Origin of the sequence: Komagataeibacter saccharivorans (assembly GCF_003207825.1) — a bacterium.
Classification (GTDB): Bacteria; Pseudomonadota; Alphaproteobacteria; order Acetobacterales; family Acetobacteraceae; genus Komagataeibacter; species Komagataeibacter saccharivorans.
In genome coordinates this window covers 1-57,671 of record NZ_NKTY01000017.1, presented here as the reverse complement: position 1 = coordinate 57,671, position 57,671 = coordinate 1, and the positions used below count along the sequence as shown (strand labels likewise).

Here is a 57,671-nt window from a genome sequence, read left to right as displayed (position 1 = left end):
CGGGGCGTGACGCCATAGCCGATCTGCAGGCGGGGCGCTGCATGGCCGCCGTCGCCCCGGTGCTGACATGGCTGCAGGCCTATCAGGCCAATGCGGACCTGCCGGCCCGGCTGGTCATGGGATTGCAGGCAGGCACGTTCCGCCTGCTGACACGGCGGCGGCTCAGGCTCGCCAAGATCGAGGATCTTGCCGGGCGCAGGATTGCAGTCCTGAACGCCGACATGGCGGACCGGCTGTTCTTTTCCGTCATCCTGCGGCGCAAGGGGCTTAATCCCGATACCGCGCCGAACTGGATCATCATGCCGCCCGACCAGATTGATGATGCATTGATGGCGGGCAGTGTTGATGCCGTGGCGGTGCATGATCCGCTGGCATGGCAGTTGCTGGGCAATCGGGCGCTGGATCTGGTCGAACTGGTCAATAGCGTCAGCGGCCTGTATGCGCGGCGCACCAATCTTGCGCTGGGTGTCGCGACGGATCGGCTGCAACAGACCCCATCTGCTGCCGTAGCCCTCGTGCTGGCGCTGTATAATGCCGCGCACTGGCTGCCCACCCATATGGCCGAGGCCGCGACCCTGCTGGATGGCAGGGTGGAAGGCATGCGCCAGGACGAAATCTTGCAGATGATGCGTCACGAAGTGCTGGGGATCAGCCCTGTCGGCAACGACCTTAAAACCCAGCTTGCGCGTTACATAGATGAACTCAAGCTACTGGCCATTTTTCCCGACAGCCTTGATTCGGCAGGTTACGCACGCCGGATTTCTGCCGATGTCCTGCACCACGGTCAGGGTACTGGCCCGTGATGCAGGCTTTATAACCGATCATGCTGTCTCCATGTGCGACCAGTGGGGTCTGACGGGGCTTTTCGCCCCGCCATGCCCTGTCGCGGATCAGGAAATCCTTCTCCGCGTGTGCTGCATGGGAACTGAAACAGCCCCTCAGCGCACGTCGCGGTAATAGGGCTGGGCCAGCGCGGCCGGGGCCGCCATGACCCGGCGCATGCGGTGCCACACCACGACAGGCACGATGATGAACGCCATCGTCCCCAGATAGGGCAGCATGTTCAGGAAGGCCGGATCAATGGGCCAGTTATGGGCCTGCCCGACAAAGGACAGGGCCGTGACCAGCCCGAACAGAAGGGCCGACAGCGTAACAATGATCGGGCGGTACCCCGCAAAGATCACCAGCGCCAGCGCGATCCATCCCCGTCCCGCCACCATGCCTTCCGACCAGACCGGCACATAGGTCAGGGTCAGGTAACCGCCTGCCATGCCTGCCATCGCACCACCCAGTGTTACGTACCAGAACCGCATGGCCATGACCGGTATGCCCGCCGCATCCGCCGCAGCCGGGTTTTCACCCACCGCGCGCATGTTCAGGCCGTGGCGCGTGCGGAACATCACAAAATGCACAAGGGCAGGCAGCAGCACATAGATGGGTACGATCAGGATATTCTGCGCAAAAAACGCGGGCCCGATCACCGGTATGGCGGACAGCAGCGGAATGGTCACATGGCCGAATGTCGCATCAACCGGCTGCCCGGCATAATTGTGCCCCAGCGCGGTGGACAGACCCAGCCCCATGAAGGTCGTGGCCAGACCACACAGTACCTGATTGGCCCGCATGACCACGGCGCCAAAGGCAAAAACCATGCCCCCCACAGCCCCCACCATTATGGCGACCAGCAGGCCCACCCACGGGGAGTGGAAGGAAAACACGGTAATGACCGCGCTGACGGCGCCAAGGGCCATCAGCCCTTCCACACCAAGGTTGGTCACGCCCACCCGTTCGGCCAGCACTTCGCCAAGGGCGGCCAGCGCCAGAACGCCACCGGCCAGAACGGCGGTGGCCAGCATCCCTGTCAGCAGCGTGATCATGATACTTTACTCCCTGCCGCAGTACCCTGTGGTGTTGTCCGGGCCAGCGGCCGGTAATGGGCCAGTTCGTCGCCAATGGCGATCATGAACAGGATCAGCCCGGTAATGGCCAGAATGACCGAAGCCGAAAGCTGCTGGGTCTGCATGACAATGCCCGAATCAAGGATAAGGGCCATGAGCAGCGCGGCAGGGATCACGTTCAGGCACGACCCGCGCGCCAGCACCGCCACGACAATGCCCAGATAACCGAAATTATTGGCCATCCCGCCCTGCAGCCGATGCACGGTGCCCGCAACTTCAAACATGCCAGCCAGCCCCGCCAGACCGCCGGAAAGCAGCATGACCGAAATGATGCGCAGCCTGACCGGAATCCCGGCATAGCGCGCAGCTTCCGGGTTCGCGCCGCCAATACGGATTTCATACCCCCACCGCGTGCGCGACAGCACCAGCGCCAGTCCGATCACGATCACGATCGCCACCGGAAAGCCCCAGTGCACGATTCCCCACATTTCGGGGATGGAGACCGAAATCCGCTGTGTCGAAACCTGCGCCCCGCTGATCCGGTCCCGCCATGGCCCCGTCGTAAGATAATAGGTCAGGAGGGAGGCGATAAAATTGAGCAGAAGGGTGGTGATGATTTCATTCACCCCCGCATAGGCCCGCGCCAGCGTGGGTACCGTAATCCACGCCATGCCCCCCACGATACCGGCAATGGTCATGAGTGGCAGAACCGTAAGGGCGGAGCCATGCACGCCAAGGGCTACCCCCGTCGCGGCAATGGCGCCGGCGTAGAACTGTCCTTCCGCGCCGATATTCCACAACCCGATCGTGCCGCACACGGTAACAGCCGCGCCGGTCAGCAGCAGCGGACACATGAACAGGGCCAGATCCTCCAGCCCGAAGCGCGACCCGAGGGTGGAGTGTATGATCAGTTCCGCTAGCATCAGCGGGCTATGCCCCGATAGCGCCAGCACGCAGGCGATGATGAACAGCGACAGGATAATGGCCACCAGCCGCAGCATAAGGATGCGCCCGGCCGGGGCGGTGGGCAGGCGCTGGAATGCACGTGTTGCCATTACTGTGCTGCTCCCGCCTGTATGTCAGCCGGTTCGCGGCCACCCATCAGCATTCCTATTGTAGCGATATCCGCGCCCGCGGCAGGGATCACCGACATGAGACGACCATGAAACATGACCCCGATCCGGTCCGATACATTCAGCAGGTCTTCCAGATCTTCCGATATGAAAACGACCGCCACCCCCTGATCGCGCAGGTCCGTAAGATAACCCAGCATGGTGGCGATGGCCCCGATATCCAGCCCGCGCGCGGGATAGGCCGCGACCAGAACCCGGCTGGCGATACGGATTTCGCGCCGCGCGACCAGACGCTGCTGGTTACCACCCGACAGATTGCGGATCGGCATGGCGAAGTCAGGAATGTTCACCTGCGCCAGTCCGGCGATATCGTGCGCCAGCGCACCCGCCGCCGTGGCGTCATACAGCCCGTGCCGGCCAATCGGTGGCTGGGCATATTCACGCAGCGCCATGTTGGCCGTAATCGACAGCGATGGGGCCAGCGCGCTGCGCAGCCGGTCTTCGGGTATGTGGCCCACGCCTGCCGCGGCAAACAGGGCGGGGTCCGCCCGGTCCACCAGCGCGCCATCAAGCAGGATCTCGCCCGAGGTGCGGGCCATGAGACCGGTCAGCACATGGGTCAGTTCGCGCTGCCCATTACCCGCTACCCCCGCGATACCAAGGATCTCACCGCCATGCAGGTCAAGGCTGACATCGCGCAGGGTTTCCACCCCGCGGTCGTCGCGCACGCTCACATGGCGTAGCTGCATGATCGGTTCCGGTGCGATGGGGGCCGCCCCTTCGGGTCGGGTCCGCATGTCGCGGCGCACGATGTCGCGCCCCACCATGGTCGCTGCCAGCATGGACGGGTTGCAGTCCGCCGTGTTGAACGTGCCGATCTTGCGGCCACCGCGCAGTATGCTCACGCGGTCCGAAATCTCCATCACCTCGTCCAGTTTGTGACTGATGATGATGACGGCATTGCCCTGCGCCCGGAACGCGCGCAGCGCGCGGAACAGTTCGCGCGTTTCCTCCGGTGTCAGGACGGCTGTGGGTTCATCCATGATCAGCAGCCGGGCCTTGCGTGCCAGCACGCGCAGGATTTCAACGCGCTGCTGTTCCCCCGCCGACAGGTCGCAGACGCGGGCATCGGGGCGGACGGGAAAGCCGAAACGCTCCGAAATTTCCTGCGTGCGCGCTTCCATCACGGCGGGGGAGGCGATACGCGGGGCCTCGTCCCAGCCAAGATGGATGTTTTCCGCAACGGTGAAGGCTTCCACCAGCTTGAAGTGCTGGTGGACCATGCCGATCCCGGCCCTGATCGCTTCCTGTGGGGAGGTAAAGGTCTGGCCATACCCGTCAAGGATGATTTCACCTTCCTCGGGCTGGTAGATGCCGGTCACGACGTTCATCAGCGTCGATTTGCCAGCTCCGTTCTCACCCAGCAGGGCATGGATTTCACCCGGCCAGACATCAAGGTCCACGTCCTTGTTGGCGATCACGCCGGGAAAGAATTTTCCGATGCCACGCAGTTGCAGGACAGGCGGTGTGCCCGGCGCCCTGCCGTTCGGGTTGGACGGTTTATTCAAGACCGGATACTCCCGCCACAGCCCAATCGCTGTGATAGATGTCAAGATCGCTTGGCGTGACGCCAGCAGGCACGCGCAGCTGCCCGTGATTGTCATGTATCGGGCCGGTGAAGGGGACATACCCCGCCAGGATGCGCGTACGCATGTCATCGGCCTGGCGCGCTACGGATTCGGGCACGCTTGGCCCCCAGGCATCGCGGTCCACGCCGTGGCCCAGTGTCAGGAACCGCCCCTGCGGCTGCCATGTGCCCGCCAGAAGGTCGCGCACCTGCGATACATAGAAATCGTTGAAATCCAGCGATACGGAACTGACATAGGCTTCCGGCCCGTAGTTCAGCATGCCGGTATTCCACATCGCGGCCTTCAGGCCGCGTTGCACGGCCACACGCAGATAGGCGGGTTCATCCATGATCCCGCACAGGAAGTCGCATCCGTTATCGGCCAGCGCCGTCGCCGCCTGCGTCGCCGCCTGCGGGTCGAACCATGCGTTGATGGTGATGGCCTGCATCGTGATGGATGGATTGACCGACTGCGCGCCCAGCAGCGTCGCATTGGCGCTGGCATAGACGGAAGGAATGGGAAACGACCCCAGAAAGCCCAGCTTGCCGGTTCGCGTCATAAGCCCCGCCGCAATGCCGATGATGTAGCTGGCATACCAGTGCGCCACGTAATACCAGCCCAGATTGCCGGTTACGTTGTTGCCGTCACATTCCATGAAGGCGACATCGGGCGCGCGGTCGGACACGTCCTTGATGAAATCGCCATATTCCGAAGTGGCGAACACCATCTGCGCGCCTTCGGCCACGAACTGGCGGAAAATGCGCGTGGCGTCGGCGGAATAGGGCACGCTTTCGACATAGATCGTACGCAGTCGCGGGAAGGCCCTGCGCACCGCCTGCACACCCCGGTCATGCACCATGGACCAGCCGCCATCGGTAATCGGCCCCGTATGGCCAAAGGCAATGACCGCATCCGATTCCGCCAGCGGCCTGCGCCACGCGGGCTGGTCCGCCGCCGTGGCGTGACGTGGCAGCAGCAGGCCGGACCCGGCTGCCCCGGCCATGCCCAGCAGGCCCCGGCGCGTTGTCAGTAACCGCCCCCGCGGTCCTGAAACTGTCATAAAATATTATCCCCCTGATAATCCATGCCGCATCCCATCGCGGCATCATGACGTGTCGGTCCCGTGCGGCTGCTCCTGCTACTTCATGACTGGTTCGATATGACAGTAAACGTTACGCGACACAGACATGCAAGGCCGCATCCACAGCCATGCGGCCCCGACCCGCGTGCGTCATTCCTGCGCCGTCACGGGCGGCATGCCAGCCAGTGTGCGCCAGTCGGCTTCATCCATGGTGGCGACGCCCAGTTCGGCGGCCTTGCGGGCCTTGGAGCCCGCTTTTTCACCCAGCACCACAAGATCCGTCTTTTTCGATACGCTGTCCGAGACCCTGGCGCCCAGACGCTCGGCCACGGCGCGGGCTTCGGGGCGGGTCATGGTCGTCAGCGTGCCGGTAAAGACGATGGTCTTGCCCGACAGTGTACCTTCGGCCACCATTTCCTCGTCCACAACCTGCGCAAGCTGTGCGGTCAGGTCATCCAGCGTAGTACGGTTGTGTTCCTCGGCAAAGAAGGCGACCAGTTCATCGGCGATGGCCGTGCCGATTCCGGTGATGGAACCCAATTCCAGCCGTTCATCCGATCCGATTATGGCTGCCTTTTCCATCTGCTCGCGCCAGTTCGCCAGCGAATGGTAATGCCGCGCCAGCAGCCGGGCATTGTTGATGCCGATGCGCCGGATACCCAGCGCATAGATCAGTCGTGACAGTTCAATGGTGCGCCTTGCCGCGATGGCGGTGACAAGGTTGCGGGCCGAAACCTTGCCCCAGCCGTCACGACTGGCGATTTCGGTTTCATGGGCTTCAAGGCGGAAAATATCGGCCGGGGTGCGCAGCCAGCCGAGTTCATGGAATTCCGTAATCGTACGGTCGCCAAGGCCATCGATATCGAACGCATCGCGCGATACGAAATGGCTCAGACGTTCCACCACCTGCGCCGGACAGGTCAGCCCGCCGGAACAGCGCCATACGACCTCGCCTTCGGGGCGTTCGGCATGGGCGCCGCAGACGGGACAGATATGGGGAAAAGCGTAGGGCTCCCGCTCGCCATCGCGCGGCAGGACAACACCCGTCACCTGCGGGATCACGTCGCCTGCGCGCTGGATATGCACCAGATCGCCGATACGGATGTCCTTGCGCGTGATTTCATCTTCATTATGCAGGCTGGCGCGGGTCACGATCACGCCGCCCACATTGACGGGTTGCAGGAATGCCACCGGTGTCAGCGCGCCGGTGCGTCCGACCTGTATGTCGATGGCTTCCAGCCGTGTTATCGCCTGTTCAGCGGGGAATTTCCACGCTACCGCCCAGCGCGGCGCACGTCCCGCGAAGCCGAGGCGGTCCTGTAGCGCCCGGTCGTCGATCTTGTAGACAATGCCGTCAATGTCATAGTCCAGCGCCGAACGTTCGCGTGTCAGCCGTTCCATGAAGGATTCGGCATCCGCCGCATTGCGGACCTGCGTGTTGAGCAGATTGATCCGGAACCCCCAGTCCTCAAGCTGCCGGAGGTAGGCATGATGGGTCGCGGGTAGCGGCGCGCTGCAAAAACCGGCGGCATAGGCAAACAGGGATAGCGGGCGTCTGGCCGTAATATTGGGATCAAGCTGGCGTAACGACCCTGCGGCGGCATTGCGCGGGTTGGCGAAGGGTTTGTCGCCCGCGCGTTCCTGTGCCGCGTTCAGGTCCAGAAATGCCTGTTTGGACAGGAAAACCTCGCCCCGGATTTCGATGATATCGGGGAAAGGGGCAGGTAGCTGTTCAGGCACATCGCCCATCGTGCGCAGGTTGGCCGTTACGTCCTCGCCTTCCGTCCCGTCACCCCGTGTGGTCCCGCGCACGAAGCGCCCGTGTTCGTAGGTCAGGCTGATGGACAGGCCGTCAATCTTGGGCTCCGCCACAAAGGCAAGCTGGTGGGCATGTTCATCCGTCAGGCCAAGGAAGCGGGCGATACGGCTGACGAAGCTGTCAAATTCCTCGCGTGAGAAAACGTTATCGAGCGAGAGCATCGGCACCATGTGCCGGTGGCGGTGGAAGGGGCCGCTAGCAGGTGCGCCGACCCGTGCGGTCGGGCTGTCGGCGCGGTGCAGGCCGGGGAAGCGGGATTCCAGTTCGGTATTCAGCCTGCGCAGCGCATCGTAGGTGGCGTCATCGACAGCGGGCGCATCATGCTGGTGATAAGCGGCGTCCAATGCAGGCAGCACCTGTGCCAGACGTTCCAGCAGGCGTGCTGCATGGTGTGCGTCCTGTTCGGTGGCGGCGGCATCAGCCAGCAGGCTTCTGGCCTGTTCCGTAAGCGATTGCAGGGGGGCGAGGGGGGGCATGTCAGTCCCCTTTCAGCAGGCTGTCCGCCGCGGCCCGCGCGGCGGGGGTAATGGTGTCGCCGGACAGCATGCGGGCGATTTCCTCGCGCCGGGCCTGCGCGTCCAGCGGGGCGGCGTGGGTTTCCGTCCGGCCTTTGCTCACACTCTTGCTTATGCGCAGATGGGCGTCACCGCGCGCGGCAACCTGCGGACTGTGCGTCACCACCAGCACCTGCACGCTGCGGCCCACGGTATAAAGCCGTTCCCCGATGGCGGAGGCCGTGGCCCCGCCCACACCGGAATCCACTTCGTCAAATACCAGCGTGGGAATGGCCGACCGACCGGCCAGTACCACCTTGAGCGCCAGCATGAGGCGCGAGAGTTCACCACCGGACGCCACCTTGGCCAATGGTCCCGGCGGCTGGCCCGGATTGGCCGCGATCAGGAAAGACGCCTGTTCCTTGCCCCGTGCATTCCATGCCTCAGCTTCCAGCGGCACAAGGGAGACGATAAAGCGGGCGCGTTCCAGCTTGAGCGGCTTCAGTTCGGCCATGACGGCCTGTTCCAGCCTGCGGGCTGCCTTTTCACGGGCACCCGTCAGTTCAAGGGCGACGGCTTCGAACGCGGCGCGGGTTTCGGCCACGGTTTTTTCCAGAGTCTCGATCCGGACATTGCCCGAATCCAGCGCGGCCAGCCGATCGGTAAAGGCGGCGAGCAGACCCGGCAGTTCCGGCACCGATACGCCATGCTTGCGGGCTTCGGCGCGCAGGGCGAAAAGGCGTTCTTCCGTCTGTTCCAGCAGGCGTGGTTCGGCCTGTGCATCGGATGCAAGGCGGGACAGCAGGCTTTCGGCTTCGGCCAGCGCTTCTTCCGCCCGTTCCAGCGCGTTCAGGGCTTCCTGTGCGGCTGCCTGTTCATCCGCCCCTATGGCGTCCGGGTTCAGGTCGGTAGGTGCCGGCAGCAGGCGTTGCAGCGCACGGCTGGCGTTACGCAGCGCCGATGCGGGGCCGGGGGCGCGGCGGTCACGCGGCGAGAGGTCGGCAAGGGCTGCGGATATGGCTTCCGCCCGGCGTTCCCCCTGTTGCAGCGCCTGACGCAGGCCAGCCAGATGGGCTTCCTCGTCTTCCTGCGGGGCGAGTGTGCCCAGATCCTCCACCGCCTGACGCAGCCAGTCTTCCTCCCGCGCGGCATTTTCCATTTCGGCTCGGGCCGCAGCCAGTTCCGCCGTGGCTTCGATCCATTTGCGATATGCTCCACCCGTCTGGCCGCGCAGGGCGGGGGCCACGCCAAAGGCATCCAGCAGGTCCAGATGCGTGGCCTGATCGGCCAGCCCCATCTGTTCATGCTGTCCCTGTATTTCGACCAGCAGGGTCGCGGCGCGACGCAGCAGGCTTACGGCGACAGGCTGGTCGTTGATATAGGCGCGCGAACGTCCGTCGGTCGTAACGACACGGCGTAGCAGGACAGGCTCGCGCACGTCATCCAGCACGATGCCCTGTTCATTCAGCAGGGTATGCAGCGGGTGGGTGGGGGTAATTTCAAAACAGGCGCTGACACTGGCCTGTTCGCAACCCGCGCGCACCAGCGATGCGCTGGCGCGTTCCCCCAGTGCAAGGCCGAGACTGTCCAGCAGGATGGATTTTCCGGCCCCGGTTTCCCCCGTCAGCACGGTCAGTCCGGGCGGGAACGCCAGATCCAGTTTTTCGATCAGGACCACATCCCGTATCGAGAGCTGTGTCAGCATGCAGGATTCCTGTTCAGCAAACGTCGTTGGCGGAAATCAGAAAACCGAATGCCATGCCCGCGAGATTACGTTGCGCCCCTGCTTGTGGTCCTTGCCATCCACGCCCTTGATCAGGTTATGCGCGCGCAGGTGGTCATACGCATCATGATACCATTTGCTGCTGGGATAGTTATAGGCCAGCACCGATCCGGTCTTGCGCGCCTGTTCCAGCAGTCCCATGTCCAGATAGACTTCAACCAGCCGTTCCAGTGCCTCGGGCACGTGGTTTGTGGTCTGGAAATCCTGCACCACGCGCTGATAGCGTCCTGCGGCGGCGAGATAGTCATTCTGCTGCTGGTAATAGCGGCCCACCAGCATTTCCTTGCCCGCCAGATGATCACGGCACAGGTCGATTTTCAACTGCGCATCACGCGCGTACGGACTTTGCGGGAAGCGGGTGATGACTTCCTCCAGCGCGTCCATGGCTTCGACCGTGCCCTGCTGGTCACGCTGCACATCGGCGACCTGTTCATAATAGCATAACGCACGCAGGTAGAAGGCGTAGGCAGCATCCGCGCTGGTGGGGTGGAGTTCCAGAAAGCGGTCAAGCTGCTGCACGGCCTCGGGATATTTGTTCAGCAGATAGTTGGCGTAGCCTTCCATAAGCTGCGCATTGGCCGTGTAGGGCGAGTAAGGATAGTTGCGCTGCAACGTATCGAACTGATTGACCGACAGCAGGAAACGGTCCGAACGCAGGGCATCCACGCCGTTATTATACAGCGTTTCGGCCGAACCGACGCGGGGCGCACGTTCGTTGATGCTGCTGGCGTTGTTGCCGCACGCCGCCAGCATGCACGCTGCGGGCAGGAACGCCATCCAGCGCGCCATGTGGCGGGTACTACGCGATAGCTGTGGGGTATATCGTGATCTGCGTACGAACATGCCGGCTCTTCCAGTTACGGAAGCTTTATATCATGCGCCGGGTGCGGGTGAAGTCTCCGCGTGCGGATTTCGCCCCTTCCCATCATGCGGCCTTGATCTGGGGCAGACGCGTGCGGGTGCCCGGTCGTGTCGTGCGCCAGTTTTCCTGATTTGCAAACAGTTTGCGCAGCAGGCGGTTATTGAGGGTATGCCCCGATTTATGACCCCGGAAATGGCCATGGATCATCCCACCGGCCAGATACAGGTCACCGATCGCATCCAGAACCTTGTGCCGGACAAATTCATCCGCATGGCGCAGTCCAGCCGGATTCAGCACATTATCCCCGTTGACGACAATGGCGTTGTCAAGCGAGCCACCCCGGGCCAGTCCCACGGAATGCAGGTGGTCGATTTCGGATTGCAGAACGAAGGTGCGCGCCGTGCACAGATGCCTGCGGAACAGGGCGGCGTCCACCTGCGCCCCATAACGCTGCTGGCCGATGGCCGCGGCGGGAAAATCTATCGATATGTCGATCGACAGGCCAGGCTGGGTGGTGGGTGAAAGTTCAGCAAAGGCGTCGCCGTCTTCCACGCGCACGGTCTGGCGGATGTAGATGTTCCGGCGCGCGGCGGCCTGCTGCGTGATGCCCGCGCATTCCAGCAGGAAGACGAATTCGGCGGCAGAACCGTCAAAAACCGGGATTTCCGGGCCGTTTACATCAATGAACACGTTATCGATGCCGCAGCCGGACAGGGCGGCCATCAGATGTTCTACCGTGGCGATGCGTTCAGCCTGCGGCGGGTTCGTGCCGTGCCCGAGCACCGTGCTGAGCCGCGTATCAACCACCGCGTCATAGCGTGCCGTAATGGGCGGCAGGACCATATCCGTGCGTCGGAATACGATGCCGGTATTTTCCGGTGCAGGGGAAAGGCGCAGTTCAATACATGCGCCGGTATGAAGGCCCGTGCCAACACTACGGATCGGCTGGCGGAGGGTATGCTGCATCTGCCCGTCATGTTGGGGGGAAGGCATGAGGGTAGCGCCTGTCTGCGGCAATGCGGCGTTCATCGCCTGTATCCTTGAGGGCAGGGTGGGAAAACTCGCAGTAGATGGCATGACGTAATGCTACTGCCTTGTCGCCCGTTCTGACAGTCAAGGATTATTGCCTATTGTTACCTATCGGCAAGGAGACGCGGCCTGTCATGAAACAGACCGCGTGGAACAGGAATTATGAAGAACGGCGGCGCAGGAAGGCGGGAATGTCCAGCCCCCCGTCATCCGGCGTCGGGTTGCCGCTGGCGGCCTGTTCGGGCTGCTGTGGCTGCGGCTGTACCTGCTGTGGCGCGGCCTGCTGCGGGGCTGCGGTGGGTTCGTTCCGCACGGGCGCTTCGTGTTGCGGCGGCGGGGAGGAATGGCGGCGGAGCGCGCCGGTCACGATTCCAAACAGGCTGCGCGGTGCGGGCTGCGGTTCGGCAGCGGGGGCCTTCGCACTTTCCGTAAACAGGGGCGAGCGCGGGGAGGCGCTACGCTGTGCCTGTGCAACCTGCGGCGGGACCGCGTTGGGGGAAGGGGCCTGCGGGGCCGCAGGCTGCTGCGTGGTGGCGGCGGCTGGCTGGGCGGCAGCGGGTGCCGCCGGTGCGGGTGTGGCCGGCTGGGCCGGTGCTGCGGCAGTCGGTGCGCCTGCCTGCTGCTGCCCGGCAGCGGGGGCCGCCTGCGGGGCCGCTGCGGCTTCAGGCTGCTGCGGCGGCTGGGTCGTGGCGCGGGAAGGCGGGTTGTCGATACCGGTCGCCACCACGGACACGCGGATGCGCCCGTTCAGCGATGTATCAATGGCGGAACCGAAGATGATGTTGGCGTCCTCGGCCACTTCCTCACGGATGCGGTTGGCGGCCTGATCCACTTCAAACAGGGTCAGGTCCTCGCCACCGGTGATGTTGATGAGAAGGCCCTGCGCGCCCGCCATGGATGTATCTTCCAGCAGCGGGTTGGAAATGGCGTCCTCGGCGGCGGCGATGGCGCGGTTTTCCCCTTCGGCTTCGCCGGTGCCCATCATCGCCTTGCCCATTTCGGCCATGATGGTGCGGATGTCGGCAAAGTCGAGATTGACCAGACCCGGCGCCATCATGAGGTCGGTCACGCCGCGTACGCCCATGTACAGCACGTTATCCGCCATCTTGAAGGCGTCTTTCCAGCTTGTGCGCTCATTGGCCAGCCGGAACAGGTTCTGGTTCGGGATGACGATCAGCGTATCGACAAACTGCTGCAGTTCGGCAATGCCCGCATCCGCCGATTTCGCGCGGCGTCCGCCTTCGAACGTGAAGGGCTTGGTCACCACGCCCACGGTCAGGATGCCACGCTCGCGCGCCATGCGGGCGATGACGGGAGCCGCGCCCGTGCCGGTGCCGCCACCCATGCCTGCGGTGATGAACACCATATGCGCGCCATCAAGGTGGCGGGAAAGTTCATCGCATGCCTCTTCCGCCGCCGCACGACCGATCTCGGGCTTCGCGCCCGCGCCGAGGCCCTGCGTCAGATGCGGGCCAAGCTGGATGCGGCGGTCGGCGCTGCTGTGCGAAAGTTGCTGGGCATCGGTGTTGGCGACAACGAATTCCACCCCCTGCAACTGCGAATGGATCATGTTGTCCACCGCATTGGTACCACCGCCGCCAACCCCGATCACCGTGATGCGTGGGGTAAAATCGGAATGATTCTGCTGCGGGATGGTCAGGTTGAGGGTCATGCTTGGCTCCCGATGGCTTGGGGTATGCGGGCTGGCATATTAACGGCTAAAGTACAATAAAGGGTTTTGACACAATGTCATACCCTTTCGCGTATGAAATCCATAAAACGTCGCACAAGCCCGGCGGGGCGTACGTCGCGTATGTCGGGTTCACCCATCTCATCAGCGGCACCCGCTGCCCATGCCAGCAACCCCGCCGAGGTGGAGAACATGGGCCAGGTCGCCGCGTTTTCCGGCAGCCCCACGATCCGGCGCGGACGGCCCAGGCGGACCTGACGGTTCAGGATGCGCGCGGCCATCGGCCCGATCCCTTCCAGCAGCGATCCGCCCCCCGTCAGGATGACGCGCCCGTCCGATGCGGGGCCGACGCCCGCCATTTCCAGCCTGTCCCGAACCATTTCCAGTGTTTCCTCCACACGCGGATGGATGATCGAGACAATTCTTGCACGTGGAATTCTGACGTAATGATGGTCGTTGTCACCAATAAGCTGCACAAGGATCGGATCGTGATCGTCGCCTGCCAGCAGTTCGGCTGACCCGTGCATGGTTTTCAGCCGCTCGGCATTGTCGATGGATGTGGACAGTCCATGGGCGATATCGCGGGTGATGTGCAGCCCGCCCACGGGAATCGTGGAGGTATGCAGCAGCCGCCCTTCGCCAAACACGCCGATGGAGGTGGTGCCCCCACCCATATCCACAACCGTCGCGCCAAGGTTGCGCTCATCCTCGTTCATGACCGCAAGGCCGGAGGCGAGGGGGGATGAGACCATGCCCTCGATATTCAGTTCCACGCGCGACAGTACGGCTTCAAGATTGCGCAGGGCGGTCGTGTTGGCATCAATGACATGCAGGCGTGCGGAAAGCAGGTCGCACAGGTGCCCGCGCGGGTCGAGCACTTCCTGCGTGTCATCAACCGCGTAATCCAGCGGCAGGGTATGGATGGCGGACCGCCCTTCCGACACTGCCCGCAGCCGGCCTTCGGCGATGATGCGGCTGACATCGGCCTTGGTGATCTCGCGCCCGCCGATGGGCCAGCGCGCATTGATATGCCGGCTTTCGGGATGGCCACAGGACAGGTTGACGAAAATCGAGTCGCGGCGTTCCGTCGCCATGTCCTCCGCCTGGGCCACGGCGGCGCGGATGGCGCTTTCCGCTTCGCGCAGGTCCACGATCCCGCCCGACCGCACGCCATGCGACCGGCGCCAGCCATGGCCCAGAATCCGGATGGTGTTGTCAGGCTCGCCGCGTCCGATCAGGCACACGATCTTGGTGGAACCGATATCCAGCACGCTGAACGGTCCCGTACGCAGCCTGCGCGCGGGGGCGCGTTCTTCCGCCGGCACCAGTGCGGTGGCCTGACGGGAACGTGATGTCCGCGCGGGCCTGCCCTCCGCGCGAAGGGCCGGAACCGGCGCGCCCGGTGTGGATGTGCGTGGGGTGGGAAGAACCGTCTTCACCGGCCCCGGCACTGGATATGTCATGCCCGCCTCCGTCTTGAACCGGCATCAGGTAAAAGCCATGGCGCGGAAGGTGCCTGATCCCCCGTAGGGGCCGCCTGCGGTTGCGTGTCGCCTTTGTCCCGGTCCGTGTCGCCGGATGGGGCAGCGGGGTTTTCACGTATGATCAGGCGGTCAGGCAGGCGCATGTCTATGGCGATGACCGGCCGGTCCAGTATTTTTATGTTTTCCTGCATTTGTGCAAGTCGCTTCAGCGCCGCGACCTCCTGTCCTTCGGGCAGGAGGATGGTCGTGCCGTTGCGCAGGGTCAGGTTCCACCGGCGCTGGCCCACGCGGGCGGCGGCCACCACATGGCTGCGTACTTCGGGCTGGGCGGACAGTTCATCGATCAGCGCCGCGGCGGCTGTGTTCGCGTCCGGCCCCACGACCAGCGGCAGTTGCATGAAGGCTTCAGCATCCTTGCCGGTCATGCCCTGGTCACGCACCGGATTGCCCTCGCGGTCGATCAGGGAGAAATGGCCGTGATTTTGCCACACGGCGAACGGACGGCGTTCAAACAGATGGATGATGATGGTGTGGGGCAGATGCCGTTCCACCACGGAATGATCGACAAACGGCAGGTCGTCGATCCGCTTGCGCGCGGCGGTGACGGAAAATCCAAGGATGAAATCACCCGTCCGCACGCCCAGCGCTTCCTGCAGGGCGGTTTCACTGGTCAGCACGCAGCCCGTCACGTCGATTTCGGTAATACGCAGCGGCAGCATGTTGATGACGCGCGCGCGCAGGGGCGCGAAACGGGTGTCCGACCCGAAATGCCGGAATGCCGTGACGCAGCCTGCCACGATCCCGGCCAGCACGAGCAGGACCAGCAACGGACGCAGCAGCCGTTTCTGCTTGCGCAGGAAAAGCGAAAGCCGGGAAGGGCGATGGCTGCTGTCAGTCGGTCGTTTCATGTACGACAGGTCGCGTGGTCGATCATCCACTGGCACAGTGCGGCATAATCTGTGCCACATGCCGCCGCCTGTTCAGGCAGGAGCGAGGTCGGCGTCATGCCCGGCTGGGTATTGGTTTCCAGAATCACGAGACGACCGGGCCCGGTCGGGTCCGTCGTGTCGTCATAGCGGAAATCCGTGCGGCTCGCCCCCCGGCAGCCCAGTGCGCGGTGCGCGGCCAGCGCGAGTTCACGCGCCTGCGCGAAGGCCGTGGGATGAATGCGCGCCGGAAGTTCATGGCATGATCCGCCTGCGGCGTATTTGGCCTGATAATCGTAAAAACCGGTTCCATTGCCCGCTGGTGTTATGTCCGTAACCGTCAGCGCGCGGTCTTCCAGCACGCCTACGGTCAGTTCCCGACCCGGCACGAATTCTTCTACAAGGATATGCGTGCCAAATGACCATGACTGCGCGACCATGGCGCGACGGTTGCTGCCGGGATGGATGATCTCGACCCCGACGGACGAGCCCTCATTCAACGGCTTGATCACATACGGGACGGGCAGCGGGTCCGCCGGTTCCAGTTCGGCGGGCGTCATGACCCGACCCGTCGCCACCGGCAGGCCGGCGGCGGCGAAAACCGTCCGCGCGGCGTCCTTGTCCATGGCCGTGGCGGATGCCCGTACGCCGGAATGGGTATAGGGAATGCCGATCCAGTCCAGCACGCCCTGAATGGAGCCGTCCTCGCCAAAGCGGCCATGCAGGGCGTTGAAGACAACATCGGGCCTGTGGTCGTGCAGGTCGCGCACGATTGTCAGCAGGTCTGTGCCGGTATCGATGCAGCGCACCGTATGGCCAAGACCCCGCAGGGCGTCTGCCACGTTGCGACCGCTGTTCAGGCTGACTTCGCGCTCGGCGGACAGGCCGCCCATCAGGACGGAAATCTTCCGACGGGTCATGCGCATTCTCCATTGGTGACAGGGCGACCGATTCGTTTGATTTCCCAGCGCAGGGTAACGCCCGTATGGTCATGCACGCGCCTGCGTACGGTTTCGCCCAGCCGTTCCAGATCGCCTGCGCAGGCATCCCCCGTATTGAGCATGAAGTTGCAGTGTTTCTCGCTGATCTGCGCGCCGCCTTCACGCAGGCCCCGACAGCCCGCCGCATCGATCAGTTCCCATGCCTTGCGGTCGGATTCGTCCGGGGCGGGGTTGCGGAAGGTGGACCCGCCGGTGCGGGCGCGTACGGGCTGGGCCGCTTCACGCGCCGCGCGGATTTCCTCAATACGTTGGCGGATGACGGCAGGCGGAGCTTCAATCCCGTTCAGCCGCGCGCGCACGACAACCGCATGTGCGGGCAGGGTGGCATGGCGGTACCCGAAATCCAGCGATACGGCAGGCAGGCGCAGAAGCCTTCCGTCGCGGGTGACAACCTCCACCCAGTCCAAGACGGTTGCCATGTCCGAACCATAGGCCCCCGCGTTCATCGCCACCGCACCGCCGATGGAACCGGGAATGCCCGCAAGGAATTCCAGCCCGGCCAGTCCCGCTTCCGCCGCATGTTCGGCAACGGTCATGTCGAGGCAGGCGGCCCCCGCGATCAGGCCATCCCCATCGCGCGTGATGGTGGAAAAACCGCGAGCGAGACGGATCACCAGCCCGTCCACACCGCCGTCGCGCACGATCACGTTGGAACACGCGCCCAGCGCCAGCACCGGCACCTCCAGCGGCAGGCGACGCAGGACCTGCGCCAGATCCTCCGCACTTGCGGGCTGGAACAGCAGCTCCGCCGGCCCCCCCACGCGGAACCATGTGCGCGGGCCAAGGGCTGCCTGCGCGGTCAGGCGGCCACGGGGATGGAATTCATCCGTATCCAGAACCCGCGCCCACGGGGGCAGGGCGGACATCGCGGGGGACGTATCGCTCATTGATGGGCTTCCGCCTTCTGGGCGGGGGCTGCATGCGTGCCGGACTGGAGTTCCGCCAGTTGACCCGGCAGCGCCTGTGCCCAGTTGGTGATGCTGCCTGCGCCAAGGCAGACCACGAAATCACCGGGGCGGGCGATGGCGTTGATCATTTCCGCCAGATGTTCCGGGCCGGGCAGGGGCACGACCGAACGGTGCCCGCGTTCACGCAGTCCTTCCACCAGCGCGTCACGGTCAATGCCATCAATCGGCTGTTCGCCCGCCGCATAGACATCGGCGATGATGACGGTGCCCGCATCGTTCATGCAGGTGCAGAATTCGTTGAACAGGGTCTGCAGCCGGGAATAACGGTGCGGCTGCACCACCGCGATCACGTTGCCCGCGCCCGCCTGCCGGGCCGCCTTCAGCACGGCGGCGATTTCCACGGGGTGATGGCCGTAATCGTCGATCACGGTAATGCCGCCGGTTTCCCCCGTGCGGGTGAAGCGGCGCTTGACGCCACGGAACGCGGCGAAGGCGGAGCGGATGGTCGCGTCGTCGATTTCCATCTCCGTGCCGACAGCAATCGCCGCCAGCGCGTTCTGCACATTATGGTGGCCAAGCATGGGCAGGCGGAACGGCCCCGCCCGGCGGGAACGGTTGCGGTTGCGGTTGGTGATCACGACCTCGAACGTCGCGCCCAGCTTGTCGGTAATGACCTTTTCCGCGCGCACGTCCGCCTGCGGGGAAAAACCATAGGTGATGATCCGGTGGTCCGACAGGCGCGGGATCATCTGCTGAACGGCGGGATGGTCGATGCACAGGACCGCAAAGCCGTAGAAGGGGATGTTGGACACGAACTGGTCATAGGCCGCCTGCATGGCCTCTTCCGTGCCCCAGTGGTCCAGATGCTCGGGGTCCATGTTGGTCACGACCGTAATGACGGAGGGCAGGCGCAGGAAGGAGCCATCGCTCTCATCCGCCTCCACCACCATCCAGTCACCCGAGCCCATGCGGGTATTGGTGCCGTAGGCTTCGATGATGCCGCCATTGATGACGGTGGGATCAAGTTTCGCCGCTTCCAGTACTGCGGCGACGAGGCTGGTTGTCGTGGTCTTGCCATGCGTGCCGCCAACCGCGACCGACCAGCGCAGACGCATGAGTTCCGCCAGCATTTCCGCCCGGCGCACTACCGGGATCAGCCGTGCGCGCGCGGCCACGACTTCGGGGTTGTCGCGCTGTACGGCGGTGGATGTGACCACCACCTGCGCATTGCCAAGATTGGCCGCGTCATGGCCGATGGTCACGGGAATGCCCGCGGCCCGCAGCCGCTGGACATTGGCGTTTTCCGCAATGTCGGAACCCTGCACCACGTAGCCGAGCATGTGCAGCACTTCGGCAATGCCGGACATGCCGATCCCGCCAATGCCGACGAAATGAATGGTGCCAATGGAAAGGGGCAGGGCTCTCATGTAACCGGGTCTCCGTAATCGCGCAGCGGGAATTAAGCGGTGCGGGGCTGCTCAGGCAAGCGTGCTTCTATCATGTCCGCCAGACGGGTGGCGGCATCGGGACGGCCAAGGCTGGCCGCGGCCTGTGCCGTGCGGGCCAGCAGGTCACGGTCGCCCAGCAGGGCGGTAAGGCGGTCGGTCAGGGCGGGGGCGGTAAAATCAGGCTGGCGGATCATCCATGCAGCCCCCGCGTCGCTCAGCGCCTGCGCGTTGGCGCCCTGTTCATCACGGGCCGCGATGGGCAGCGGCACCAGCAGGGACGGACGCCCCGCCACGGTCAGTTCCGCAACCGACGACCCGCCCGCACGGCCAATGACCAGATGGGCGGTGCGCAGGCGATCGGGCACATCATCAAGGAATGGCGCGACGTGGGCGGGAATTCCCGCCGTGGCGTATGCCGCGCTGACACGCGCCACATCTTCCGCACGTGCCTGCTGTGTCACCTGAATCCGCGCGCGCAGGGCAGGGGGCAGGGCGGCAAGGGCCGTGGGCACGACATCACTGAACACCCGCGCGCCAAGCGATCCGCCCCAGACCAGCAGGTTTATGACCCCATTGGACGGACTGTACCCTTCTGCCGCCAGTGCCGCGATGTCAGGCCGTACCGGCATGCCCGTAAGGGTGGTGGGAATGGCGGCGGGCACCCCCGCGACAAGGCTGAAGGAGGTCGCGATCGCATCCATGCGCGACGCCAGGAAGCCATTGGCCTTGCCCAGAACGGCGTTGCCTTCATGCACGAACAGCATCGGCCGTATGGCCCGTGGCAGCAGGCTGCCCCCCAGCAGTGGCGGAACGGAAGGATACCCGCCAAAGCCAATGACGGCGGATGGCCGCAGCCGCGCCAGTATGCGCCGCGCCTGCATCGTGCCCCGTGCCAGCGCGAATGCCGCGCGTGCGGCCCGGACTGCACCGCGTCCCGCAATGCCGCCGCCGGGCAGGACAAACTGCTGGCGGCTTGCGAATATGCCGCTTTCGCGCACGCCCGCGCGGCGGTCGGTCATGAGGATGATGTCATGTCCCCGTCGCACCAGTTCGCAGGACAGGGCTTCGGCAGGGAAGAAATGGCCACCGGTCCCTCCGGCCGCGACAGCAATGCAGTGACGGGTCATGACGGTACTTTCCGGTTTGAAGAGGGGGCCTGCCCGAACTGTCCGAACCGGCCTTCGCCCAGCCGGCTGCGGGTCAGGGCCAGAACCATGCCGATGGTCAGGGCGACCGACATGGCGGACGATCCGCCATAGGAAATGAACGGCAGGGTCATACCCTTGGTCGGGATCAGGTGCAGGGTCGAACCCATGTTTACGAAAGCCTGCAACCCGAACCCCGTCATCAGTCCCGCCGTGGCCACCGCGATGAACGGATCGTTCTCGCGCAGCAGCTTGAGCAGCGTGCGGATGACCATTACGGCAAACACCCCGATGATGAACAGACATATCAGCATGCCGAATTCCTCACCCGCCACGGCGAATACGAAGTCGGCATGCGCATCGGGCAGCAGGTCCTTCACCCGGCCTTCACCCGGCCCGCGCCCCAGCAGCCCGCCATTGCCAAAGGCGCGCAGGGCGGTATCGATCTGGTAATGGTCGCCCACGGCGGGATGCAGGAAACGTTCCACGCGCGAACGCACATGCGGGAACACCATATAGGCCCCGATGAACGCCGCGACCATGCTGGCGGCCCCTGCACCGACCAGAAACAGGCTGAGCCCGTCGATGAAAAGCTGGGTCAGGAAAACGGTGGTGATGACGCTGAGCATCCCGATATCAGGCTGCGACTTGAGCAGCAGCAGCACGACCCCGAACAGCCCGAACGCCACCAGCAGGCCGGGGAAATACCGCCGCTCCTTACGCACCGTCAGCAGCCAGGCCGTGACAACGGCAAAACAGGGCTTGAGGAATTCCGATGGCTGGACCGACATCATCGGCAGCGCGATCCACCGGCGCGCGCCCTTGATCTCGATCCCATGCACAAGGGTCAGGAACGTTGCCCCCAGCGCCAGCACGAAGCCCACCCAGGCGGCTATCCGCACCCCGCGCAGGGACAGCAGCGACGTGGCGATGACAATGCCCGCCGCCAGCAGCAGGAAGCAGACCTGCTTGAAAATGAACATGTCGCGCGACGCACCGATACGCACCGCCACCGCCGGACTTGCCGCCAGCATCAGGATGTAGCCAAAGCCGATCAGGATGCCGACGCATATCAGCGTGACCCGGTCGATGCTTCGCCACCACCGCGCCGCCTGCGAGGTGTTTATGCGCGACAGGCCACTCATGCGCGAAGACTTCCACCTGCATGCGCCGTCAGATCGCGCACAAGGGCCGCGAAGCGCGCTCCACGTTCCTCAAACCCGCTGAACTGGTCGAAGCTGGCGCAGGCCGGTGAAAGCATTACCGCATCCGCGTGCAGTGTGCGTGCCGCCTCCAGCGCATCCGGTACGGCGCGTTCAAGCGTATCGACAATACGGCAGGGAATATCGTGGCGTTCCAGCGTCCGCGCCAGTTCAGGGGCATCGCGCCCGATCAGCAGGGCAAGGGCAATGCGGTCGAACAGGGGGGCAAGATCCTCGATGCCGCCTGCCTTGGCGATGCCGCCCGCAATCCAGATCATCCGGTCATGGCAGGCCAGCGCACGGGCGGTCGCATCGGCGTTGGTGGCCTTGCTGTCATTGATGAACCGGATGCCATCAATGGTTCCCACCACTTTCTGCCGGTGATCCAGCGCGCGGAACGATACCAGCGCGGGTTCTATCGCCGTCCGTGGCACGCCCAGATGCAGCGCCATGGCACTCGCCGCTGCCGCGTTTTCACGGTTATGGGTGCCAGGCAGGTCATGGACAGGACGCAGATCCGCGATGACGCCCTGTTGGTCACATAGTGCCGTGGTGGTGCAGTACAGGTCACATTGCGCGACATCGGTGCCGCTTATGCATGCGATACGGGCGCGGGATGCGGCAAGCCTGCGGTGCAGCTCGGCAAGATTGGGCAACGTGGCCCCCAGCACGGCCAGGTCGCCCTGATGCTGGTGATCGAATACATGCAGCTTCGCCGCGACATACCCAGCCATGTCCCCATGACGGTCCAGATGGTCGGGCGTCAGGTTCAGCAGGCAGGCGGCATCGAAATGCAGCCGTTCCAGCCGTTCGAGCATGTAGGACGACATTTCGAGCACATAGACACCGTTATCGGGCAATAATGGCAGCGAGAGGGCGGCTGGTCCCAGATTGCCCCCCACAGCCACGGGCACGCCAGCGCTTTCCAGCATATGGGCCAGCAGCACGGTGGTAGTTGATTTGCCGTTGGTGCCGGTGATGCCTGCAAAACGTGCGCGACTGCCTGCCGCCCGGACGGCACGGAACAGGATTTCCGCATCCGATACGATGGGCACGCCCGCTTCCATCGCCATGGTCGCAAGCGGATGCGGCGCGGGCAGGCGGTGCGGGATGCCGGGGGACAGGATAAGGGCGGCAAGCCCCAGCATGCCGGTAAAGGGGGCGATCTTCAGCCGTTCATGGGTGGGTAGCGCGGCGCGCGCGCTGGCATTGTCATCCCACGCCTGCACGCTGGCCCCCATGGCCAGCAGTGCGGCAACGGCTGCGTTGCCATTACGGCCCAGTCCCGCCACCCCGTAATGGTAGCCCGCGAACAGGGTAGAAGGAAAAGAGCCGTTCAACGCAGTTTCAGCGTGGCCAGACCACACAGCCCCAGCACGATGGATACGATCCAGAAGCGGATTACGATCTTGGATTCAGCCCAGCCCTTTTTTTCGAAATGGTGGTGCAGCGGGGCCATCAGGAACACGCGCCGTCCGGTGCGCTTGTACCAGAACACCTGAATGATGACGGAAAATGTTTCCACCACGAACAGGCCGCCCACAATGCACAGCACCAGTTCATGCTTGACGGCGACGGCGACGGCACCCAGCGCCCCGCCAAGCGCCAGCGATCCCGTATCCCCCATGAACACGGCCGCGGGTGGTGCGTTGAACCACAGGAAACCAAGTCCGGCACCCACCAATGCCGAACAGAATACCCCCAGTTCCCCCGTGCCGGGTACGGCATGAAGCTGCAGGTAGTCAGCGAAGATATGGTTGCCGACAAGGTAGGAAATCAGCGCGAAGACCAGGGACGCGACGATAACCGGCACGATGGCCAGTCCGTCCAGCCCGTCGGTAAAGTTCACCGCGTTGCCAAAACCCGTAATCGTGATCATGGCGAACAGGGGAAAGGCATAGCCAAGTGGCAGCAGCAGGTCCTTGACGAAGGGGAAGGCCAGATGATTGGCAAGGTCGGGCGGCATGAGGCTTTCCAGCCAGATCCCCCCGATCAGCGAGGCCGAGAACTCACACCCCAGCCGCATGCGTTTGGAAACGCCATCGGTATTGCGGCGGGACAGCTTGAGGTAGTCATCCGCGAACCCCACCGCGCCAAAAGCCAGCGTGGTCAGCATCACCGCCCATACAAATCCGTTGGTAAGGTCAGCCCATAACAGCGTCGATCCGAACAGTGAAAGCAGGATCAGCACGCCGCCCATGGTGGGGGTGCCCACTTTCTCGATCAGGTGGCGTTCCGGACCCAGCTTGCGGATGGGCTGTCCCTCGCGCTGGATGCGACGCAACTGCGCAATCAGCGGATTGCCCAGACACAGGCTGATGAGCAGCGCGGTCATGCACGCCGCGCCGGAACGGAAGGTGATGTAGCGGAACAGGTTGAGCACGGAAGTATGGGACGTGGCATGCTGCTGGAACAGGTCATAAAGCATCAGGCCAGCCCCGCCTGCACGGTATTCGCCCGCAGGGCCGCAACGATCCGGTCCATCCGGCTGCCATGACTGCCCTTGACCATTACGGTGTCACCGGCGCGCACGCTGGCGCGCACGATGGGGGCCAGCAGTTCGGAATCGGGCGTCCACCCCCCCTGTAGGGAAGAAGGCAGGGTGTCGAAGAGTATTTTCATATTCGGGCCGCAACAGAAGACAGTATCCGCGTTTTCACGGACAGCAGGAAGGAGGGAGGCATGCTCATGCCCCGCGAACGTGCCCAGTTCAAGCATGTCGCCCAGCACGACGACCCGCCGACCGGCTGCGACAAGCCCGAGCAGGTCAAGTGCCGCGCGGACGGATGCAGGCGAGGCATTATAGCTTTCGTCGAGCAGTGCAACACTATCGTGCATCACATGGGTGATGGCACCACGCCCGGTGCCGGGGCGGAAGGTGGCCAGACCATCTGTCGCGCGCGTCATGTCCGCGCCGCAGGCATCGGCCGCGGCAAGGGCCAGCATGGCATTTGCCGCCATGTGGCGTCCCGGCGCATTGATGCGGGCCTGCCCGTGCCAGCCGGGCAACCGGATGTCCAGATCGCTGCCCTGCGTGTCATGCCGCGTCACTTCGACCGTTACGGTGCAGGTGGCGTCGTATCCAGCACGCCACAGGCGGGCACCTGATCCGGCGGCATTCAGCACGAAATAGTCCTCGCCCGTTATGCCAGCGGGAATGATGCCGGTGCCACCGGGGGGCAGGGCGCGCATGATCTCCGCCTTTTCACGCGCGATGGCATCCACGCTGCCCATAAGCCCCAGATGGGAGGAAGCGACCGTGCTCACGACCGCTACATCCGGGCGCACCATACGTGCCAGCGGCAGGATCTCGCCTGCATGGTTCATCCCGATTTCGCACACGCAGTAGGCGGCACCGGCGGGCAGACGCGCCAGCGTAAGCGGCACGCCCCAGTGATTGTTGTAGGACGCCACGGCGTAATGCGTCGGCCCGCAGGCTTCCAGCGCGTGACGCAGCATGTCCTTGACCGATGTCTTTCCCACGCTGCCGGTCACCGCCACCATGCGCCCGGCAAAACGCGCGCGGGCAAAGCGTGCCATGTCCTGCAGGGCGACCAGCGTATCGGCAACGGACAGGATGCGCGGATCGGCAATGTCGCAGCGTTCATGGACAATGACAGCCGCCGCACCCGCGTCCAGCGCCGCGCGGACATGGGCATGGCCATTGCTGCGTTCCCCCTGCAGCGCAATGAACACATCACCGGGCCGCAAGGTACGCGTGTCGATCGAAACGCCCGTGCCTGCGATATCGGATGGGATGGTGGATGGAAAATGTCCCGATGTCGCGGCCAGCAGGTCCGCGCGGCTCCATAGCAAAGTCATATAGTCCCCGTCAGGCCACGGATTACCGTGGCGTCGTCAAAAGGCAGGATTTCCCGGCCTATGATCTGCCCCTGCTCATGCCCCTTGCCCGCGACCACAAGCACGTCGCCCGCTTCCAGCATGTCCAGCCCGGTGGCGATGGCCTGACGACGGTCGCCGATTTCAAGCGCGCCGGGGGCGGCGGCCATGATGTCGGTGCGGATCGCGGCGGGAGTTTCGGAGCGGGGATTGTCATCCGTCACGATCACCCGGTCGGCAAGGCGGGTCGCGGTCGCCCCCATGACCGGACGCTTGCCCCGGTCACGGTCGCCGCCGGCACCCATCACAATAATGATCCTGCCCTGCGTATGCGGGCGCAGGGATTGCAGCAGGCGTTCAATGGCGTCGGGCGTATGGGCGAAATCAACATAGGCGGCAGCCCCGCTGGGCAGGACGGCCACGCGCTCCATGCGGCCCCGGACGCCATGCAGGCGCGGCAGCAGGTCGATGGCATGGTCTACCGATGCTTCCGTCTCCCCCGCCATGGCGGCGGCAAGAAGCAGGTTATCGACCTGGAAATGCCCGACCAGAGGCACCGTAACCTCACGCCGTCCGGCGGGGGTTGCGACATGCAGCACCTGTCCCGTGGGGGTCGGACGTGCTTCCAGCAGCTTTACCGTCTCACCCTGCGTGCCGGTCGTGCGCAGGATCAGATTACGCCGCAGCGCCACATCGCGCAGGGCGGCGCAGGTGGTCGGGTCCATATCCGCGTTGATGGCCGCTATGCCGCCTTCGGGCAGGACGGTGTCGAACAGGCGCAGTTTGGCCCCGCGATAGGCTTCGCTACTGCCATGATAGTCCAGATGGTCGCGCGTCAGGTTGCTGAAACCGGCCACATAGGGCGCAAGCCCGTCCAGCCGCCGCTGCTCCAGCCCGTGGGAGGACGCTTCTGCCGCCACATGGGTTACGCCCCCTTCGGCCATCGCACCCAGCAGGTGCATAAGCCCCACGCTGTCGGGCGTGGTCAGCACGGGGCCGCAATCGGGCAGCGGGCAGGGCGCAATGGCGCCCAGCGTGCCGATCGTGCCTGCCTTGAAGCCCTGCAGGGTCCATATCTGGCGCAGGAATTCAACCGTGCTGGTCTTGCCATTGGTGCCGGTTACCGCGGCGATATGTGAAGGCAGGCGGGGTGTCAGCGCACGGGCGATCAGCGCCAGCGCCCGGCGTGCGTCATCCGCGCGCAGCACGGTTATGCCGGGGGGAGGGGTGAAAGCCGGGTCCGTATCCAGCAGCAGCGCCGCAGCCCCTGCCGCCATGGCCTGCGCGATATAGGCCCGGCCATCCTGATGGGTGCCGCGCAGCGCGGCGAAGATCATGCCGGGGCCAATGTGGCGGCTGTCAGCGGAAATACCGGTAATGTTCAGGTGTTCTGCCCCGGCGGGGCATGACAGGTCCATCCCTGCACGGCGCAGGACTTCAGGCAGGCGCATCATTCATCCCCTGTCGCGCGGGTGCTGGGCGGGTGTGCGGCGTACGTCGTTGCGGGCGTGCAGGGCGCGGTCCGTTATCTGCGCGGTATCGGTAGCATCACGGGGCGTGCGGGCGTGGCGTGCGGCACGGGCCGGGGCATCGTGTTCATGGTCATGTTCATGCAGATGCGCGGTGCCCGGATCGTAATCCGGTCCCAGCGCGCGATAGCCGCGCGGCACAGCCGGTTCCATCGGGATCGCCAGTTCGGCCTCGATCGCTGCCGTGTGCTGCGTATCGGGGAACAGGCCAAGCATGGGCGCTATGCGCGTGATCATGTGCGATGCGGTGGGGGCCGCGTTCCAGCCCGCCGTTGTCCAGCCATGGGTCTGCGCCGTGGGCTTGGGGCTGTCGAGCATGACATAAATGGCGTAACGCGGCGCATTCATCGGGAAAATGCCGGTAAAGGCCGATACGTTGACGTGCTTGAGATAGCCGCCATGCGGACCGATTTTTTCCGCCGTGCCGGTCTTGCCGCCCACATAGTAACCCGGCGATTCCGCCTTCTGCCCCGTCCCCTTGACGACATCGAGGCGCAGGATCTTGCGCAGGATATCCGCATTGGCGGCCGAGATCACACGTTCCGCATCGGGCGGGATGTCCGCGTCGGATGCAGCCGGTTCGGCTCCCGGCACCGCAGGTGCGCTGTCATGGGCCAGCAGGGTGGGCTTGAGCAGGAAGCCGCCATTGGCGGTCGCTGCCGTGCCGCGCACGATGGATAGCGGGGGTTCGGCCACACCATGGCCGAACGCCACGGTCATGGTGGTTGAAACGCCCCAGTTATGGAGGGATGGGATGATCGGATGGCCTGCTTCCGGCAGTTCGACCGGCACGCGGGAGAAAAAGCCCATATGCCGCAGCCAGTCCTGCTGCCGCGCGGCCCCCGCATCCAGCGCGATATGCGCCGCCGCCGGGTTGGAGGAATAGGCCATGACTTCAGGCAGGTACAGCCACGGCGCGAAATGGTCGGACTTCATGTCCGATATGGTGAAGCGGCCGATCTTGATGGGAATGCTGGAAAAGCGGTCCCAGATATGGGCCACCCCTTCCTGCAGCGCCATGGCGGTGGTCTGCAGCTTGAAGGTCGAGCCGGGTTCATACATGCCCGTCACCGCCCGGTTGAAGCGTGAGTCCGGGGGGGCCTTGCCAAAATCATTGGCGTCATAATCGGGCAGGCTGACCATGCTGATGATCTCGCCCGTATGCACGTCCATCACGATGGCGCAGGCGCCGATGGCCTGGAACATGTCCATGGCCCCCTGCAGTTCATCATGTACCACGTTCTGCACGCGGACATCCATCGACAGGCGCAGCGGCGTGCGGTCAGTATCCAGCCGCCGGTCGAAATAACGCTCGATCCCGGCCACGCCGTGGTCGTCGATATCAACCCCGCCCAGAATCTGTGCCGCCACGCGCCCCATGGGGTAGCGACGACGCTCCCCGGGTTCGAAATACACACCGGGAATGCCCAGATTGTTGATGGCGAGTTCCTGCGCGGGGGTAATGTCGCGCGCCAGATAGACGAACTGCTTGTTCAGCGACAGGCGGCGCTTCGTTTCCGCCTCGTTCAGGGTTGGCAGCACGCTCTTGAGCTTATGGGCCGCATCCGTCGGGTCGATCATCTCCAGCGGGTTGGCATAGACCTGTGCCACCGGCAGCGACATGGCCAGCACCTGTCCGGTGCGGTCAATGACCGATGCCCGGTGAACCTGCGGCAGGACGGTGTCGCCCGCGATAATGCCCTTGGGGTCGCTTTTGGGAATGGGGGGAACCTGCGGCGCGATCTGCTGCTGCTGTGGCGGCATGGGCCGGATGATCGTGGCCAGTGTCAGCTTGAAACTGATGGCCGAAAAAAGAACGAAGAACCCGCCCGCCAGAAACAGCAGGCGCGCATGCATCCGGTCCTGCGCCATAAGCGTGCGCAGGCTTCCCCCCGGGGGGAGGGAAGCCTGCTCGCTTCTGCCATTTCGGTCATGGATCGGGTTGCTCATGCGCGTTCCGGGCGTGAAAGCCGGTAGAAAGGAAAATCAGTTGCTGACGGGAACCGGCGGCGGCAGGGCGCTGACATGCGGGCTGCCAAGGGATGTGCTTCCCATATGCGCCACCGCCGTCGGGTGCCATGCCACATCGGCAATGTTCTGGCTGCGGACGCGATAGGCGGGCATGCGGGTGGCAGGCACCACAGTGTCATGCTGGACGCTGCTGGCCACAGGGGCCGGTTCGACCGCCGCAACCCGTTCCGGCGCGCGGACATGTTCAGGGGCCGCTACATGCGGCGGCGTGCGTACGTCATTCTGCGCCATCGCCCTGACCGGGGTGTCACGCGGTGTTTCCACATGGCGCGGCGTAGCGGTGGCAACCGCATGATCCACATGCGCTGCCATGGCTGTGCTGACAGCAGGGACGATACGGGGGGATGACGTCACCGGTGCGTCGGCCTGTGCCGGCGTCATGCCATGGTCGGCTGCCAGGGTCGCAACCATGACGGCGCGCGGGGCGGGCGCGGGATGATGCGGCGCACTGCCGACGGCGGGCAGGTGGCTGCTCAGGGCGGACATCTGCACGAACTGGCCTGGGGCCACGGTCTGCAGGCTCCGGTCATAGCGGCTGGCGAGGTTTGCCAGCCGGTCGGGCTGGTTCAGCATGGCCCATTCGGCCCGCAACATGGCGGTTTGTGAACGCGTACGCTCCGTCTGCTCCACGATCTGGGCGATCTGGTGGTCCAGCGCGGTAGTCTGCTGCTTCTTGTTATACAGGAACAGGCCAGACACCGCCGCCATGACGGCGCAGAATAACGTAACAAACCGACTCATCGGGCAGGTTCCGATACTGGGGTTGGGGGAGCCGTGCATTCCATCGCGCGCAGCCGTGCACTGCGGGCGCGCGGATTGCGGCGGGTTTCATCTTCACCGGGGCGAACAGGGCGTCCGGTCAGGAGCGTAAAGCGCGTCCGCTCGGGGCGGAGCATCATGGCGCGCGGGTCATGGCGCGACGGGGCGGGCATGCGCCCGGCTGCAAGGGACATGGCCTGCTTGACCAGCCTGTCTTCCAGCGAGTGGAAGGAGACGACCACCAGCCGCCCGCCGGGCGCCAGCAGGGCAGGCGCCTGTTCCAGCACGCGCCTGATCTGTCCCAGCTCGTCATTGACGTGGATGCGTAGCCCCTGGAACGTGCGGGTTGCGGGATCAATGCCGGAACGGTCGGGCCGCACGACCGAACGCACCACATCAGCCAGCTGGGTCGTGCGCAGCAGCGGGGCTTCGGCGCGGGCGGCCACGATGGCGCGCGCCACCCGGCGCGACATGCGCTCTTCGCCATAATGGTAAATGATGTCGGCCAGTTCTTCTTCCGGCGCGTTGTTGACCACATCGGCGGCTGTGGGCCCCGTATCGGCCATGCGCATGTCCAGCGGCCCGTCCATGCGGAAGGAGAATCCGCGATCGGCCTCGTCAATCTGATAGGACGACACGCCGAGGTCGAGCACGATTCCATCAACCGCCGTAATGGCGTTTTCCGCCAGTAATTCGGCCATGTCCCCGAAGCCACCATGGAGCATATGCAGCCGTGATCCACCGCTACCATCAGGATAGGCGGGGGCGAGTGCAGCGCCGCGCTCCATGGCCGCGGGATCGCGGTCGATGCCCCACAGGGTGCAGTTGCCGGAAGCCAGAATGGCGCGGGCATAGCCGCCACCGCCAAAGGTGCCATCCACGTAGCGCCCGCCATCGCGCGGGGCCAGATATTCCATGACCTCGGCCAGCATTACGGGCACATGGCCCGGATCGTGCGGGGGGAAGGCTGCGTTCATGATGACGCGCTCCCGCTGCCCGTGCCACGACCGGCCGTAAGACGGCGGGCACTGTCGCGTGCCGCCTGACGGCGTTCCATCGCGGCCTGCGGGTCCCAGATCTGGAAGGTGCGGCCCAGCCCCATGAACGCCACCTGATCGGTAAGCCCGGCATGGCTGCGCAGGGTTTCAGGCAGCAGGATGCGGCCTTCCCGGTCGGCTTCGAACGGGTACGCATCGGCATATAGCGCTGTGGCGAGGTCGTCGTGGTCTTGGGAAAAAATATCCATCTCATCCAGCGGGCGGGTCAGTGCGGCAAAAGCATCGGCGGGCCATGCCTCAAGGCAGGGATGCAGATGGGACGGTCGCAGGATGGCAAGCGGTTCGCCCGATTTGGCCCTGGCACGCAGCGCCGTGCGGAATGCGGAAGGGATGGAAACCCGTCCTTTTGCATCCAGCCGGTTCTGGTGTGTGCCCAGGAATACACTCACGCTGCGCGATGCCCTCCCTTGCTTGGCACGTATTTCAGAAACCGACCGTATTCAGCCCAGACCGTCACGCCTGAATTCTGGTGACTGCCCTTTGCCCGGTGTAGGAATGGGATAACATGGGATTTTATGGGCGGTCAATTAAAGATGCGCGAAAGATGGCCGAAAACCGCAGTTATTCAGCACAGACACAGGTGCGGGCAGGTAAAGCGCACAATCTGCATATAAAATGGCGATGCTGTGGCAGGTTTATGTTTTGTTCTTTTGGGTAATACTTGTTAACAACACGGCGTGCGACGCTGTCGTTACGCGCGTTGTGGTGCGGATTGGGTAAATACCAGACGGTCTGTAAGCCGGGTTCTGTCCGCCCCGGAAGGGGCGGGACGGTCATTCCTCTGCGATGAGTCTTGCGACACACCTTGCGCGACCAACCCGAACGACAGGGCGGAAAACCCCCGATGGCGCCTTGCGGCCCATCCGCCGTTCCTATTCGGTCTTGCTCCCGGTGGGGTTTACCCTGCCATCCATGTTACCATGGATGCGGTGCGCTCTTACCGCACCGTTTCACCCTTGCCCCCAACACTGCCCGTATTGCTACGGACACCGCCGTGAGGGCGGTCTGTTTTCTGTGGCACTGTCCCTGGGGTCGCCCCCGCCGGCCGTTAGCCGGCACCGTTTTTCCGTGGAGCCCGGACTTTCCTCCATCACATGGCAGAACCACGCGACAGCGACCGTCCGACCGTCTGGCATGCGGAAACTGGAGGTGCAGGGGGGCTGCGTCAAGCTATAAATGAAATCATGCCATCCGCTCTCGCCCTTTATGTCCGTTTTGTCCCGTACGACGTGCATCATGCCTGATCTGGCCACCCCATCCCGCCCCGGCCTGCTGACCCGTGTGCTGCTGGGGGGAATGAAGTGGCTGTCTTCCCGCAGGCCGGAAGCGCCCCATACGCTGGAAGACCTGCGCCGCAAGCTGGATCGCCCATGTTTTCCCATGGCGCTGTCCTCGCTACAGGTGCGGCGCGTGATGGATTGCCACGTGCCGGGGCGTGATCGCCTGCTGCCCGCCCGGTTATACGTGCCTTATGGCCGGGTGCATGGCGTGGTGTTGTTCATGCATGGTGGGGGGTATGTGCATTGCGGGCTCAATTCCCACCATGGGATCTGCTGCAGGCTGGCGCGGCAGTCAGGTGCCGCGGTTCTGTCGCTATCCTACAGCCTGGCGCCGGAAAACCGTTTTCCCCATGCGGTGGATGACTGCTGGGCTGCGCTGCGGTGGCTGGCGGGGGAAGCCCATCGCTGGGGCGGTCCCATTGCGGTGGCGGGCGACAGCGCCGGGGGCACACTGGCGGCGGTGCTGAGCCAGATGGCGCGGGATGCGGGTGGTCCCGAACTGGTCATGCAACTGCTTTATTATCCGTCCCTGTTTGGGGAACGTGATGTCCCTTCGCGGCAGGCCTATGCGCATGGCTACGTTCTGTCGACGCGGCTTATGGAATGGTACGCGGAGCAGTATATCCGCACGCCCGATGACCTGCGTGATCCAAAACTGGCGCCGATTTTTGCTCCGTCACTCGCGGGGTTGCCGCCTGCGACCATCGCGCTGGCGCAGTGCGATCCGCTGCATGATGAAGGAACGGGATACGCAGCGGAAATGCGGCGGGCCGGAAGCCATGCCGAAACCCGGACATGGCGGGGAACGGTACATGGCTTCCTGAACTTCTATTCATTCCTGCCTGCCGGACGCGAGGCCATCCGCTATGGGGCACGCGCGCTGCGGCGTGCCCTGCGTGATAAAGATGTGCCTAACGGGGCAGGGGATGGAACATCCCCGGCGACTGCCAGTCCGTCTGGGCGGTCTGGTTAAGGCGGTCGATCTGGATGGTGAACAGGTGCGGCAGGGTATTCCGGTCGCCGGGGCACTTGCCTGAATGTTTTTCCAGAACCTCCAGACGTGTGGCGTCTGGCGGGTCGTTGCCATTGATGACGAACAGCAGGCAGTCCTTGGCGTCCGATGTCATGCCGTTATGGGTGACGATGGTGCGGAAATGTTCGACCACGGCGGTATTGTCGAACCAGCTTGTGCGTGAAAACGTCAGCTTGTCCGCAGCCTGATCCAGCCAGCCCATCCGGCCGACCAGAAAAACCAGCGCGGCCATGGGCACGATCATCATGACCCGGCGCAGGATGCGCTGTTTCAGGCTGAGGGGCGCGCGCCTGCGGGTCAGGCGCGGCGGGGTGGCCTGTGTTGTATCATTCATGTGGGATTATTTTTTCATGTCCTCGTGCCACAGATGCCCTGACTGCGACAGCAGGTTGCGGGCACCTTCCGGTCCCCATGTGCCTGCGGCATAGGGTTCGAGCGGGGCCTTGCGTTCCTTCCATCCCTGCAGGATGGGATCGATCCAGCGCCATGCGGCGGCCACTTCATCGCGGCGGATGAACAGGATCGGGTCGCCGCGCACCACGTCCAGCAGCAGGCGTTCATACGCGTCGGGGTAGCGGATGTTGAAGGCTTTCTCGAACTCGACATTGATGTCCGCGTCACGCAGGGTCAGGCTGTCGGTCGGTGTCGGGTCCTTGGTGGATACGCACAGCATCACGCCTTCATCGGGCTGAATGCGGATGATCAGGCGGTTGGGTTCGGGCCGGTTGGAGAAAATGGACCACGGGGCCGACTTGAACTGGATCACGATCTCGCTGCACTTTTCCGCCATGCGCTTGCCCGAGCGCAGGTAGAACGGCACGTTGCCCCACCGCCATGTCAGGATTTCCGCCTTGAGGGCAACGAAGGTTTCGGTCTCGCTGGTCACGCCTTCGCCAAGGTCTTCCAGATAACTGCCAACGGTCTTGTCCCCGATGGTGCCGCGGGCGTACTGCCCGCGTGAGGTATAGATGGCCACGTCATCGGCGGAAATGGGCTTGAGTGCGCGCAGCACCTTGAGCTTCTCGTTACGCACCGCATCGGCTTCCAGCGATACGGGCGGGTCCATCGCCACAAGGCACAGCACCTGCAGCAGGTGGTTCTGGATCATGTCGCGCAGCGCGCCGGAGCGGTCGTAATACGCGCCACGCCCTTCCACGCCCACGGTCTCGGCGGCGGTGATCTGCACATAGTCGATTGCATCGCACGACCACAGGCGTTCAAACACCGGATTGGCGAAGCGCAGCGCAATCAGGTTCTGGACCGTTTCCTTGCCCAGATAATGGTCGATACGGAAAATATGATTTTCGGGGAAATGACGGCCAACGCTGTCATTGATCGCTTCCGCACTGGCGAGGTCGGTGCCGATGGGTTTTTCCAGTACCACACGCGACTGCGCGGTAATCAGGTCTTCGCGGCTGAGGTTTTCACATATCTGGCCATACAGCGCGGGCGATGTCGCCAGATAATACACCCGGATACGGGATGTCGAGGCATCACCGAACAGCGTCTTCAGCGCGGGCCAGTCACTGTCGGCTTCCGCCCCGTTGAGGCTGACATAATACACCATGTTCAGGAAACGCTGCACCGTTGCATCATCCAGCGCATCGGGCTTGACGTGTTCACCCAGCGCCGCCTGGGCGCGCTGCTGGTATTCCGCCCGCGAAAGGGGGGAACGCGCAGTGCCGATAATGCGGGAATCTTCCGGAATCTGCCCATCGCGGTAACGGTGGTAAAGCGCAGGCAGCAGCTTGCGCATGGTCAGATCTCCGGTCCCGCCGAAAACGATGTAGTCAAAGGTATCAACGGGGGGAAGATGTGCCATGGAAGTCGGCCTCCTGCCTGATCTCTGGTATCGTGCATGCCATGCGGACGCATGCGGCATGAATGGGTATGACGCGAAAGCGGCCTGTTGCTGCCGTCCGATTACGGCCCGCTTCTTCGCGCTGTCAAGTTGGCATTGACCATCGGACAGCGGCGCGATAATCCCGCCGTTCCACCCCGTCGCCTAGTGACATTAATTTCATATGTGCCGGCGGGCGCGGAACGGCACAATCACGATATCTGGAGACACCTGCCATGAATGCTGACAATTTCGAGGCGGACGACAAGCCTGCCGCGGTCGGCGGTATCGCAGCCGACCGCCTGCGCAGCATTATCGAACGCGTTGAGCGCCTTGAAGAAGAGCGCAAGGCGCTTGCAGGCGACATCAAGGATATTTTTACCGAGGCGAAGTCCGCCGGGTTTGATGTAAAGGTGATCCGCCAGATCATCCGCCTGCGCAAGCAGGAACCCGCGGAAGTGGAGGAGCAGGAAACCCTGCTTGACATCTACCGCCGCGCGCTTGGCATGTAATGGTCTGGCGGCGCGGGCAACGGGCCTGTGCCGCCGGGTAACTTCAGTTCAGGGCGCATGATACATGCTGTCGTCCCTTTTCCCGCAATGGATGCCGCCATGGGCGCAGGCCGCGCTGCTGGTGGGCGGTATGCTGTTCGCTCTGGTATGGCTGCTGGTGCCCTTCGCGGTATTTGGCGTGAAGGGACGGCTGGATAATCTGGCCGTGCAGCTTGACGACCTTCAGGCCCAGTTGCGTGTCATGGCGATGGGACTGAACAGCGCGCCGCCTGCCGCGGGCGAGACGTTGCCCGATATGCTCGATCCACGTCCGTCCATGCAGGCATCTCCCGCGCCATCCGTGCCCGTATGGGAGCCCGAAACGCCACGGGGCGGACCCGTTCCTGTCACGCCTGACCGTGACGGTGCGGAAGAAGAGCGTGACATACCTGCCTATGAACGCCGCGCGGCCCGTGTTCAGCCACAGCCCCCGGCCGCCACGCCACAGCGTCAGGTTCAACCCGACCCCGTGCGCACCCGCCAGTATGGTGAGGTGGAAAGAGATGACTGGTCACCGCAGCCCCCCCGTCCCGCGCGGCCCTACGTTCCCCGTCCACCTGAAGCCGAACTCCCGGCAGGAGGGCAGGACAACAGGCGCGGGGATCATGGTCCCAGCCTGTCGGAATGGAGCCGTAACGGACGGGCTGAATCCGGGCCTGTGGCTACGAATCGGCCGGTGCGTGCTTCCGTCTGGCCACCAGAACGCAGGCTGCGCACGGAACCAACCCTGCGCTGGCCGCCCCGGGCCGACTAGCTCGGGCGGAACCTAGCAGTTGGGTGTGTTTTCGGTTTTTGCAAACAGCACCAGATCGTCCCGGTGGATCAGTTCATCCGTGCCCTGCCAGCCCAGCAGAGCCTCGATCCGTTCAGATTGATGTCCCGCGATCCTGCGGGCTTCATCCGCCGCGTAAGCCGCAAGGCCACAGGCAATCTTCTGGCCCTGCCGGTCCAGCACCGCAATCAGGTCGCCCCGGTCGAAATCGCCCGTTACTTCGGTCACGCCTGCGGGCAGGAGTGACGATCCCATTATCAGGGCCTGCACGGCGCCATCATCAATCACGGCGTGACCCGCCGGGGTCAGGCTGCCTGCAATCCAGTTCTTGCGGGCGGAACGGGCATCGGGGGCGGGCAGGAACCATGTGCAGCGCGCGCCATCACGCAGGCGCGCAAGCGGATGCAGGCCCTGACCGCGGGCGATTGCCATGGCGCAGCCTGCCTGTGTGGCGATGCGCGCCGCCATGAGCTTTGTGCGCATGCCGCCCGATGAATAGCCCGGCGGTGGTGCGCCCCCCATGGCTTCGATACTGTCAGTCAGGGCTGCTACGACCGGCAGATGACGGGCATCGGGATTATTGCGCGGATCGGCGGTATAAAGCCCGTCAATGTCGGATAGCAGGACAAGCTGGTCTGCGTTGATCATTTCCGCCACGCGCGCGCCAAGGCGGTCATTGTCGCCAAAGCGGATTTCCGTCGTGGCGATGGCGTCATTTTCGTTGATGATCGGCACGCAGCCCAGCGCCAGAAGCGTGTTGAGCGAGGCCCGGGCATTGAGATACCGGTTGCGGTGTTCGGTATCATCAGGGGTAAGCAGAAGTTGCGCCGCCGTCAGTTCATGGCGCGACAGGGCATCGGTCCATGCCTGCGCCAGCCGGATCTGGCCGACCGAAGCCGCGGCCTGCTTTTCTTCCAGCCGCAGCACCGGGCGTGTCAGCCCCAGTTGATGGCGCGCCAGTGCGATTGCGCCGGAAGACACGACCACGACTTCAGTACCCTGTGCGCGCAGGCTGGCGATGTCGTGGGCAACGCTGTCCAGCCATGCCTGCCGGGGGGCGGCTTCGGCCGGGTCGACAATCAGCGCGCTGCCAATCTTGACGACAACGCGCCGTGCGGTGCGCAGGGCGGGCAGGGGGGTATCCGTCATGTGGCGGGGATCTCCCCCTTTTCCTGCTCGGCCTTTTCAGCACGGTTGCGGGTTACGTAATCCTGCAACTGGCGCAGCACCGTATCCACATTCATATGCGCGACGGATGACATGCACATCACCGTCTGTCCGCTTGCCTGTTCAAGGGCCGTGCGGCGCTCGTCGATTTCCTCGGGCAGGAGGGCATCGATCTTGTTCAGGACAATGATTTCCGGCTTTTCCGCCAGACCGCCACCATATTCGGACAGTTCATGGCGGATGGTGCGCCAGGATTCGACGACGTCTTCCGCCGTGCCGTCGATCAGATGCAGCAGCACCGCGCAGCGTTCGACATGGCCAAGAAAACGGTCACCCAGCCCGCTGCCTTCATGCGCGCCTTCGATCAGGCCGGGAATATCCGCAATGACGAATTCTTCCGTAACCGACAGCCGCACCACACCAAGCTGCGGATGCAGGGTGGTGAAGGGGTAATCAGCGATCTTTGGCCGTGCCGCCGATACGGTGGACAGGAAGGTGGATTTACCTGCATTGGGCAGGCCAACCAGCCCGACATCGGCGATCAGTTTCAGACGCAGCCAGACCCAGCGTTCCTCACCCGGCCAGCCCTTGTCCGCCCGGCGCGGGGCGCGGTTGGTGCTGGTCTTGTAATGGGCATTGCCGCGTCCGCCATCCCCGCCACGGCACAGCAGCAGGCGCATGCCCGCCGCGTCGAGATCGCCCAGCATGGTTTCGCGGTCTTCATCGAAAATCTGGGTGCCGATCGGCACCTTGATGACAACCGTTTCCGCCGCGGCCCCCGTCCGGTCGGAGCCCGCGCCATTGCCGCCCTTGCGGGCGCGGAAATGCTGGGTGTAGCGAAAATCGATCAGGGTGTTCAGGTTATCGACCGCTTCGAAGATGATATCCCCGCCGCGCCCGCCATTGCCCCCGTCCGGACCGCCAAATTCGATATATTTCTCACGGCGGAAGGCGACGACACCGTCACCGCCATCGCCGGATTTTACATAGATTTTGGCCTGGTCAAGAAACTTCATTGCCTGCGATCCGGTAGGGGCCTGAATGCGCGCCCCGTATGCATGCATGATACCAGAGAATGCTGCCCGGCATCATACGAAAAAGGGGGGCGGCCAGAATGACCGCCCCCCTCAATTCGGGAAAACCCGTAGTGATAAGGCGCGTGCCTTATTCGGCTGCCAGCGGCAGGGCCTGCACGGAAACATGCACGCGGCCTTCTGCACGGCGCTCGAACTTCACCTGTCCGTCAACCAGCGAAAACAGGGTGTGGTCGCGGCCAACGCCAACGTTCACGCCCGGCTTCATCTTCGTGCCGCGCTGGCGGACAATGATGTTGCCAGCGATGACGCTTTCGCCACCAAACTTCTTGACGCCAAGACGACGTCCGGCGCTATCGCGTCCGTTACGGGACGAACCGCCTGCCTTTTTTTGTGCCATTGCCTGAACTCCTTAAAACTGAAATCTCTGATCAAACCTGCCCGGCCTGTATGACTGGGCGGGGATCAGGCGGCGTTGATCGCGGAAATGCGCACCACGGTCACCGGCTGGCGGTGGCCATTCTTGCGGCGGCTGTTCTGCCGGCGGCGCTTCTTGAAGATGATGATCTTCGCCAGACGGTCCTGTGCGATCACGGTTGCGGTGACGGTGGCGCCTGCCACGGTCGGTGCGCCGATGGTCGTGCCACCTTCGCCGCCAACGGCCAGGACCTGGTCGAACGTGATGGTGGCGCCGGCTTCGGCTTCCAGCTTTTCAACCTTCAGGACGGCATCCTTGGAAACACGGTACTGCTTCCCGCCGGTACGGATAACTGCAAACATTCTCTATCTATCTTTCCGATCTCTTGGCGTGTGCGGCACCGGTTCAGGGGTGCAGGCGACACGGCCCAGTCGCTTTTTTATATTGGCCGCAATTGCAGCGGCTCCCCCGTCCGCGCGGGGTGAATGCGGGCTTTTACTGGGTGGCGGGGCGCAGGTCAATATTTTTTATGGTACGTGGAACAGGGCAAAAAAGACCCCTTGCGCCCGTTACATCTGCCCCCTATAAGCCGCTGCATCACCGCGTGCAGTTGGAGAGGTGCCGGAGCGGTCGAACGGGGCGGTCTCGAAAACCGTTGTGCGTGCAAGCGTACCGTGGGTTCGAATCCCACCCTCTCCGCCACTGCATCGCGTGTGATGTTTCCCTAAATCGCTGTTTCGCTGTCGCGGTCATGAACCAGCCGTCCGCCTGCATAGGTTGCGCGGATGCTGCGGTCATCGCCCAGCATCATGAGTGTGAACAGCAGGTCTGCCGTGCTGTCGCACATTTCCGCGCGCAGCGTCTGTATGGGCGTCGCACGCGGGTCAAGAATGCACAGATCCGCATCCATGCCCGCCGCTACCATGCCAATGCGGTCATCCAGATGCAGCGCATGCGCACCGCCTGCCGTCGCCAGCCAGAACGCCTGTACCGGGTGCAGCCGGTTTCCGCCCAGGCGTGCGACCTTGTAGGCTTCGTTCATGGTCTGCAGGTGCGACAGGCTGGTGCCAGCTCCCACATCGCTGCCCAGTCCCGTGCGTACCGGGCGGCGGGGATCGGTTACATCATGCAGCCGGAAAAGGCCGCTGCCCAGAAACAGGTTGGATGTGGGGCAGTGCGCCAGCGCGCAGCCACTTTCATGGCAGCGGCATAAATCGTGTTCATCCACATAGATACCGTGGCCCATCACGCTGCGCGGACGGACCAGACCGGCGCGGTCATACACATCCAGATAGGAACGGCTGTCAGGGAACAGTTCTGATACCCACGCCACCTCCGCCTTGTTTTCGGCAAGGTGGGTCTGCATGAACAGGGTATCGTCGCGCTGAAGAAGGGCGCCCGCCAGTTCAAGCTGTTCCGGCGTGCTGGTGGGGGCGAAGCGGGGGGTTACGGCATAATGCTGCCGGTCGCGTCCGTGCCAGCGTTCGATCAGGCGCAGGGATTCATCATATCCCTGCTGGGCCGTGTCGCGCAGGTAGTCAGGGGCGTTGCGGTCCATCAGTACCTTGCCCGCGATCATCAGCGTGCCGAGACGGGTCGATTCCGTAAAGAACGCATCAACTGATTGCGGATGAACCGTGCAGTAGACGGCAGCCGTCGTCGTGCCGCAGGTCAGCAGGCCGCGCAGGAATTTGCGTGCGATCGTGGCGGCATACGCACCATCGGAGAAGTGACGTTCGGTGGGGAAGGTGTAGCGTTCAAGCCATTCCAGCAACTGTTCGCCATAGGCCGCGATCATGGGCAGTTGCGGATAGTGGACATGGGTATCCACGAAACCGGCGGAAATCAGGCAGCCCCGGTAATCCGTAACCTGCATGCCCGGCGGCAGGTGGGCAATCGTTTCATCATGGGCGCCAGCATGCGTGATGCGTCCGTCCTGTACCAGAACCAGCCCGTCGGGTTCGTCCAGCAGGGCGTCTTCGGGCGACATGAGGAAGGGATTGCCGCGAAACGTGACAATATGACCGCGCAGGGCGGCATTGGCGGGGGCAGGGGTCATGATTGGCTCCGTCTCCCGCCATATGTGTCATGACAGGGCGTTATGATGCGTCATTGGCACGATAGGGCTGGGAGGCATCCAGAAAGGCTGCGTTTGCGCCCAGTTCATAGGAAATGACCAGCAGATAGGCAATGGCGCGTGTAATCTCGATACGCGATGTAATATTGCCTTCCCCGGCTTCCAGTCGGCGCAGGCTACGTGTGGCCCCGCGCGCCACGCGCGCCGTGCGGCCAAAGCGCCCGTAGCGCCCGCTGAACTGGGACATGCGGGTCAGGAACAGTTCGATGGCCCGGTCGGCGGCAGGGGGAAGCTGCCCGCGTTCCTGCACGGTGCGCAGGCGTATGATGTTCAGCCCGATGGTCATGGCCGACAGCGTGCCCTGCAGATAGGCTTCGATGGTGGGGGTCGGGGCCGGTCCCGCATGGCGGATCAGGCGCGAGAAACGGTCCGTGTTGCGCCCGATCCACGACTGGGTGCGCGGCATGGGGTGGGCCGATGCAAGATGGCGCAGGTCATGCAGCGTGCGGTTACGCATGCGCCAGCGTTCTTCATCATTATTGAAGGGCAGTACCGCACGGAAGATCAGCACGGCAAAGCCGATGCTGCACAGCAGCGCGAAGGATGCGTTGAAATAGGCGATTTCGTTCAGTCGGGTCTGATTGCCCGGCCCCACCAGATTGGGCAGGAACAGGCAGTAGGATGCGGCAGCGCCCGCCGTGGCCGGATTGCGTGCGGCCAGGCCGCCGGCAATCATGGGCAGGGCGAGGACCGCGGCCAGCATTTCGAATTCCGCCGGGCGGGGCAGGAACAGCAGCACCAGAAAGCCCGACACCAGCACGGCCCAGCACGCGCCGCGCAGGAAGTTCATGGTGCCGACCACCGGGTTTTCACGTGTGGCGAACAGTCCGCATGTCACCGCCACCATTGTGATGAACCCGACGCCATTGGGCCATGCCGTGACTTCCCATATCAGGGCGGCGACGCCAATCGCCACGGCGGCGCGGACACCGTTATAGGCAGCTTCCTTGAAGTCACGATGCGCTTCGATGCGGAAATGGAAATGATCGCCGCGGATTTCGTGCTGGCTGGCATCGAACTCCCGTATCGCCTGTTCCAGTTCGCCCAGCAGTTCGTCCAGTGCGTTATGCAGGATGCGGCAGTTCAGCAGGTCATCCACATCGGTCGTCTCGATGCTTTGGGCTGCGCTGATCTCGTGTGTCAGTGCATCAATGATGCGCTGGCGGCACACGCCGCGCAGATCCTGCAGGTCGTGCAGTATGTGGGGAATTTCGCTGTCGTTTTCCAGCCGCGCCGGAACCCCCAGCAGGAAGGTGCGCGTGAGCAGCGAGCTTTCGGTAAACTGTTCATTGGTGGTGCCCAGCGCCCGGATGCGCGCCATCATGCCCAGCCCGCGCGACAGCAGGACCGACACGGATGCGAGAGCCGCGCGGGCATGGTCCCCTTCGTGCCCGTGCGGTCCCATTTCGACTTCGCTGAACTCGATCTGGTCATTGATGGCCAGAATGGTGCCGAACAGCGCGCGCGAGCGGATGAACGCCGCGTCATCCCCCGCCAGCAGGTTGGCGACGGCATCGGTCGCGCTGCTCAGCGCCATCTGGATTTTCTGGCGCATGTTCTTGCGCGCGGCCCCGGCAAGGTTATGGGCGAACAGGACCGCAACCAGTGTCTCGCACGCGATTCCCAGCACGATATAGGTCGTGCGCGACATGGTTATCATGAAGATGTTGTCAGGCTGGCGCGTGGCGGCCAGCGCAATGATGGCGCAGGTATACCCCGACAGCACCAGTGCGTAGGACCGGAAATTGCGCACCAGTGTCGCGCACATGCAGCACAGGCCGATCCAGATGCTGATGGCGGGAAAGAACAGCCATGGCGCCTGCGGAAACGAGCAGACCAGTACAACCGCGCTTATGGCCCCGATGGCGGTCCCGACCAGACGCCACCGCGCCTTGGACAGGCTTTCCCCGCGCGACCCCTGTGCCACGATCCATACGGTCATGGCCGCCCATGGCGGGTCGTCCAGTTCCATCCACATGGCAATGGTCAGGGCCATCAGCGCCGCTACCGTGGTGCGGATGGCAAAGGCAAGGGCTTCAGGTGTGGGGGCGTAAAGCCATTTCAGGCCACTCATCCGTGCGTAGCCGGGGGCGCGGAGGGTGGGGAAATATTTTCCGCTGAAAACACGGGTCAGGAACGGGGGCAGAAAATTGAGGTCTGCAGGCACGATATACGGCTTCCGGCGACATGGGGGCGTGTCAATCCATAACGCATCTTGGCATCACGTAATGGTGTCGCGAGCGCATATCTGGCATCGGCTTTCCTCGTGGCGGCATTATGACGCTGCGGGCTGGAGATGGGTGGCCGCCAGACGCAGGTCATCAACAAAGCGCGCATATTCCCGCGCACGGCTGGCTTCATCGGGAATGCGGAGCAGATAGGAAGGGTGCACGGTTACGATGCCGGTCGTTCCGTCCTCCAGCGAAATGGGGCGGGAGCGTTCGCGACCAATTGTAACGGCGCGCCCCAGCAGGGCGGATGCCGCCGTGGCTCCAAGCATGACCAGAACGTGCGGGCGGATGATCCGCCGCTCCGCCGCCAGCCATGGCGCGCAGGCCACCATTTCTTCCCGCCCTGCCTTTTCATGGATGCGACGGGTGCCACGGGGGCGGAATTTGAAGTGCTTGACCGTATTGGTCACGTAGGCGTCATCACGCGCGATTGCGGCTTCGTGCAGGGCGCGGTCAAACAGTTGCCCGGCCGGACCGACGAAGGGACGGCCTGCAATATCCTCCCTGTCGCCCGGCTGCTCGCCCACGAACATCATGCGGGCATCCGTCCGGCCTTCCCCGAACACCGTCTGGGTGGCGTGGCGGGCCATGGGGCATATCAGGCAGGTTTTTGCCGCCAGCGCCACGGCGCGTAGCGAAGTTATCCGGCCAATATCCAGATCCGTTACCAGCGGCAGGGCCGGGGGCGGCAGGCTTGCAAAGGTTATGGGGACGGTGTTGTCCACTGGTCCCGCCATAAGGTTTTTGCCCGTCCAGCGCAGTTCGCGCCCCGGCAGGGCAAGCCGCCACGGCGCAAGCGATAGCTGATAGGTGATGAAACGGGCATTGCTTTCGGGAACATGGGTTTGTGTATCCAGCGTGCCATGCCATTGCGGGCTGTCGCCTTCATGGCGCATGGTGCTGAACAGGTTCTGGCGTAAAAGCCGGGTTTCCGCCCGGACGGTTTCCGCTGCTTCCTCCATCCGGGCCAGCGCGTCGGCGCTGAGTGTCGTGTCTGTGGCAAGGGCGTGGATCAGGGCGTAGGCCAGGGCGAAGCGGTCTGGCAGCATGGACTGGATGACATCGGCGGCCAGTCGCAGCGTGTCGCGGGAAATTTTGAAGGTCCGGGTGTTTTGTGCGTCTGCGGCGTGCGAGGCTGAATCGGGTGGACCGTCCGCTTCGTCCGATGCGATGCGCCACGTTATCGCATCGGGCTGGACATTGTGGCTGATCAGCATGCGGGTGGCGGTGCGCCACTGCGCGAAATCAGCCGGATGCGCCAGGGTGACGACGGATTGTGGCATGGGGCAGGAGGTCCGGCAGTGAAGAACGCGTGGCGTGCGTGCCTGTATCAGACAAGGCCCATCGCCTGTGCGCTGCGCGACATCATATAGAATGCCACAATGAAAATCAGATAGGCAAAAATCATGCGCAGCCGCTGCGGCCGGTCGCCCAGATGTCGCGCCAGCATGGTTCCGCCCATGCTGCCGACAATGCCGCCTGCCACCAGAATGCCGACCATGGGCATATCAACCATGCCCGCGGCGGCATATGTAATTGCCGTGGTCATGCCAAAGGCGCACACCGCCACCAGAGAGGTGCCGATGGCATTGATCATCGGCATGGCGGTAGCAGCCAGCAGGGCAGGTACGATCAGGAAACCGCCACCAATGCCAAAAAAGCCTGAACAGAACCCGGTCAGCCCCCCGTAGACGATGACCGGAAGCGCGGATGTCCGTTCCGGTCTGCATGGTGTCGGGCCGGTGTCGTGGTTTCCCCGCAGCATTAGGGCGCCCACCACCAGCATGATAAGCGCGAACAGGAAAAGCAGGTGCTGCCCGTTGATGATCCTGCCGCAGCTTGCCCCGACGAGTGCGCCCACGATGCCGCAACAGGTGAACAGGGTGGCGCATTTCCACCGTACGCAGCCTGATCGTGCGTGGCTGGCCAGACTGCACAGCGCATTGATGGTCACGGCAAGGGCGCTGGTGCCAATGGCCCGGTGCGGATCGGAAATTCCCACCACGTAAAGCAGTAACGGCACGGCAAGGATCGAGCCGCCGCCCCCGACCAGCCCCAGCGTAAAACCGATCATGCCGCCGCTGCACAGGCCTGGCAGGATTTGCCACAGATCAGGCATGGGGCGAGACGGCTTTGAAGGTGGGGTGTGTCATGTGTGACTCTGTCCCGGCGGATGAGGGGAATGATGATTGTTTATCTATTTAATATATTATGTATCTATTTTGGCAAGGCGTGTTCCGGGCGCTGAATGGTCGGGGATGGTGTTGTGAGGGCGGTGGATATGGTACCATCGCGGCGGAAAGTGGCTGAGGGGAAAGCATATGATCAATCTGCCCAGAACGCGTGACGTGGCGGAGAATCTGGCGCAGCGCCTGCGTCTGTTAGGGCAGCCGCAGCGGCTGATGGTGCTGGCCTGCCTGCTGGATGGTGAGAAAAGTGTCGGTCAGATCGAAATTGAAACCGGCATCGGTCAGCCCACCCTCAGCCAGCAGCTTGCGGAACTCCGCCGGGCTGAAATCGTTGTAACACGCAAGGAAGCGCGACAGGTTATCTACAGCATTAAGGATAGTATGGAGGAAATGCGCATTCGCCTGATCTGCTCTGCCTGCGATCCGGATTTTGGCATGGATCAGCTCAGCGCCCTGCTGGGTGAACAGGCAGGGGCCATGCCCGCTTCTCATGCAGGGCAGGATGCGGCGGCGGCCTGTTTTGCGCGAATATGCGTGGACGCCTGACATCTGTACCAGACTGCAGGGCGGTCGCAGGTATGTTTATGTGAACCCCGATGAAGGCCCGGCGATTTTGTGATGAGTAATGGGAGGAATTACCATCCCAGATTGCAGCATCAGGCCAATGCTCCCTTATATCCGGCTATTGGCAACCGGAGGTAGAAAAGAATTTGTAAGAAAATGAGCGGTTTTTTTACAAAAACAAACATTTCAAAATGGCATTACCATCAATATTGAGGGTTTCAGGGCAATGAAATCGTCCCATTTTCGTGCATGGATATACTGTGAAAATGTGCCCGCGTTGTGCCTGTTTGAGTAATGGTGTATCGTTTTAGACGAATGGTTCGCCAATATGGTGCGACTGTTATTTACTGAGAGAAACGCGGAATAACGTATGTCTGATACCGAGCAGGATTTTTCATGTCTGGAACTGACGGCACAGGTCGTGTCGGCACATGTTTCAAATAACAGTGTCGCGGCGACTGATCTTCCGGACCTGATCCGTAACGTCTATCAGGCGCTGGCGACTGTCGGCCGGCCTGTGGAGGAGCCGGAAAAGCTCCAGCCCGCCGTGCCCATCAGGCGGTCGGTGTTCCCGGATTACATCATCTGTCTGGAAGACGGCAAAAAGCTCAAGATGCTCAAGCGTCACCTGCACAGTGCCTATGGCATGACGCCCGAACAGTATCGGGAACGCTGGGGCCTGCCGCCGGAATACCCGATGGTTGCACCCAGTTATGCGGAACGCCGATCCAGCCTTGCGCGTGAAATCGGGCTTGGCCGCAAGATAACGGCAGCGTCCGCAGCGGTCGATGCCGCGGCTGCCAAACCTGCCCGCCGCGGCCGGAAATAAGGGTAGCTGTCGCATCGGTGTCCTGCGCATCTTCGTCGCGCGCAGTATCCATGATAGGTCAGTGTCATGGATACTGACCCCGACATGATCATGCATGCCACATCGCTTCGCCGCCGGTTACTGTTCTGGCGGGGCGGCGCTGTGGCTTTTTTCGTTCTGGCCTGCCTTATCGGATTTTCGCGTTCCTCTGGCAGTAGCTGGACCGGTCGCGCGCCGCATCTGGTTCATCTGAAGCTCGAAGGCATTATCACCGCCGACGAGCATGAGAATATCGAAGCGCTTCAGAAAGCTGCCGATGATGCGACGGTCAAGGGACTGGTTCTGGAAGTAAACAGTCCCGGTGGCGCGGTAACCGGTGGGGAACTGCTGCATGATGCCGTGGCGGCTTTTGCGCGCCGTAAGCCGGTGGTCGTGTCCATGGGGGGTGTCGCGGCGTCCGCAGGTTATATGGTGTCGGTGCCTGCCAATCGTATTTTTGCGAACCGCTCGACCCTGACCGGATCAATCGGTGTCATTTTGCAATCGCCTGATGTGTCGCGCCTGCTGGATCGGGTGGGGGTGCATGTCGATCAGCTTGTTTCCGGTCCGATGAAGGGGCAGCCTTCCGTCGTGCAGCCACTCTCACCCGAAGGGCGGGAGATGTTGCAGGGTGTTATTACGGATCTTTATGGATTTTTTGTCGATGTTGTGGCGCAGGGGCGACATATGCCAGTCGATCGCGTGCGGCAACTGGCTGATGGCCGCCCCTATACCGGGCAGCAGGCGCTTGCGCTGGGACTGGTGGATCAGCTTGGTTCGATGGCGGATGCCCGCGGATGGCTGCTGAAAACCACGCATCTGCCCGATACCGCGCCGGTTACGGATATTGGTCCTGCGGCCACGCGGGTAAAATGGCGGCGCTGGTTCGCGGGGGCGCTGTCGGCGCTGCCGGGGGCAGAATTTTTAATTAAGGAAAGCAGTACGCTTGACGGGGCTGTTGCGATCTGGAAACTTTAATTTCTTGTATAACAAGGGGGAACAGGATGACCAGATCGGAATTGATTGCCGAACTTGCTGCTGCCCGGCCACATCTTCCCATGCGGGAAGTGGAGCGTATTGTTCAGGTCATCTTTGCTGAAATCAGCAATGCCCTGATGCGCGGGGATCGGGTTGAACTGCGCGGTTTTGGCGCCTTCACCATCAAGAAGCGCGATGCACGCACGGGTCGTAACCCGCGCACGGGGGAAACCGTGTCGGTGGATGAAAAGGTGGTGCCGTTTTTCAAGGCAGGCAAGGAACTGCGCGAGCGCGTCAATCACGCCAACGGAAGTGCTGACTGACTAATCTGTTCCGTGCATTGATCGGGAAGGGGCAGGCAGGCACCACGCTGGGTATTTCGCCAGCGTGGTGGAAGGGCCTGTATCAGTGATGGCGGGCGTTGATTTCCGCCAGCAGGAAATCGCGGAATACGGCCACGCGCTTGGACGTGCGCAGCTCTTCCGGGTAGACGAAGTAGGCATCAACGGTCGGTAGCGGCACTTCCGGCAGGATCTTGACCAGATTGGGGTACTGCGATGCTGCGTAAAGCGGGATTGACCCGATGCCGATACCAGCCGCGATTGCGCCCGCCATGGCGGCCAGACTGTTGACTTCCAGACGCGCCTGACGGCGCTCATCGGAAGGAACGCCCGTTTCCGCCAGCCAGTTGATGTGCGGCACTGGCGGATGATAGCCCCCGAACAGGACCAGCTTGTGGGCATTAAGCTCCTCAAGCGTGCGGGGCGTGCCGTGGTCGTTCAGGTATGACTGCGATGCGTAGATGGGCAGCGGGAAGTCGGCCAGATGCCGCTGGATCAGGTCCGGCTGGCGGGGCGGATGCATGCGCACCGCCACATCCGCCTCACGCATGCCCAGATCCAGATCATTATCTTCCAGTATCAGGGTAATCGAAATGTCCGGGTTGGTTTCCATGAACCGGTGCAGGCGTGGCGTCAGCCAGCAGGTGCCGAAACCGGTTGTCGTGGTGACCCGTAACCGCCCGGCCGCCTTTTCCTTGCTTTCGGTAAGCAGGGACTGGGTCATGGCCAGTTTGGAAAAGACTTCCCGCACCGTCTGGTTCAGTGTCTCACCCTGTTCGGTCAGGATAAGGCCCCGGGCATGCCGGTGGAAGAGGGGAACCTGCAATGCCTCTTCCAGGGCGGAAATCTGCCGCGATACCGCAGACTGGCTCAGGTTAAGCACGTCGCCCGCATGGGTGAAGGAACCTGCCTCGGCTACAGCATGAAATATCCGGAGTTTATCCCAGTCCACGCGTTGACTCCGCTTTGCTATCTAATAAGGGCGCGTCAAATGTTATGACACTACTGTGGCTGTGGTGAAGGAAATGTTGATGCAGGTCAAGGACTCTTCCGGAGTCATTACACAATGGCGCCAAGGAAGCGTTCGGCCTCAAGGGCGGCCATGCAGCCCGTGCCCGCGGCGGTCACCGCCTGCCGGAATATCTTGTCCTGCACGTCACCTGCGGCAAATACACCCGGCACTGAGGTGCGTGTGCTACCGGGTGCCGTAACGATGTAACCGTCCGTATCAATCTCCACCACATCACGGAAAATTGTGGTGTTGGGGGCATGGCCAATGGCAACGAACACGCCATCCACGTCGATATGGCGCTCGGCACCGGTCACGATGTCACGCAGTTCGGCCCCCGTGACTACGGGTGGCGTGCCGCTGCCGGTTATGCGTTCGACCACACTGTTCCAGATGACCGATACCTTGGGGTTGGCATGCAGCCGGTCCTGCAGGATGCGTTCCGCACGCAGGCTGTCGCGACGATGGATCAGGGTTACATGATCGGCGTGGTGGGTCAGGTACAGGGCTTCTTCAACTGCTGTATTACCGCCACCGATCACCGCCACGCGCTTGCCACGATAGAAGAAGCCGTCACAGGTGGCGCAGGCGGATACGCCCGAACCCTGGAATTCCTTCTCACCGGGGATGCCTAGCCATTTTGCCTGTGCGCCGGTTGCGATGACGACGCTGCGTGCCTCGTACAATGTACCGGAATCGCCGGTGGCGTAGAAGCGGCCGGTCCCGTCGGTACGGCTGAAGTCACACGATACGATGATGTCATCGATAAGCCGCGTGCCGACATTGCGGGCCTGCTCGGCCATCTGCTCCATCAGTTCCGGCCCCTGTATCCCTTTGCCGAAGCCGGGATAGTTCTCGACGTCGGTGGTGATCATGAGCTGGCCGCCGGGCTGCAGCCCGGCGACGAGAACGGGGGAGAGATTCGCGCGTGCCGCGTAGATGGCGGCGGTATAACCGGCGGGGCCTGCGCCAATGACAAGCATATCGGTAGAACAGGTCTGGGGCATGAGATCAGAATAACCCTATTGTCACAATTTCCTTTGGTATGGTCGTCCACTGGCGTCCGTGCAAGGGTTGGAGTAGGAAGTGTGCCATTATTGCGGCACAGGGGCGCGGCAGGCGCCCGTTTTCGGGAAATGGAACTTTCATGGCGGAGCGGATGGCTGATCTGGATGCGATTGATCGTCGTATTGTGGCCGAACTTCAGCTGGACGGACGTATGACGAATGTGGAGCTTGCCCGGCGCGTGGGCATATCCGCTCCCCCCTGCCTGCGGCGCATGCGCAGGCTTGAGGAAGACCATGTGATCCGTGGCTATCATGCCGATACGGATGCCGCCCGGCTGGGCTGGTCGATCACGCTGTTCGCCCTGATCGGGCTGGACAGCCAGAAGGAGGCGGTCCTGTCCGCCTTTGAAAATCAGGTCTCGGCGTGGCCGGAAGTGCGCGAATGTCACATGATCCGTGGCGGTGGTGACTTCCTCGTCCGGCTCATGGCACGGGACGCCACGCATGAAAACCTGCTGACCCGGCAACTGACGGAAGCGCCGCATGTGGTGCGCGTGCAGACCCTGCAGACCATCCGTACCAGCCTCAACCGGCCGGGCGTGCCTGTGTGACCACCGGGTACAGCCCGCGCCGGTGGCTGTATACGCTTGTCGTGCTGGCGGCCTTACGGCTGGTTGTGGCTGCTGTCCTGCCACTTTCACCTGACGAAGCCTATTACCGGGTGTGGGCGCTTGCGCCCGCGGCGGGGTATCTGGATCATCCCCCCATGGTGGCGGCGTGGATACGGCTGGGCATGCTGCCGGGCGGGGATAATGCCTTTGGCATCAGGCTGATCGGGGTTCTGGCCGGTGCGGGCAGTTCCTTTTTTATATGGCGCGCGGTGCGTGATCTCCTGCCTGATGTAACGCAGTCTGGAGCGTGGCGGGCGTGTATTGCGTTGCAGGCTACCCTTGCCATGGCGATCCAGTCGGTTGTGATCACGCCGGATGGACCACTTGTGTTCTTCATGTCCGTTTTGCTCTGGGCCATGGGGCGCGTTGTGGCGGGGAGCGCACAGCGGTGGTGGCTGGTCGCGGGTGTGGCGGCGGGGCTGGCCTGCGATAGCAAATATACTGCCATACTGCCCCTTGCGGGCATCATTGTGTGGCTGGTGGTGCGTCTGGCCAGACAACCGGAATGGGCGCGCAGGCAGGGGATGGGCCTTGCGGGCGGTATCGCACTGGCCGCGCTGTGCGTGCTGCCTGTGGTGTGGTGGAACGCGGCACATGGATGGGCGAGTTTTGTGCGGCAGGGTGGGCGGACGGTGGACTGGCATCCCGGTCGGGCCGTTCAGTTTGTCAGCGAACTGCTGTTGGGGCAGGTGGGGTTGATGACCCCGGGCATCGCCGCGTTTTTCATCTGGGGGCAGGTCGGACTGGTCCGGCGTGCGCGACAGATGCCCGGCGCTGCCCTGCTGGCCTGTATGGCGTTGCTGCCCGCCTGTGTCTTTATGCAGCATGCCCTTGGTGACCGGGTGCAGGCGAACTGGCCGGTTGTGATCTATCCCGTTCTGGCGGTGGGGTCGGCAGTCGTGGCGTGGCGCTGGTGGCGCTGGGCTGCGGGCGGTGGCCTGCTGATCGGGGCACTTGTCTATTTACAGGCGCTTTTTGCCCCGCTGCCGCTATCCCCGCATACGGATGTCGCCCTGCGGCAGATGGCCGGATGGCGGGAACTGGCTTCACATATTACAGCACAGGTCCCTGCGGGAGAGTTCATCGCGGCCTGCGATTACGGCACGGCTGCGGAACTGGCTGCGGTCATGCCCGGACGGATCGTGGTGGGAATGGAGCCGCGCTGGGCGCTGTTCAACCTGTCTCATGACATATCGGGCAGTGGCGTTATGGTTTGCAACCCACGGCGTTCTTTCAGCCGTGATGATTTTATAGAAGTGGAACCAATGACAAGGCTGGCGCGCGAAAGGCGTGGTCATGTGGCAGAGATGGTCGATCTGTATCGCGTCCGCCTGCGTGATGACCTGTCTGCTACGGAACGGCAGACGATTGCACGCCTGCCTACGCCCGCCGGATAACAGGTCGTAAAGCCTGCCCTGTCAGGGCAGGGCCAGCCTGACCTGATCCAGCAGCGCTTTCATGCGGAAGGGCTTTTCCAGCAGCGGCAACGGCGCATAACCCGCCAGACGGTCCGGATCGCCGCTCATGACGATAATGGGGCAATCCCGCGCGCGTGCGGCGGCGATCAGGGCGTCGGGCTCCCCATCGGGTAGCGTCAGATCCACCAGCGCAAGGCCGAAGGTGCCGGTTTCCATCTGCCGCATGGCATCGGCCACGCTGGGGCTTATGGTGGCGTTGATGCCATGCGTGCCCAGCATCGTGGCGACCAGTTCCGCTATGGTGGCTTCGTCCTCGACAATCAGGGCAGAGGCGGTCTGGGTCATGACAGCAGGCTTTCGGTCTTGTGTTCAGGGATTTTGCCGGGCGTACGGATCTGTGGGGCTACCGGCCATGGGGCGATCCCCCGATCGGACAGGGCCAGCGTGCCCAGTTCCAGCAGGCCGGGACTGAAGGCTGCCGGGTTGGCCCGAACCTGCGCCAGATCAAACCAGCCGACATCACAGGCATCATCCCCTGCCTGAATGGCGCTCCATCCGTTGTCATGGCATTTCACGGCCACGATCAGATAATGAAAACGGATGTGCCCGCTCCCATCCCGATCGATCAGGTCGAAAGCGGTCAGCGTGCCTTCGGCATGGGTCTGAAAGCCGGTTTCCTCACGTAGTTCCCGCGCCGCCGCCTGCAGATATGTTTCGCCATATTCAATGCGCCCGCCCGGAAAGCCCCACAGACCCTGATCGGGCGGATTGCGCCTGCATACAAGCAGCATGCGCCCGTCACGCACGACGATCGACAGGACAGCACCAGCAAGTGTCATGTTATCAGACATATAGGGAATATATAGGATCGCCCGCCCGCATCCATGCCTGTATCGGGCCAGTGTGTTCCCGATTGCGTGATCGGTGGCCCGCGCAGGCGGTGCGGATTAGCGTTTGAGTACGATATGTGCGCGGCACCGTGGGGTGCCGTAGGTGCCGACAATGGTCTTTCCTTCCGGGTGGGCCTCGAACACCATGGGGAAGGGCGCGCCGGAAGGCTGCTGGACCAGTGCTTCCGCATGGTAATGGGCATTGCCCTTTTCCGGCACGCCACGCAGCACGATTGATCCGTCAGACGGGGTGAAAGTGATGCGCTTCGTGCCCACCTGAAAGGTGGAGGTATCGCGTGTCTCGTCACATGTCCCCTGATCCGTGACCAGCCTGCCCGTCCACAGCCCGGTCGGGTCATGCAGCGCATCGGCTGTGGCGGCGGAGGAAAGAAAGCCTGCGAAGCAGATAATCGCCAGCAGGAAAACGGGACGTGCGGTCATGGGGCAACCATATGATTCGGTTCGGGAACCGGCAGGGACAGCAGGACTGAAAGACTGCCTGCCTGAGCGCCCATAGTGTGCTATCTGGATCGGAAAGGCCATCCCAGCCTTGCAATATGTCACCCGCTCATGCTGGAAGCCTAGTTTATCGATAATGCCGCGACCGAAAGACACATGATGAACGACACCGTGAATACAGCCACCCCTCCGGCAGGGCTTGATGAGGCCCTGCACGAAGACCGTATTCTGATCCTGGATTTTGGCAGTCAGGTTACACAGCTTATTGCCCGGCGCGTGCGTGAAAGCGGCGTGTATTGCGAGATCTGGCCGTATTCCAGCACGGCGGAGCGGATTCGCGCTTTCGCACCCAAGGGGATCATCCTGTCCGGCAGCCCGGCCAGCGTTCTGGACGAGGGCGCGCCCACCATTCCTGACGTGGTGTTCGCCCTGAACGTACCGGTGCTGGGTATATGTTATGGCCAGCAGGCGCTGTGCCGCCAGCTTGGTGGCACGGTGGAGACATCCGAACACCGCGAATTCGGTCGCGCGCATATCGATATCATCAAGGACTGTGCCCTGTTCCGCGGAACCTGGGCGCGCGGTGGTCGTGAGCAGGTGTGGATGAGCCATGGCGACCGCGTGACCAAGCTGCCGCCGGGTTTCCAGGCCGTTGCGGTCAGCGAAGGCGCGCCGTTCGCCATCATCGCCGATGAAGGCCGCCGTATGTATGGCGTGCAGTTCCATCCGGAGGTCGTGCACACGCCCCATGGCGCGGCCCTGCTGCGCAATTTCACGCATGATGTGGCGGGCTGCCGTGGCACATGGACCATGGCGGGTTTCCGGGACATGGAAATTGCCCGTATCCGCCAGCAGGTGGGCAAGGGTCGTGTGATCTGCGGTCTTTCGGGCGGGGTTGATTCCTCCGTCGCGGCCGTGCTGATCCATCAGGCCATCGGCGACCAGTTGACGTGTATCTTCGTTGACCCCGGCATCCTGCGCGCAGGAGAAGCAGATGAAGTCATCCGCACGTTCCGCGACCGCTTCAACATCCATCTGATCCACCGTGATGCGTCCGACCTGTTCCTGAATGCGCTGGAAGGGGTGAGTGACCCCGAAATCAAGCGCAAGACGATTGGTCGCCTGTTTATCGAAGTGTTCGAGGAAGAAGCCGCGAAACTTGGCGGTGCCGATTTCCTGGCGCAGGGCACGCTGTATCCGGATGTGATCGAGAGTGTCAGCTTTACCGGCGGCCCATCCGTTACCATCAAGTCGCACCACAATGTGGGTGGCCTGCCAGACCGGATGAAAATGCAGCTTGTCGAACCGTTGCGTGAACTGTTCAAGGACGAAGTGCGCGAACTCGGCCGTGAGATGGACATTCCCGAAGCCATTGTAGGGCGGCATCCGTTCCCCGGTCCGGGGCTGGCCATTCGTATCCCCGGTGCGATCACGCGTGAAAAGCTGGCCCTGCTGCGTCGTGTTGACTCGATCTTCCTTGAGGAAATCCGCACGGCTGGACTGTACGACGCCATCTGGCAGGCATTCGCGGTCCTGCTGCCCGTACGCACGGTGGGCGTTATGGGCGACGGACGCACCTATGATTACGCCTGCGCCCTGCGCGCGGTTACCAGCACCGATGGCATGACGGCGGATATCTATCCCTTCGACATGTCCTTCCTGAACCGCGTGGCCGGGCGTATTGTCAACGAAGTCCGTGGCGTGAACCGCGTAACCTATGACATCACATCCAAACCGCCGGGAACGATTGAGTGGGAGTGAGGAAAAGCTGTTTTCAATAAATAACGCGTCTATATTATAAATATATTTCATTTTTATTATCCTTCAGGATTCGTGGCCGTTTAGGTATGTGTCCTGGAGGATTTTTTTATGGTCAGGTCCGATAAAGAGTTCTGATTCCCCGTTCTGGTAATACAGTTTCTATTTTATATTACTGTTCGGGTCGGCATGAGGAAGGAGATTAAGTGAGGTCTCCCAAAACGGGATGTTGGCCCATTGTGCGAGGGTTTGCAGGCGTTTCCTGAGCAGGCGGTTATTGAAGCGCCACTCACATTCAGCAAGGAAGAGATGAAAGTCTTTTCGTGGTATTCCATTGTATTGACGTAAGTGATGCTTCGCTTGGTCCCAGAAGCCCTCGATGTCGTTGATATGGTTTCGCCCTTGCTGAAGCGCTTGGCGTGGCTGATCCTTTCATGAAGGAACCCAGAGACATCAATCGTTCGATAGGGGTGCCACACGTCTGAATAAACGATTGAATCTGGACGTATTTTCTTTCGAATGAGCGACATGGGCTTCCCGCTTCCCGCTTCCCGCGTCGGGGATCATCACGGCATGGACGTGACCACCGGGCTTGAGAAGCCCGAAGACGGCGACTTTTCCGGCGACGCTCCGGGGTTCTTTTGTCTTTACGGTATCCGCCGAATAGCTCTCGTCGACTTCGATCTTTTCTTCAGGAGCATTATGTCCGGCAATGATTTCCCAACGCTTGCGGTAGAACAAGGTCGCTGTATTGCGATTGACGCCGATGATCTCCGCAGCACTGCGCGCGGACGTGCCTGCAACGAAATACTCCAGAAAACATTTTTGGGCGGCAAGTACCAACCGGATGCGGCGACGTGCTGTCATACGACATATCAAGCTTTTATTGGCTTGCTTATGCCAACCATATTTATTGAATCCTATAATATAATATCATAATTCTGTATAGAAAATAGAAGATAGCTGTCGCATATAAGTAGATAGAAGAAAATAAAGTATGGAGACAGCGTTCATATATATTACGGTACGACCTCAGTTTTGAAGTGTCTCAAACGGGCTTTCGATCCTATGTCGCTGTCCATGATAGCAACGAAGTTTGGAGTGGGCGTGCAATTCCGGATGGACTGTATGAACAGATAAAATGTAGGTCTCATTTCATTTCGGGACAGTCTCTGTGGTTTTGATATTGGCATTCTGTAGTGGCTGTGGGGTGGGGTTAGAAGAAGTGGCGGCCGACTTTGTTGTTCCCCCTAACGTCTGCTGCATTTCCTGCCGGATATGGTTGCATTTTTTGGTAAAAGTACTGGCCTGTGCCGCAGTCATGAAATTGATTATAAAAGCGCCAACCAGAGAGCAGAAGGATAGGGCAATAATAACCTGTCCGGTTACTGTGATTGTTGCATCATAATATTCTGCCGAATACCATAATAGAAAAAGGCTGATCGCGGCCCCGATGAAGCCCAGTATTCCGGTATAATGAATGAGGGTATCTTCTTCATTGCTGAATGAGGAAGATTCCTGCCATAATAAATACAGTTTCTCATTCATTTCCTCAACCTGACAGTCATGTTCAAGCTGCTGGGCATTGATTAGCTTTGCTGGGGCCGTGCGGTACATGGCAAGTTCCTGCTGCGCCTTGCTAAAGATGCGCCTACGCTCCTTGATGGCAGGCAGACTGATATCCACAAAGCTGAGAATGGCTACGTTCAGGCCCGCCGATAACTGCACGACGGCCTGAAAATCTCCCCATGTCTGGCTCACCCGATTTCCCCAATGCTCTCACATAGACGTGAATATATTACATTACGGAAAGGCAAAGCAGCAGAGCGCAAAATCGTTAGGCAGGATTGCATCCTTCATCTGGGCTGCTTTAGGGCTCTTTTACCATCAGGGGGAAGGTAAGCGGTGCAGCGAGGCTTCGTTATCCAGCACGTTATTCTTGGCATAAATAATTGTAATTTAAAGTGAATTTTCGAACGGAAAGAATAACGATGGATGCCGAAACTGTGGCAGTTCCCCATATGAAGGAGAATAAAAATAGGTTTTCATGGAAACCGGTCTCTGGAAGGGAGGGGAGTAATATTATGATCTTCAGAAGATTACGTCTTCCTGATCTCAAAAAAACATCGCGACTGAACGTCGCTTTATAGCCTGTTCTTGCGGCAGGACATGAATGATGTGGTTCCCAACCGATCAGACCGGGGTTCCATTGTCATAAAGGCTATTCAGTTAAGCAGATATATGAAAATAAAAAGAAAAGCGTATTCTGTATCCTATAAAATATAGTGCGTCGGCGTGTCATAAATCCTTCATAAAACTGTATTGGAAACATAACACACAGAATTGTGCGCCCATTCTAAATGAACCCATCCTTCATTACGGAATGGTT

The 57,671-nt window shown here is 62.5% G+C and carries 51 protein-coding genes, 1 tRNA gene, 1 other RNA gene and 1 pseudogene (1 of these 54 running past the window's edge); 12 read left to right on the top strand and 42 right to left on the bottom strand.

The annotated features are described in order from the left end of the window. Positions 1-803, top strand: the 3' portion of a protein-coding gene (locus CFR79_RS10610; protein WP_110547891.1) for an ABC transporter substrate-binding protein. It extends 283 nt beyond the left edge of the window; 803 of the gene's 1,086 nt are visible here — the last part of the coding sequence; its start codon lies off the left edge, out of view; the stop codon is at positions 801-803. A 135-nt stretch (positions 804-938) separates the two neighbouring features. Here the strand turns inward: CFR79_RS10610 and CFR79_RS10605 are convergent, their stop codons facing one another. From CFR79_RS10605 to rnpB, 25 genes are all read right to left on the bottom strand, one after another. Beyond that, positions 939-1,877: an ABC transporter permease gene (locus CFR79_RS10605; RefSeq protein WP_102323354.1), complete on the bottom strand. Its 939-nt coding sequence runs from the start codon at positions 1,875-1,877 to the stop codon at positions 939-941. Beyond that, positions 1,874-2,953 (bottom strand): ABC transporter permease, encoded by a 1,080-nt coding sequence (locus tag CFR79_RS10600; RefSeq protein WP_102323355.1) that lies wholly within the window; start codon positions 2,951-2,953, stop codon positions 1,874-1,876. The genes CFR79_RS10605 and CFR79_RS10600 overlap by 4 nt, the downstream gene beginning before the upstream one ends. Further along, positions 2,953-4,539 (bottom strand): ABC transporter ATP-binding protein, encoded by a 1,587-nt coding sequence (locus CFR79_RS10595; protein ID WP_110547890.1) that lies wholly within the window; start codon positions 4,537-4,539, stop codon positions 2,953-2,955. Before CFR79_RS10595 ends, CFR79_RS10600 begins: the two co-directional genes overlap by 1 nt. Continuing rightward, a complete protein-coding gene (locus tag CFR79_RS10590; RefSeq protein WP_110547889.1) occupies positions 4,532-5,659 on the bottom strand; it encodes a BMP family ABC transporter substrate-binding protein in 1,128 nt (375 codons plus the stop codon). The genes CFR79_RS10595 and CFR79_RS10590 overlap by 8 nt, the downstream gene beginning before the upstream one ends. Before the next feature lie 171 nt (positions 5,660-5,830). After that, positions 5,831-7,975: an NAD-dependent DNA ligase LigA gene (gene ligA / locus CFR79_RS10585; RefSeq protein ID WP_110547888.1), complete on the bottom strand. Its 2,145-nt coding sequence runs from the start codon at positions 7,973-7,975 to the stop codon at positions 5,831-5,833. A gap of 1 nt (position 7,976) precedes the next feature. Then, positions 7,977-9,698, bottom strand: coding sequence for a DNA repair protein RecN (recN, locus tag CFR79_RS10580; protein ID WP_110547887.1), 1,722 nt, complete (start codon positions 9,696-9,698; stop codon positions 7,977-7,979). Positions 9,699-9,734: 36 nt separating this feature from the next. Beyond that, on the bottom strand, positions 9,735-10,619 hold the full coding sequence (locus CFR79_RS10575) for an outer membrane protein assembly factor BamD (RefSeq protein ID WP_102323360.1): 885 nt from the start codon (positions 10,617-10,619) through the stop codon (positions 9,735-9,737). Positions 10,620-10,701: 82 nt separating this feature from the next. Further along, positions 10,702-11,667, bottom strand: coding sequence for a UDP-3-O-acyl-N-acetylglucosamine deacetylase (lpxC, locus tag CFR79_RS10570; protein ID WP_220030273.1), 966 nt, complete (start codon positions 11,665-11,667; stop codon positions 10,702-10,704). A 160-nt stretch (positions 11,668-11,827) separates the two neighbouring features. Beyond that, on the bottom strand, positions 11,828-13,339 hold the full coding sequence (ftsZ, locus tag CFR79_RS10565; RefSeq protein ID WP_102323362.1) for a cell division protein FtsZ: 1,512 nt from the start codon (positions 13,337-13,339) through the stop codon (positions 11,828-11,830). A gap of 77 nt (positions 13,340-13,416) precedes the next feature. Further along, the gene (gene ftsA / locus CFR79_RS10560; protein ID WP_110547885.1) at positions 13,417-14,820 is read right to left on the bottom strand and encodes a cell division protein FtsA; all 1,404 of its coding nucleotides are present in this window, start codon (positions 14,818-14,820) and stop codon (positions 13,417-13,419) included. Beyond that, on the bottom strand, positions 14,817-15,749 hold the full coding sequence (locus CFR79_RS10555; protein WP_102323364.1) for a cell division protein FtsQ/DivIB: 933 nt from the start codon (positions 15,747-15,749) through the stop codon (positions 14,817-14,819). The genes ftsA and CFR79_RS10555 overlap by 4 nt, the downstream gene beginning before the upstream one ends. Continuing rightward, positions 15,746-16,687 carry a D-alanine--D-alanine ligase gene (locus CFR79_RS10550; RefSeq protein WP_110547901.1) on the bottom strand — a complete coding sequence of 314 codons (942 nt, stop codon included), beginning with the start codon at positions 16,685-16,687 and terminating at the stop codon, positions 15,746-15,748. Before CFR79_RS10550 ends, CFR79_RS10555 begins: the two co-directional genes overlap by 4 nt. Further along, complete coding sequence (gene murB / locus CFR79_RS10545; RefSeq protein WP_258373540.1) at positions 16,684-17,634, bottom strand: UDP-N-acetylmuramate dehydrogenase; 951 nt, start codon at positions 17,632-17,634, stop codon at positions 16,684-16,686. Before murB ends, CFR79_RS10550 begins: the two co-directional genes overlap by 4 nt. 17 nt (positions 17,635-17,651) lie before the next feature. After that, a complete protein-coding gene (gene murC, locus CFR79_RS10540) occupies positions 17,652-19,103 on the bottom strand; it encodes a UDP-N-acetylmuramate--L-alanine ligase (RefSeq protein WP_102323366.1) in 1,452 nt (483 codons plus the stop codon). A gap of 32 nt (positions 19,104-19,135) precedes the next feature. Beyond that, positions 19,136-20,251, bottom strand: a complete 1,116-nt coding sequence (gene murG / locus CFR79_RS10535) for an undecaprenyldiphospho-muramoylpentapeptide beta-N-acetylglucosaminyltransferase (RefSeq protein WP_110547883.1) — start codon at positions 20,249-20,251, stop codon at positions 19,136-19,138. Further along, positions 20,248-21,414 carry an FtsW/RodA/SpoVE family cell cycle protein gene (locus CFR79_RS10530; protein WP_102323368.1) on the bottom strand — a complete coding sequence of 389 codons (1,167 nt, stop codon included), beginning with the start codon at positions 21,412-21,414 and terminating at the stop codon, positions 20,248-20,250. The genes murG and CFR79_RS10530 overlap by 4 nt, the downstream gene beginning before the upstream one ends. Beyond that, a complete protein-coding gene (gene murD, locus CFR79_RS10525; RefSeq protein ID WP_110547882.1) occupies positions 21,411-22,811 on the bottom strand; it encodes a UDP-N-acetylmuramoyl-L-alanine--D-glutamate ligase in 1,401 nt (466 codons plus the stop codon). Before murD ends, CFR79_RS10530 begins: the two co-directional genes overlap by 4 nt. Continuing rightward, positions 22,808-23,899 (bottom strand): phospho-N-acetylmuramoyl-pentapeptide-transferase, encoded by a 1,092-nt coding sequence (mraY, locus tag CFR79_RS10520; protein WP_110547881.1) that lies wholly within the window; start codon positions 23,897-23,899, stop codon positions 22,808-22,810. The genes murD and mraY overlap by 4 nt, the downstream gene beginning before the upstream one ends. Continuing rightward, the gene (locus CFR79_RS10515; RefSeq protein ID WP_110547880.1) at positions 23,899-25,293 is read right to left on the bottom strand and encodes a UDP-N-acetylmuramoyl-tripeptide--D-alanyl-D-alanine ligase; all 1,395 of its coding nucleotides are present in this window, start codon (positions 25,291-25,293) and stop codon (positions 23,899-23,901) included. Before CFR79_RS10515 ends, mraY begins: the two co-directional genes overlap by 1 nt. Continuing rightward, positions 25,290-26,762, bottom strand: a complete 1,473-nt coding sequence (locus tag CFR79_RS10510; RefSeq protein ID WP_110547900.1) for a UDP-N-acetylmuramoyl-L-alanyl-D-glutamate--2,6-diaminopimelate ligase — start codon at positions 26,760-26,762, stop codon at positions 25,290-25,292. Before CFR79_RS10510 ends, CFR79_RS10515 begins: the two co-directional genes overlap by 4 nt. Positions 26,763-26,765: 3 nt before the next feature. Continuing rightward, the gene (locus tag CFR79_RS10505) at positions 26,766-28,790 is read right to left on the bottom strand and encodes a peptidoglycan D,D-transpeptidase FtsI family protein (protein WP_110547879.1); all 2,025 of its coding nucleotides are present in this window, start codon (positions 28,788-28,790) and stop codon (positions 26,766-26,768) included. Between the two features lie 36 nt (positions 28,791-28,826). Next, complete coding sequence (gene ftsL, locus CFR79_RS10500; RefSeq protein ID WP_110547878.1) at positions 28,827-29,612, bottom strand: cell division protein FtsL; 786 nt, start codon at positions 29,610-29,612, stop codon at positions 28,827-28,829. Continuing rightward, positions 29,609-30,607: a 16S rRNA (cytosine(1402)-N(4))-methyltransferase RsmH gene (gene rsmH, locus CFR79_RS10495; RefSeq protein WP_110547877.1), complete on the bottom strand. Its 999-nt coding sequence runs from the start codon at positions 30,605-30,607 to the stop codon at positions 29,609-29,611. Before rsmH ends, ftsL begins: the two co-directional genes overlap by 4 nt. Then, the gene (gene mraZ, locus CFR79_RS10490; RefSeq protein WP_102323375.1) at positions 30,604-31,077 is read right to left on the bottom strand and encodes a division/cell wall cluster transcriptional repressor MraZ; all 474 of its coding nucleotides are present in this window, start codon (positions 31,075-31,077) and stop codon (positions 30,604-30,606) included. Before mraZ ends, rsmH begins: the two co-directional genes overlap by 4 nt. A 330-nt stretch (positions 31,078-31,407) precedes the next feature. Then, positions 31,408-31,821: RNase P RNA component class A (gene rnpB, locus CFR79_RS10485), an RNA gene on the bottom strand. Positions 31,822-31,924: 103 nt separating this feature from the next. Here rnpB and CFR79_RS10480 point away from each other — a divergent pair. Further along, entirely contained in the window at positions 31,925-32,941 is a 1,017-nt protein-coding gene (locus tag CFR79_RS10480; protein WP_110547899.1) for an alpha/beta hydrolase, read from the top strand. Here the strand turns inward: CFR79_RS10480 and CFR79_RS10475 are convergent. Both CFR79_RS10475 and zwf read right to left on the bottom strand, forming a co-directional pair. After that, positions 32,880-33,335, bottom strand: a complete 456-nt coding sequence (locus tag CFR79_RS10475; protein WP_110547876.1) for a hypothetical protein — start codon at positions 33,333-33,335, stop codon at positions 32,880-32,882. The genes CFR79_RS10480 and CFR79_RS10475 overlap by 62 nt on opposite strands. Positions 33,336-33,341: 6 nt before the next feature. Beyond that, positions 33,342-34,823, bottom strand: coding sequence for a glucose-6-phosphate dehydrogenase (gene zwf / locus CFR79_RS10470; protein WP_110547875.1), 1,482 nt, complete (start codon positions 34,821-34,823; stop codon positions 33,342-33,344). Between the two features lie 254 nt (positions 34,824-35,077). Between zwf and CFR79_RS10465 the strand changes: the two genes are divergently transcribed. Both CFR79_RS10465 and CFR79_RS10460 read left to right on the top strand, forming a co-directional pair. Next, entirely contained in the window at positions 35,078-35,353 is a 276-nt protein-coding gene (locus tag CFR79_RS10465) for a DUF2312 domain-containing protein (RefSeq protein ID WP_102323378.1), read from the top strand. Positions 35,354-35,417: 64 nt separating this feature from the next. Continuing rightward, the gene (locus CFR79_RS10460; protein WP_110547874.1) at positions 35,418-36,146 is read left to right on the top strand and encodes a hypothetical protein; all 729 of its coding nucleotides are present in this window, start codon (positions 35,418-35,420) and stop codon (positions 36,144-36,146) included. Positions 36,147-36,158: 12 nt separating this feature from the next. On the opposite strand, the gene proB is transcribed toward CFR79_RS10460, so the two are convergent. The 4 genes from proB to rplU form a co-directional block, all read right to left on the bottom strand. Continuing rightward, positions 36,159-37,313, bottom strand: a complete 1,155-nt coding sequence (gene proB, locus CFR79_RS10455) for a glutamate 5-kinase (RefSeq protein ID WP_110547873.1) — start codon at positions 37,311-37,313, stop codon at positions 36,159-36,161. Continuing rightward, a complete protein-coding gene (gene obgE / locus CFR79_RS10450; protein ID WP_110547872.1) occupies positions 37,310-38,347 on the bottom strand; it encodes a GTPase ObgE in 1,038 nt (345 codons plus the stop codon). The genes proB and obgE overlap by 4 nt, the downstream gene beginning before the upstream one ends. A gap of 148 nt (positions 38,348-38,495) precedes the next feature. After that, the gene (rpmA, locus tag CFR79_RS10445) at positions 38,496-38,765 is read right to left on the bottom strand and encodes a 50S ribosomal protein L27 (RefSeq protein ID WP_102323382.1); all 270 of its coding nucleotides are present in this window, start codon (positions 38,763-38,765) and stop codon (positions 38,496-38,498) included. Positions 38,766-38,830: 65 nt separating this feature from the next. Continuing rightward, positions 38,831-39,145 carry a 50S ribosomal protein L21 gene (rplU, locus tag CFR79_RS10440; RefSeq protein WP_102323383.1) on the bottom strand — a complete coding sequence of 105 codons (315 nt, stop codon included), beginning with the start codon at positions 39,143-39,145 and terminating at the stop codon, positions 38,831-38,833. A gap of 250 nt (positions 39,146-39,395) precedes the next feature. Here rplU and CFR79_RS10435 point away from each other — a divergent pair. Then, a tRNA-Ser gene (locus CFR79_RS10435) sits at positions 39,396-39,485 on the top strand. A gap of 22 nt (positions 39,486-39,507) precedes the next feature. Here CFR79_RS10435 and guaD read toward each other — a convergent pair. The 4 genes from guaD to CFR79_RS10415 all read right to left on the bottom strand — a co-directional run bounded on the left by guaD (position 39,508) and on the right by CFR79_RS10415 (position 45,270). Further along, the gene (gene guaD / locus CFR79_RS10430; RefSeq protein WP_110547871.1) at positions 39,508-40,842 is read right to left on the bottom strand and encodes a guanine deaminase; all 1,335 of its coding nucleotides are present in this window, start codon (positions 40,840-40,842) and stop codon (positions 39,508-39,510) included. 40 nt (positions 40,843-40,882) lie between these two features. Then, the gene (locus CFR79_RS10425; RefSeq protein ID WP_102323385.1) at positions 40,883-43,087 is read right to left on the bottom strand and encodes an FUSC family protein; all 2,205 of its coding nucleotides are present in this window, start codon (positions 43,085-43,087) and stop codon (positions 40,883-40,885) included. Positions 43,088-43,195: 108 nt separating this feature from the next. Next, on the bottom strand, positions 43,196-44,434 hold the full coding sequence (locus CFR79_RS10420; RefSeq protein ID WP_110547870.1) for a UdgX family uracil-DNA binding protein: 1,239 nt from the start codon (positions 44,432-44,434) through the stop codon (positions 43,196-43,198). Between the two features lie 47 nt (positions 44,435-44,481). Continuing rightward, a complete protein-coding gene (locus tag CFR79_RS10415) occupies positions 44,482-45,270 on the bottom strand; it encodes a sulfite exporter TauE/SafE family protein (RefSeq protein ID WP_110547869.1) in 789 nt (262 codons plus the stop codon). A gap of 202 nt (positions 45,271-45,472) precedes the next feature. On the opposite strand from CFR79_RS10415, the gene CFR79_RS10410 reads away from it, so the two are divergent. The 4 genes from CFR79_RS10410 (at position 45,473) to ihfB (ending at position 48,052) form a co-directional block, all read left to right on the top strand. Then, positions 45,473-45,886, top strand: coding sequence for an ArsR/SmtB family transcription factor (locus CFR79_RS10410; protein ID WP_110547868.1), 414 nt, complete (start codon positions 45,473-45,475; stop codon positions 45,884-45,886). Positions 45,887-46,274: 388 nt separating this feature from the next. After that, complete coding sequence (locus tag CFR79_RS10405; RefSeq protein ID WP_110547867.1) at positions 46,275-46,733, top strand: MucR family transcriptional regulator; 459 nt, start codon at positions 46,275-46,277, stop codon at positions 46,731-46,733. Positions 46,734-46,799: 66 nt separating this feature from the next. Beyond that, positions 46,800-47,729, top strand: a complete 930-nt coding sequence (gene sppA / locus CFR79_RS10400; protein WP_110547866.1) for a signal peptide peptidase SppA — start codon at positions 46,800-46,802, stop codon at positions 47,727-47,729. Positions 47,730-47,755: 26 nt separating this feature from the next. Next, positions 47,756-48,052, top strand: a complete 297-nt coding sequence (gene ihfB / locus CFR79_RS10395; RefSeq protein ID WP_102323391.1) for an integration host factor subunit beta — start codon at positions 47,756-47,758, stop codon at positions 48,050-48,052. Between the two features lie 82 nt (positions 48,053-48,134). Here the strand turns inward: ihfB and CFR79_RS10390 are convergent, their stop codons facing one another. Beyond that, positions 48,135-49,022: a LysR family transcriptional regulator gene (locus CFR79_RS10390; RefSeq protein ID WP_102323392.1), complete on the bottom strand. Its 888-nt coding sequence runs from the start codon at positions 49,020-49,022 to the stop codon at positions 48,135-48,137. Between the two features lie 107 nt (positions 49,023-49,129). After that, a complete protein-coding gene (gene trxB, locus CFR79_RS10385) occupies positions 49,130-50,086 on the bottom strand; it encodes a thioredoxin-disulfide reductase (protein WP_110547865.1) in 957 nt (318 codons plus the stop codon). 140 nt (positions 50,087-50,226) lie between these two features. Between trxB and CFR79_RS10380 the strand changes: the two genes are divergently transcribed. Both CFR79_RS10380 and CFR79_RS10375 read left to right on the top strand, forming a co-directional pair. Further along, entirely contained in the window at positions 50,227-50,697 is a 471-nt protein-coding gene (locus CFR79_RS10380; RefSeq protein ID WP_102323394.1) for an Lrp/AsnC family transcriptional regulator, read from the top strand. Next, positions 50,694-52,154, top strand: coding sequence for an ArnT family glycosyltransferase (locus CFR79_RS10375; protein WP_110547864.1), 1,461 nt, complete (start codon positions 50,694-50,696; stop codon positions 52,152-52,154). Before CFR79_RS10380 ends, CFR79_RS10375 begins: the two co-directional genes overlap by 4 nt. A gap of 21 nt (positions 52,155-52,175) precedes the next feature. Here the strand turns inward: CFR79_RS10375 and CFR79_RS10370 are convergent, their stop codons facing one another. From CFR79_RS10370 to CFR79_RS10360, 3 genes are all read right to left on the bottom strand, one after another. Beyond that, positions 52,176-52,520: a response regulator gene (locus CFR79_RS10370; protein ID WP_102323396.1), complete on the bottom strand. Its 345-nt coding sequence runs from the start codon at positions 52,518-52,520 to the stop codon at positions 52,176-52,178. Next, positions 52,517-53,026: an NUDIX hydrolase gene (locus CFR79_RS10365; protein WP_110547863.1), complete on the bottom strand. Its 510-nt coding sequence runs from the start codon at positions 53,024-53,026 to the stop codon at positions 52,517-52,519. Before CFR79_RS10365 ends, CFR79_RS10370 begins: the two co-directional genes overlap by 4 nt. Positions 53,027-53,122: 96 nt before the next feature. Further along, positions 53,123-53,506, bottom strand: coding sequence for a hypothetical protein (locus CFR79_RS10360; protein WP_102323398.1), 384 nt, complete (start codon positions 53,504-53,506; stop codon positions 53,123-53,125). Positions 53,507-53,683: 177 nt separating this feature from the next. On the opposite strand from CFR79_RS10360, the gene guaA reads away from it, so the two are divergent. Then, positions 53,684-55,285, top strand: coding sequence for a glutamine-hydrolyzing GMP synthase (guaA, locus tag CFR79_RS10355; protein WP_132306124.1), 1,602 nt, complete (start codon positions 53,684-53,686; stop codon positions 55,283-55,285). A 159-nt stretch (positions 55,286-55,444) separates the two neighbouring features. On the opposite strand, the pseudogene CFR79_RS10350 reads toward guaA, so the two are convergent. Then, a pseudogene (locus CFR79_RS10350) lies at positions 55,445-56,149 on the bottom strand (IS1595 family transposase). Positions 56,150-56,437: 288 nt separating this feature from the next. Further along, positions 56,438-57,043 (bottom strand): hypothetical protein, encoded by a 606-nt coding sequence (locus CFR79_RS10345; protein WP_257997494.1) that lies wholly within the window; start codon positions 57,041-57,043, stop codon positions 56,438-56,440. Between the last annotated feature and the right edge of the window lie 628 nt (positions 57,044-57,671).

Excerpts from the sequence above, each read along its gene's own strand:
- ftsA (WP_110547885.1), bottom strand. The coding sequence starts at position 14,820 with ATGACATATCCAGTGCCGGGGCCGGTGAAGACGGTTCTTCCCACCCCA.
- sppA (WP_110547866.1), top strand. The coding sequence starts at position 46,800 with ATGGATACTGACCCCGACATGATCATGCATGCCACATCGCTTCGCCGC.
- CFR79_RS10510 (WP_110547900.1), bottom strand. The coding sequence starts at position 26,762 with ATGCGCCTGCCTGAAGTCCTGCGCCGTGCAGGGATGGACCTGTCATGC.
- ligA (WP_110547888.1), bottom strand. The coding sequence starts at position 7,975 with ATGCCCCCCCTCGCCCCCCTGCAATCGCTTACGGAACAGGCCAGAAGC.
- CFR79_RS10480 (WP_110547899.1), top strand. The coding sequence starts at position 31,925 with ATGCCTGATCTGGCCACCCCATCCCGCCCCGGCCTGCTGACCCGTGTG.
- CFR79_RS10555 (WP_102323364.1), bottom strand. The coding sequence starts at position 15,749 with ATGAAACGACCGACTGACAGCAGCCATCGCCCTTCCCGGCTTTCGCTT.
- CFR79_RS10600 (WP_102323355.1), bottom strand. The coding sequence starts at position 2,953 with ATGGCAACACGTGCATTCCAGCGCCTGCCCACCGCCCCGGCCGGGCGC.
- CFR79_RS10515 (WP_110547880.1), bottom strand. The coding sequence starts at position 25,293 with ATGACTTTGCTATGGAGCCGCGCGGACCTGCTGGCCGCGACATCGGGA.
- murB (WP_258373540.1), bottom strand. The coding sequence starts at position 17,634 with ATGTCCGCCCTGCCCCCGTGGGCGCGGGTTCTGGATACGGATGAATTC.
- murC (WP_102323366.1), bottom strand. The coding sequence starts at position 19,103 with ATGAGAGCCCTGCCCCTTTCCATTGGCACCATTCATTTCGTCGGCATT.
- CFR79_RS10590 (WP_110547889.1), bottom strand. The coding sequence starts at position 5,659 with ATGACAGTTTCAGGACCGCGGGGGCGGTTACTGACAACGCGCCGGGGC.
- obgE (WP_110547872.1), bottom strand. The coding sequence starts at position 38,347 with ATGAAGTTTCTTGACCAGGCCAAAATCTATGTAAAATCCGGCGATGGC.
- guaA (WP_132306124.1), top strand. The coding sequence starts at position 53,684 with ATGAACGACACCGTGAATACAGCCACCCCTCCGGCAGGGCTTGATGAG.
- CFR79_RS10530 (WP_102323368.1), bottom strand. The coding sequence starts at position 21,414 with ATGAGTGGCCTGTCGCGCATAAACACCTCGCAGGCGGCGCGGTGGTGG.
- zwf (WP_110547875.1), bottom strand. The coding sequence starts at position 34,823 with ATGGCACATCTTCCCCCCGTTGATACCTTTGACTACATCGTTTTCGGC.
- CFR79_RS10550 (WP_110547901.1), bottom strand. The coding sequence starts at position 16,687 with ATGACCCGTCGGAAGATTTCCGTCCTGATGGGCGGCCTGTCCGCCGAG.
- ftsZ (WP_102323362.1), bottom strand. The coding sequence starts at position 13,339 with ATGACCCTCAACCTGACCATCCCGCAGCAGAATCATTCCGATTTTACC.
- recN (WP_110547887.1), bottom strand. The coding sequence starts at position 9,698 with ATGCTGACACAGCTCTCGATACGGGATGTGGTCCTGATCGAAAAACTG.
- CFR79_RS10365 (WP_110547863.1), bottom strand. The coding sequence starts at position 53,026 with ATGTCTGATAACATGACACTTGCTGGTGCTGTCCTGTCGATCGTCGTG.
- CFR79_RS10605 (WP_102323354.1), bottom strand. The coding sequence starts at position 1,877 with ATGATCACGCTGCTGACAGGGATGCTGGCCACCGCCGTTCTGGCCGGT.
- CFR79_RS10575 (WP_102323360.1), bottom strand. The coding sequence starts at position 10,619 with ATGTTCGTACGCAGATCACGATATACCCCACAGCTATCGCGTAGTACC.
- CFR79_RS10410 (WP_110547868.1), top strand. The coding sequence starts at position 45,473 with ATGATCAATCTGCCCAGAACGCGTGACGTGGCGGAGAATCTGGCGCAG.
- lpxC (WP_220030273.1), bottom strand. The coding sequence starts at position 11,667 with ATGAACGCCGCATTGCCGCAGACAGGCGCTACCCTCATGCCTTCCCCC.
- CFR79_RS10380 (WP_102323394.1), top strand. The coding sequence starts at position 50,227 with ATGGCGGAGCGGATGGCTGATCTGGATGCGATTGATCGTCGTATTGTG.
- murG (WP_110547883.1), bottom strand. The coding sequence starts at position 20,251 with ATGACCCGTCACTGCATTGCTGTCGCGGCCGGAGGGACCGGTGGCCAT.
- trxB (WP_110547865.1), bottom strand. The coding sequence starts at position 50,086 with ATGCCCCAGACCTGTTCTACCGATATGCTTGTCATTGGCGCAGGCCCC.
- CFR79_RS10360 (WP_102323398.1), bottom strand. The coding sequence starts at position 53,506 with ATGACCGCACGTCCCGTTTTCCTGCTGGCGATTATCTGCTTCGCAGGC.
- CFR79_RS10420 (WP_110547870.1), bottom strand. The coding sequence starts at position 44,434 with ATGCCACAATCCGTCGTCACCCTGGCGCATCCGGCTGATTTCGCGCAG.
- guaD (WP_110547871.1), bottom strand. The coding sequence starts at position 40,842 with ATGACCCCTGCCCCCGCCAATGCCGCCCTGCGCGGTCATATTGTCACG.
- CFR79_RS10505 (WP_110547879.1), bottom strand. The coding sequence starts at position 28,790 with ATGAGCAACCCGATCCATGACCGAAATGGCAGAAGCGAGCAGGCTTCC.
- ihfB (WP_102323391.1), top strand. The coding sequence starts at position 47,756 with ATGACCAGATCGGAATTGATTGCCGAACTTGCTGCTGCCCGGCCACAT.
- CFR79_RS10370 (WP_102323396.1), bottom strand. The coding sequence starts at position 52,520 with ATGACCCAGACCGCCTCTGCCCTGATTGTCGAGGACGAAGCCACCATA.
- rpmA (WP_102323382.1), bottom strand. The coding sequence starts at position 38,765 with ATGGCACAAAAAAAGGCAGGCGGTTCGTCCCGTAACGGACGCGATAGC.
- CFR79_RS10405 (WP_110547867.1), top strand. The coding sequence starts at position 46,275 with ATGTCTGATACCGAGCAGGATTTTTCATGTCTGGAACTGACGGCACAG.
- mraY (WP_110547881.1), bottom strand. The coding sequence starts at position 23,899 with ATGCTTTATGACCTGTTCCAGCAGCATGCCACGTCCCATACTTCCGTG.
- ftsL (WP_110547878.1), bottom strand. The coding sequence starts at position 29,612 with ATGAGTCGGTTTGTTACGTTATTCTGCGCCGTCATGGCGGCGGTGTCT.
- CFR79_RS10465 (WP_102323378.1), top strand. The coding sequence starts at position 35,078 with ATGAATGCTGACAATTTCGAGGCGGACGACAAGCCTGCCGCGGTCGGC.
- rsmH (WP_110547877.1), bottom strand. The coding sequence starts at position 30,607 with ATGAACGCAGCCTTCCCCCCGCACGATCCGGGCCATGTGCCCGTAATG.
- CFR79_RS10415 (WP_110547869.1), bottom strand. The coding sequence starts at position 45,270 with ATGCCTGATCTGTGGCAAATCCTGCCAGGCCTGTGCAGCGGCGGCATG.
- rplU (WP_102323383.1), bottom strand. The coding sequence starts at position 39,145 with ATGTTTGCAGTTATCCGTACCGGCGGGAAGCAGTACCGTGTTTCCAAG.
- CFR79_RS10460 (WP_110547874.1), top strand. The coding sequence starts at position 35,418 with ATGCTGTCGTCCCTTTTCCCGCAATGGATGCCGCCATGGGCGCAGGCC.
- proB (WP_110547873.1), bottom strand. The coding sequence starts at position 37,313 with ATGACGGATACCCCCCTGCCCGCCCTGCGCACCGCACGGCGCGTTGTC.
- CFR79_RS10475 (WP_110547876.1), bottom strand. The coding sequence starts at position 33,335 with ATGAATGATACAACACAGGCCACCCCGCCGCGCCTGACCCGCAGGCGC.